This window comes from Cobetia sp. UCD-24C, assembly GCF_001306765.1.
Lineage (GTDB): Bacteria > Pseudomonadota > Gammaproteobacteria > Pseudomonadales > Halomonadaceae > Cobetia > Cobetia amphilecti.
In genome coordinates this window covers 458,556-516,069 of sequence record NZ_LJTD01000001.1, presented here as the reverse complement: position 1 = coordinate 516,069, position 57,514 = coordinate 458,556, and the positions used below count along the sequence as shown (strand labels likewise).

The window sequence follows — 57,514 nt, the reverse complement described above, 5'->3', positions numbered from 1 at the left end:
TGTCTGGAAACGCGGAGGGCGGCGCAGTATCGTGGCAATGGGCGATCGAGCGTCACGTCGCCCCGGGCTTGATGATTGAGGTTACGCGAGGGAGTCGCATCGATGGACTGGAATCATGTCGAGCAGGATCTGCCGCGCGCCACGCCGCCCAGACCCTTGCCACACCCCCTGACCTTCCGGTTGCCGGCGGGCAGTATAGATTGTCACCTTCACCTGTTTGGTGACCCGGTGCGTTACCCATTGGCGGCGGACAGAACCTATGACCCGGCCCCCGTGGGGCTCAATGAAGCACTCGAGATGCATCATGCACTGGGCGCCAGCCATGGCGTGCTGATACAGCCCAGTGTCTATGGCTATGACAATCGCCTGCTGTGCGACAGCCTGCACAGCTGTCGTGAGCGTGGGCTGGATTACCGTGGCGTGGCGGTTGTCACCCCCGACATCAGTGATGCCGAGCTAGAGCGGCTCTCCGAGCTGGGTGTCTGTGGCGTTCGCCTCAACCTGATCTTCGCCGGCGGGTTGCGCTGGCGGGATGTGGTGCTGCTGGCGGATCGCCTGGCACGCTTCAAGTGGCACCTGGAATGTCTGATCGACGTCTCGACCTTCCGTGACATGGAAGCGCGCCTCGGCAGCTTGCCGGTGCCGGTGGTGATCGACCACATGGGCCATCTGGCGGCCACGCGTGGCCCTGAATGTCCCGGCTTTGCCGCGCTGTGTCGACTGCTCAAGCAGGGGCGCACCTGGGTCAAGCTGTCGGCGCCTTACCGACTGACCACGCGTGGTCGCTTGCCTTACTCCGATGTCACGGCGCTGGTGCGGGCGCTGGTGGCGGCCAATTCGGAGCGCGTGGTGTGGGGCAGTGACTGGCCGCATCCCTATATCGGCGTCGAGATGCCGGAAGAGGACACCCTGGCCGAGCTGATGCAGCGCTGGTTGCCGGAGCGCGAGATGCGCGAGAAGATCTTCCGCGACAATCCGCGCAAACTGTACGGCTACAAGGCGTTCGTGAAGTCCAAGGCGGATGCGGCGCACTGAGCGAAGAGTTGTCACGCTCGCAGGGCGCAATTGAGTGACGCGGCATCACTTGTATAAGCCGCAAAAGCCGCATAAGCCGAATGACAAGACGCCCCCATCAGCCTGCTGGTGGGGGCGTCTTGATGATTGGCGAAGAAAGACAAGAGGGGAGCCGAAGAGAAAGACACGAGAGAAGGCGCGCAGCGTCTAGCGCGTCTGGAAGGCCACGCGCGTGCCATGGGCCAGCAGGTTGGCATTGTCGATCGGCGTCGTGGGCAGGCCGATCATCTCATCCTGTACTTCCGCCCAGGTCTACACGCCGTGGGTCAGCCCCAGCGGCAACAGCAGGCGGCTGATCCACTGGGTGCCGGTGAAACGCAGAGACTGGCCGTTGTCATCGACCAGGCGACTGATGCCTGCGGCGTGATGCAGGCGAACCACATGAAGCCCCTGATCCAGCGTCTGCACTTCCACTGTCAGGGTATTGCCCTCGGCGAGCCACAGCCGCAGGGTCTCGACGTCGACGGCTTCGCCAAGCGTGCTGGAGGAGGTCTGCATGTGTTCTCCCGGGTGTCTGAATCACACCACCTTGTAGGCGTGAGGCAGTTCGGCCAGTGGGCCGCGTCCGCCGGCGAGCGTCAGGGCGAGATCGACCATCCCGTCCCAGATGGGCAGCGTCATCCCGCCCTTGATCGCCATGTCGAGTCGCTGCGAGAACAGCAGCAGCTTGTGCAGGCGCTTGTGGGGCAGGCGGTTGAGCGCCTGTTGATAGAAGGGGCGACGCTTGTCGAAGATCATCGGCTTCTGCGCCTTGCAGGCATGCTCGAAGCTCTGGCCTTGATCGAGGTGCTGGCGCAGCGAGAGCAGGGTGCGCAGCTCGCGGGTCAGCGCCCACAGGATCACCGGCGGCTCGACGCCTTCTCCCCGCAGCCCGAGCACGATGCGGCCACTGCGCTCGACTTCCCCCTTCAGACACGCATCGGCCAGCGTGAAGACATCATAGCGGGCATTGTCCTCGACGCCCTGGACGATGGCATTGCCATCCAGGCGTGCGCCCGGCGGGTGCAGCAGCGCCAGCTTCTGCAGCTCCTGATCCGCGGCCAGCAGGTTGCCCTCGATGCGCTCGGCCAGCAGGCGAGCGGCGTCCTGATTCAGCTCGAGGCCGTGACGACGGGCGCGATCGCGAATCCAGAAGCCGAGGCGGGAATGGTCCACCGGCCACACCGCGATGAAGACGCCGACCTTCTCCAATGCCTTGAACCACGCCGTCTGCTGCACCTTGCGATCGAGACGCGCTGCGGTGATCAGCAGGATGTCGCCATCCTTCTCGATGCGCTCGGCGTAGGCCTTGAGGACCTTGCTGCCTTCCTGGCCGGCACTCTGGGTGCCCATGCGCAGCTCGATCAGCTTGCGCGAGGCGAACAGAGACATGCTGGCGGCAGACTCGGTCAAACGGCCCCACTGAAAGCCGTTCTCGACATGCAGTACCTCGCGCTCCTCGACACCGGCAGCGCGTGCCGCACGTCGGATGGCGTCGCAGCTTTCCTGGTGAATCAGTGGCTCATCACCGGCCACGATATAGACGGGAGACAGGCGCTTGTTGAGCTGCTCGTCGAGCTTGTCGGGATAGACCTTCATGAATGTCCTTCGATACTGCGCGGGTCTGGTGGGCAAGTACGCCTAAGGCTCGGGCGGCCAGTCACGAGCAGGGTGCTAGCCCCGGCGTGATGGTGGCCCTGAACAGGCACGGCCCCATGATGATCGGTTGCCCGATATCGTGGAGCCGTGCCTGGCGAACGTTGCGACTTCCAATCTCTACCAACTGCTGCCTGCTTCCTTCCACTTCTCCCGGCTTCGCCTGTCGTCAATCGGCTTGTCGTCAATCGTCTGGCCTTTCAGCACTCATGGATCACGACTCATGACTCATGACTTAGGAGCGGGGCGCCTCAGTGCGGGAGCGTGGAGCTCAGGGCTTGATCGCGCGCAGGCGCTCCAGCAACTGACGGCTCAGGTCACGATTGACTTCCCTGGCTGCGCGCTCGCGCAGGTCATCGGTGTTGAGCAGGTCGTCATCGTTGGTGTAGTAGAGGCTGCTGGCCTGCAGCTCCTGCTGGTTGGCCAGGTAGGCCCCATCGGACTTGCGCTGCAGCGAGTAGGTCAGGCGATAGGTCAGCTCACGCTTGATGCTGCCGGCATCGCCGTAGGTGATCTGCTGCACGTTCTCACGAACCTTGCCCAGGTTGAGGGTCAGCGGGGCGCTGTCGCTCAACTGGACGTCGGCACGCTCGAGAGCGTCGCGCAGGGCGTCGTGGGTCTTGGTGATCGGTGCCTGGACGTCCAGCTCGGTGATGGCCATCGGCGCATCGTTCACGCCGCGCAGCTGGAAGCCGCAGCCGCTCAGCGTCAGCGCCAGGCCGACGCCGAGGGCGGCCAGCACACGACGGCGGCCGAGGCTGCGGGATGCACGCTCTGATGTGTCTGCTGAAACACTGGAAGACTTCGCTTGCGTCACCGTGACCTCCTGTCATGAACGGGTGTCATGAATATCTTGCGAGAGCGCTGCGTGGTGCCTGTCAGCATCACGCAGCGCACGGAATATGGCCGTCAGAGACCGACATCCTTCCAGCTGCCTGTCGGCCTCTGACGGGACCGGCGACTCGGGCCGCCGGTATCTTGCTCTGCCTGGTCGGGTCGCTATCAGTTGGCGACGATATTGACCAGCTTGCCCGGCACCACGATCACCTTGCGCACCGTCTTGCCATCGGTGTGCTTGGTGACATTGGCATCTGCCAGCGCCGCGGCTTCGATGGCATCGCGATCGGCATCGGCGGCGAAGGACAGACGCGCACGCAGCTTGCCGTTGACCTGCACGACCAGTTCGATGCTGTCCTTCTTCATCGCTTCGGCATCGGCGGCCGGCCAGCTGGCGTCGATCACGGCTTCGTCGTGGCCCAGTGTCGCCCACAGCGAGTGGCTGGCATGCGGGATGATCGGCGACAGCAGCAGCACGCAGGCCTCGACGGCTTCACGGCTGACGGCCAGGCCCTGCTCGGAGGTGTCCTCGAAGCGGCTGATGGCGTTGACCAGCTCCATCACGGCCGCGATGGCGGTGTTGAAGGTGGTGCGGCGGCCGATGTCGTCGCTGCACTTGGCGATGGTCTCGTGTGTCTTGCGACGCAGTGCCTTCTGATCTTCGTTCAGGGCAGTCACGTCCAGCGCGCCCGGAGTGCCGGCGGCGACATGCTCGTGGACTAGACGCCAGACGCGCTTGACGAAGCGGTGTGCGCCCTCGACACCGGAATCGGACCATTCCAGCGACTGCTCCGGCGGCGCGGCGAACATCATGAACAGGCGCACGGTGTCGGCACCGAAGCGATCGATCATTGACTGCGGGTCCACGCCGTTGTTCTTGGACTTGGACATCTTCTCGGTGCCACCGATTTCCACCGGCAGACCATCGGACTTCAGCACGGCCTTGATGGCGCGGCCCTTGTCATCGGTCTCGACGTCCACATCCAGCGGGTTGAACCAGTCACGGCCGCCCTTGGCGTTGATGCGGTAGTAGGTGTCCGCGATCACCATGCCCTGGGTCAGCAGCTGCTTGAACGGCTCGTCGCTGTCGACCAGGCCGAAGTCACGCATCAGCTTGTGGAAGAAGCGCGAGTAGAGCAGGTGCAGGATGGCGTGCTCGATGCCGCCGATGTAGTAATCGACCGGCAGCCAGTAGTTGGCGCGCTCGTCCAGCATGGCATCGGCGTTGTCCGCACAGCAGAAGCGCGCGTAGTACCAGGAGGACTCCATGAAGGTGTCGAAGGTATCGGTCTCGCGCTGCCAGCCATCGCCCAGGTCACTGAAGGACGGCATCTTCTTGATCGGCGAGCCACCAGAGGCGTCGAATTCGACTTCCAGCGGCAGAGCGACCGGCAGTTCGTCGTCGGTCAGCGGGATGGATTCACCGTTCGGGCCATTCTTGACCGGAATCGGCGCGCCCCAGTAGCGCTGACGGGAGACGCCCCAGTCGCGCAGACGGAAGTTGGTCTTGACCTCACCACGGCCTTGCTCGACCAGGCGCGCGGCGATGGCATCGAAGGCGCTCTCGAAGTCGAGGCCATCGAAGTCGCCGGAGTTGATCAGCACGCCGTGCTCGGTGAAGGCGGCTTCGCTGACGTCAGGCGCATTGCCGTCGGCATCGGCGATCACGGCTTCGATCGGCAGGTCGTACTTGGTGGCGAATTCGTGGTCACGCTCGTCGTGGGCCGGCACGGCCATCACGGCACCGGTGCCGTATTCCATCAGCACGAAGTTGGCGACGAAGACCGGCACTTCACGGCCGGTCAGCGGGTGGATGGCCTTGAAGCCGGTATCCATGCCGCGTTTTTCCATGGTCGCCATGTCGGCTTCGCTGGTGCCGCCACGCGCGCACTCGGCGTTGAACTCGGCAAGCTCGGCATTGTGCTCCGCCGCGGCCTTGGCCAGCGGGTGAGCGGCGGCGACGCCGACGTAGGTCACGCCCATCAGGGTGTCCGGACGGGTGGTGAAGACGGTCAGGGATTCCTGCACCTGGCTGGCCTTGGCATCGAGGCCGAAGCTCAGCTCGACACCGCGCGACTTGCCGATCCAGTTGCGCTGCATGGTCTTGACCTGCTCCGGCCACTCGACCTTGTCGAGGTCGGCCAGCAGCTCTTCGGCGTAATCGGTGATGCGCAGGAACCACTGCGGGATTTCCTTGCGCTCGATCAGCGCGCCGGAACGCCAGCCACGGCCGTCGATGACCTGCTCATTGGCGAGCACGGTCTGGTCCGCCGGGTCCCAGTTGACGATGGAACTCTTCTTGTAGACGACACCCTTCTCGACCAGCTTGGCGAAGAACCACTGCTCCCAGCGATAGTATTCCAGGTCGCAGGTGGCGAACTCACGGCTCCAGTCGTAGGCGAAGCCCAGCGCCTTGAGCTGATCGCGCATGTAGGCGATGTTCTCGTGGGTCCACTTGCCCGGCGCGACGTTGTTCTTCATCGCGGCGTTTTCCGCCGGCAGGCCGAAGGCGTCCCAGCCCATCGGCTGCATGACGTTCTTGCCCTGCATGCGCTGGAAGCGCGAGATCACGTCACCGATGGTGTAGTTGCGCACGTGACCCATGTGCAGCTTGCCGCTGGGGTAGGGGAACATCGACAGGCAGTAGAACTTCTCGCGGTTGGCATCTTCCACCGCCTTGAAACACTGATTTTTCTCCCAGTACTGCTGGGCAGCCTGTTCGATCTGATCGGGAGCGTACTGTTGAGAAGTATCCTGTGAATCCATCGGGTCCGTCACTACCTTGGCATTGGCCGCTACCCGTCACCAGGGACAGGCAGGGCGTGAAGAGGTGGGCGGTCACATCGGGATGGGCCGCCGCTGTCTGCGATGGGGTCAAGTCTACCCCAGACGCCAGGACTCAGGTAGGGGAGGCGAGCCCTGTGGCGCCAGGCGAATGCGCTTCATGCTGCCAGTGTCACGCCCTTGATACGTGTCAGGGAGTGGAAGAGTGTGGCTTGTGTCGCAACGCCAACGCCACCATGCTGAAGGTAGAGCGCCATGCCCTCCCGCAGTACGGGAGAAGGTGAAGACACAAGGAGAGTCCATGAGCCAACCACGTGAACCCCGCGATCCCCATGAGCCGATCAGCGCCACGGATCGTGATACGGCTGCCACGTCCTCGCACGACAGTGGCTTTGAAGATACGCCGATGCCCTCGCGCTCAGCCTCCAGTCAGCCGCAGGGCGAAGGTGAAGGACGTCTCGGCGATGCCTATGGGCGAATCCTGACGCGGCTGGAAGACAGCAGCGGTGAGCTGTCGTGGGATGGCCTCAAGGCCGAGCTGGATGAAGCGGTCAAGTTCGAGGCCGAGGTCGAGGAATTCACGCTCGACGAGCTGGCGCTGCTGCGTGCCTGGGTCGAGCGTGACATGCGCGAATTCCGCCGCCATCTGGCGACCGGTGGAGAAGGGATCGCCAGCTGGCTGGGGATCGATCTCTCGGTGCTGTCGCGCAGTGTCAGTTCCGCGCTGATGTCGATCGCGGACCGCACCGTGGTGGACCGCGCCCACTTCGAGGAAGACCTCGAGGCCGCGCGCGCCGACTACACCAGCGGCGAGGTCATCGCGCCGGGGCTATTGCATTGCGTGCACTGCGAGTCGACCACCACGCTCACGCGGCCCAGCGTGCTGGAACCCTGCCATGCCTGTGGACATCGATTCTTCTCGCGTGGTGCGCCGCCCGTCACTCGTCAGCCTCCCGCGGCCGATGAGAGTGATCAGGGCTGATGGCGACACCGTCAGACTGGTTCGCCCCGGCGCATGCCACCTGGAGCGCCGGTCAGCGCCACAAGGCGTTGCAACAGCTGATCGAGCACTTCAATCAGCGCCCGCGTCCACGTGAGGCGGGCCTCTTCAAGCAGATCTCCTATTACCTGTTTCTGCTCGCGGATTATCGCTCGGCCAGCCAGATTCTGGCCCAGGGGCATGTGGAGTGTCCTGCCGATGAAGAGATCGCGCTCAATCAGGTGGTGTGTCTGTCGCGCGCCAATGATGCCGCCGGCTCGCTGGCGGCCGGTGAGGCATTGGCCGCACGAGGCTGTCTCAATCCGGTGCTGTTCGACTCGCTGGCCAGCAGTGCGGCCAGACTCAAGCGCCATGACGAGGCACGCGAGCATGGCAGTCGCGCCTTGGCGCTCAAGGACGAGCAGCATGGGGGCCTGGCGTTGGCGAAGGGCTGGCGACTGCCCGCTGAATCCCCCTCGGCAGTCGCCGCCGGCAAGACGCGTGTGCTGTCCTTCGGCCTCTGGGGCAAGGGGCCGCGCTACTTGAACGGCATGCTGCATAACCTGCTGTTGGCGCCGGTGCTGTATCCGGGGTGGCGGGTTCGGCTCTATCACGATGACAGCGTGCCCGATGATTTCCTGGCCCTGGCGCGGGAACTGGACGCCGAGCTGATCGAGCGTCCCTCCAGTGACACTCTGAGACAGCGGCTGTGTTGGCGCTTCGCGGTCGCCGATGACCCGACGGTGGGCTACTTCGTGGTTCGCGACTGCGACAGCGTCATCAGCCTGCGCGAAGTGCGCGCGGTGCAGATGTGGCTGACGTCCGGGCGCTTCTTCCATGTCATGCGTGACTGGTGGAGTCATACCGATCTGGTGTTGGCGGGGCTGTGGGGCGGGGTGGCCGGTGTCCTGCCTTCGCTCGAGACATTGCTGGCCCAATGGCAGCCACAGCATGTCGAGACGCCGAATATCGATCAGTGGTTCATGAAGGAATGCGTGTGGCGCTACCTGCGCGAAAGCCTGGTCAGCCACGACCGGTGTTACTCGCTGCAGATCAAGGGTCGCGACAGCCTGAAGTTCCCGGACGACGTGCTGGGAGAAGCGCCTGGCGGCACGGCGCATGTCGGCAGTGACGAGTGGACGCGCGATCGCGCCTTCCAGCTCCGCCAGCTGGGGCCATGGCTCAAGGAGGCCAGCTGGATGCGTGACAGCGAATGAACACAATCCCCAGATAAGCTCCTGATTAGCGGGTTATATAGACACACGAAGGGCTGCCCATGGGCAGCCCTTCGTGTGTCTTGCCAGCAGTCCTTCGCTGGTCTTGGCGGCAGTGCTGTCGGGTCTAGCGACCCACCAGCCAGCCGATCCATTCATGCAGTGCCCAGCGTGACTGGGTCAGCGCGGAGCTGTTGGGAATCCAGGCATCGATGCCCAGTCCGGAGACCGTGGTGTAGCCCACCGGCGCCGGGATGATGGTGCGGAAGCCCTGGTTCTGGAAGTTGCGCATCGCGCGCGGCATGTGCCAAGCGCTGGTCACCAGCACGATCTTGTTGATGTCGTCCTGCTCGAGCATCTCACGCGTGAAGAGCGCATTCTGCTGGGTGTTCTCGCTGCGATTCTCCAGCCAGCGCGCCGGGTAGTCGAATTCATCGATCAGCGAGCGCTGCATCAGCTCGGCGAGGGTGCCGTCATCGGAGGACGATACCTTGCCACCGGTGAGCAGAATCGGCAGCTCCGCGTTGCGGGCTACGCGGACGCCTTCGTCCAGGCGGCTGAGCGTCTCACCATTGATGCGATCGCGGCCTTGCAGCTCCGGGGCGTCGTAGTAGCGTCCGCCGGAAAGCACGACCACGGCCTGCGCCTGGATCCACTCTGCCGGCTCACTGGGCTGAATGCGCTCCAGCCCTGACATCAGGCGCGTGGAGACGACCGGTGAGGACAGCAGCCACATGCCCAGAATGGCCACGACCATCATGGCGCGTGCCAGGCCCGGCCAGCGCTTGAGCACGAGCATGGCCAGGAACAGCAGCAGGAGAGGCCCGCCGGGCGGCAATACCAGGTCCTTGATGATGCCGAGTAACTCGGTGATGCCCATTGTGGTCTCGCTTGTGCAGAGGCAGTGCCGGGCATCGGCCCGGCAGCGGGTAAGGTTGAGCGTTCAAGCGTCTGAGGTCCAGGGGACTCACACGTTCTGGCCCTCAGACGTTCTGGCCCTCAGGCGTCCTGCGGGCGTTGACGGCGCGACTTGAGGCATTCGTTGATGCCCAGCACAAGGCCCGGCGCCAGCAGCAGCGCGATCAGGATCCACACCGGCAGCAGGCCGTAGTGCATCCAGGGCGTCATGCCCAGCTGCAGTCGGATATCGCCAGTGACGGTGGCCTCCTCGAACTGGGGTGCCTGGGCGATGATCTCACCCTGCGGCGAGATGATCGCCGTCACGCCATTGCTGGTGGCCCGCAGCAGATAGCGGCCGTTTTCCAGCGCGCGCAGCTGAGCCATCTGCAGGTGCTGCAGCGGGCCGATGGAGTGACCGAACCAGGTGTCATTGGAGACGGTCAGCAGCACGGTAGAGCTCAAGGCGCGCTGGCGGACCAGCTCCGGATAGACGATCTCGTAGCAGATCGCCACGCCGATGCGCAGACCGCTGACCATCAGTGGCGGCTGCTGGCTGTCGCCCGACTGCATGCTCGACATCGGCAGATCCAGGAAACCGATGATGCCCCGCAACCAGCTTTCCAGCGGCACATACTCGCCGAAGGGCACCAGGTGCTCCTTGCGATACTGGGCCGACGGGTCATCGATGGGAATCACGCTGTTGTAGAAGCGATTGTCGGCGTCACGCTCGACGATCCCGGTGATCAGACCGGTCTTGGGCGGCAGAGTTGCCTGGATGCGCTCAAGGAAGGGCTCGGCCTGGTCGCGCAGCATCGGCAGTGCCGTTTCCGGCCAGACGATCAGGTCGGCATCGTCCTGCACGGCGCGCGTCATCGCGGCGTAGGTATTGGCCGCACGACGCTGCCCTTCGGCGCTCCACTTGATCAACTGCGGCAGGTTGCCTTGCAGCAGGGCGACGCGTGCCGGCTGGCCGCCGGACTGTGTCCAGCCGGTCGGCAGCAGCAGTCCCGCGCTCCACAGCACGAGCAGCGGCGCGATCGCCCACCAGCGGCGACGCAGCGCCAGATTCCACAGCAGCGCCCCGGACAGCGCGATGATCAGCGAGATACCGTAGACGCCAAGCACCGGCACCCAGCTGGCCAGCGGCGAGCCCACGGCACTGTTGCCCAGCAGCAGCCACGGGAAGCCGGTGAAGGCCCAGGTACGGAACAGCTCGCTGAGCACGAATACCGCGGCGAATGACAGCACATCGAGCTTGCGTGAGCAGAAGCGCTGCCACAGGCCCATCCACAGCATCGGGAACAGCGCCATGCAGGCCACGAACAGCATCGTCAGCAGCACTGCCAGCGGCATGCCGGTATAGCCATAATCATGGATCGAGACGTAGACCCAGCTGGCCCCGCTGCCGAACAGGCCGACCCCGAACCACCAGGCGCGCAGGAAGCCACCACCTTCCATGCGCAGCGCCCCGTAGAGCAGGCCTGCGCCGATCGGGCCCAGCCACCACTGCTCGAAGGGGGCAAAGCTCAGGGTGACCAGTACCCCGGCAATGATCGCCAGTACATTGGCCAGCAACGAGGCGCCCGGGAAGCTCCTCGCGCGGGGGGAATCTGACATGCCGCTCTCCTTGTAAAATGCCAGACACATCGGCGGATGTGTCTGGCATTGTCCTCTATCGGGTCAGCCTGTTATCAGGCCATGAATCACTCGCCGCTGATGTGCGCACGATGCTCGGCCGAGGGCGGCGCGTCACCGGTGGCATCTTCCAGACGACATACCTGTACCTGACGAATGCGACGATTGTCCGCATTGAGCACCGTGAAACGCCAGCCGGCGAAATCGGTGGATTCCTGACGGCGCGGCATGTGACCGAAGCGCTGGATCATCAGACCGCCGATGGTGTCGAATTCCTCATCGGAGAAGTCGGTATCGAAATGCTCGTTGAAGTCATCGATGGTGGTCAGCGCGCTGACGGCGAATTGGCCATCGCCCAGCTCGCGGATGTCCTCATCCTCATCGGTGTCGTGCTCATCTTCGATATCCCCGACGATCTGCTCGAGGATATCCTCGATGGTGACAAGGCCTGCCGTGCCGCCGTACTCGTCGATGACCACCGCCATGTGATTGCGGGTCTCGCGGAATTCCTTGAGCAGGCTGTTGAGGCGCTTGGATTCGGGGATGAACATCGCCGGACGGATCGCTTCGCGCAGATCGAAGCGCTTGCGCTCGCTGTCATTTTGCAGAATCAGCGGCAGCAGGTCCTTGGCCAGCAGGATGCCGAGCACCTCGTCGAGGTTCTCGTCGATGACGGGATAGCGGGAGTGAGCCGATTCGAGAATCAGCGGCAGGTACTCCTCCGGGCGCTGATCGACCTGAATGGCCTGCACCTGGGAGCGGGGGATCATCACCTCGCGCACCTGCTGGTCGCTGATTTCCAGCGCGCCTTCGATGATGGCGATGGCGTCCTGATCGAGGTTGAGGCGTGGGCCTACCTCAGCCAGAAACTGGAGCAGCTCGCTACGGGAGCTGGGTTCGTCGGTGTCGCTTGAGAAGGCGCCGAACAGCTTATCGAGCCAGGTTTTCGATTGGCTTCCCGATCGGTCTTCGCTCATGCGTTAGTTTCTCTTTTCCTCGGTGGCGATACCCCATCGTCGTGGCGGTATCGGGGCAGCCGAGTGACCCGGGGACAAGCCCCGAGCCACCCGACGGCGGGTGCTGCCGATGCGCAGGGGCGCCGGCATCAGTGATTCTCTTCCCGGTAGGGGTCGGCGATGCCGAGCCCTGCCAGCACATGACGCTCGAGCGCTTCCATGCGTTCGGCTTCATCGTCCTCGATATGGTCATAGCCGAGCAAGTGCAAGGTGCCATGGACCAGCATGTGGGCGAAATGATTTTCCAGCGACTTGCCCTGTTCCCGCGCTTCGCGGGCGACGACATGCACGCTGATGATCAGGTCGCCCAGAAAGCGCTGCTCATCCTGGCTTTGCTCATCAAGAGCTTGCTCAGCCGCGGTCTCGGGAGCCGCAGAGCCGAGGGCAGAAGACGCGGCGCCAGAAGTCGAGAAGCCAGAAGACGCGGCGTCAGAGGCATCTGCCTCGTCAGCTTCGCTCATGGCGTCTGACGCCAGCATGACATCGTCGTTGTTGTGACCGTCGAGACCTTCCTCTTCGCCGGCGTCCAGGTCGCTCTCCGGCATGCCCGCAAGCGGCAGGCTGTCGTCATCGCCTTCCTCGGCGAAGCGCGCGGCCAGTTCCGGCGGCAGGGCGAAGTCATCGAGATCCAGCGGCTCATGCGGGAAGGACAGCACGTTGGTCGGGGAGTCCTTGCCGCGATAATCGCGATTGAGGCCCTGACTCTCGGCTTCTTCCACCAGACGCACGGTCAGCTCGTACGGCGCCGCGGCGGCGCTGGCATCGCGCTCCAGCGCGCCATCTTCCGCGGCGGCCAGCAGCGCAGCCGCCACCCAGGCTTCCAGCTGATGGCTGGCCGGCAGCGGCTGGCCATCGAATTCACTCTCGCCGATGGCCAGTTGCAGGTCCACGACGACCGCAGGGGCTTCGCTCACTGGCTACCTCCCGTCGGGGTGCTGGCAGGCGGCACGTTGCTCTGGGCATTCAGCGCCGCCATGCGGGCTTCGCGCTCGGCCTGACGCTGCTCGCGACGCTCGCCTTCCTGCTGCTCTTCCGCGGCTTCGAAGGTGTCGTAGGCCTCGACGATGCGCTGCACCAGCGGGTGACGCACGACGTCCTTGGCCAGGAAGCGCGTGATGCTGATCCCCGGGGTGTCCTTGAGGACCTCCATCACGTGAGCGAGACCTGACTGGGTGCCACGTGGCAGATCGACCTGCGAGACGTCACCGGTGATGACGGCGGTGGAGCCGAAACCGATGCGCGTCAGGAACATCTTCATCTGCTCGCGCGTGGTGTTCTGGGACTCATCGAGAATGATGTAGGCGTTGTTGAGCGTCCGGCCGCGCATGTAGGCCAACGGCGCGATCTCGATGATCTGGCGCTCGATCATCTTGTTGACGTGCTCGAAGCCGAGCATCTCGTACAGGGCGTCATAGAGCGGGCGCAGGTAGGGGTCGATCTTCTGGGCCAGGTCCCCCGGCAGGAAGCCGAGCTTCTCGCCGGCCTCGACCGCCGGACGCACCAGCAGGATGCGTCGCACTTCGTTGTTGTTGAGCGCTTCCACGGCAGCGGCGACGGCAAGGTAGGTCTTGCCGGTACCGGCCGGGCCGATGCCGAAGTTGATGTCGTGATTGCGCATCTCGGTGACATAGCCCTGCTGGTTGAAGCCGCGCGGGCGCACCAGCACCTTGGGCGTGCGGATCACCACATCACCGTAGGTGGCGCCCTGGTCCTCGGCGGCCTCGACCAGTGCCTCGACGCCGGATTCCTGCAGGAACAGATGAACGGTCTCGGCATCGACTTCGCCGGCGCCGGTCTCACGATACAGATGCTCCAGCACGTTGGCGGTCGCCTTCACGGCGGCCGCAGGGCCTGCGATCTGGAAGTCATTGCCGCGGTTGCGCAGGGTGACACCGAGCCGGGATTCGATCAGCTTGAGATGCTCGTCGCGCTGGCCGGTCAGGCTGGCCAGACGCTGCGGGTCTGCCGGCTCAAGCGTCATGTTGAGAATGCGATTGGCTTGCTGTGACTGGTGGCTCAAGGCGTCGAATATCCTGATAGTGATGAGTGACGATGATGCTTGGCGATGAGGGGCAGCCGCGATGGCGGATACCTACGCGTAATGCACGGGGCGCTCTGCCCGCCACGGCGCATGACGGCGCCATTTCAGTGTCAATGGTGACGCGTTGCCGAAGTCTCAAGAGAGCTTAATGCGCGATGGCCGTACAGGGCAATTGTCCTGTACGGCCAGCGTGGCTATCTGCTTGATAGTGGGGGCTGATGGCGCCTCGTCAATGTCGTGAGCGAGGAGCGATCAATAGCGGTAGGGCGAGCTGAGCTCACCGCGCAGCGAGTTGGGGTAGGCCTCGGTGATCTCGACATCCACCAGGTAGCCGATCAGCTCGGTCGGGTTGGCGGCGCGGAAGTTGACCACCCGGTTGTTCTCGGTGCGCCCTGACAGCAGGCCCGGGTCACGCGGCGAGAAGCCGGAGACCAGGATGCGCTGGGTGGTGCCGACCATCTTGCGACCGATCTGCATCGCCTGCTGGTTGATGCGCTCCTGCAGGATGAGCAGGCGCTCCTTCTTCACCTCTTCCGGGGTGTCATCTTCCAGATTCGCCGCCGGGGTGCCCGGACGCGCGGAGTAGATGAAGCTGAAGGAGTGATCGAAGCCGATCTGGCCGATCAGGTCCATGGTGTCCATGAAGTCCTGATCGGTCTCGCCCGGGAAGCCGACGATGAAGTCGGAGGAGAAGCTGATGTCCGGACGCAGCGCGCGGATGCGTTCGAGCTTGTCGATGTAGAGGTCACGCTCGTGGCCGCGCTTCATCGCCGCTAGGATGCGGTTGGAACCCGACTGCACCGGCAGGTGCAGGTGGCTGACCAGCTCCGGGATCTCACCGAAGGCCTCGATCAGCGAGTCCTTGAACTCCAGCGGATGCGAGGTGGTGAAGCGGATGCGGTCGATGCCCTCGACCTGCGCCACGCAGCTGATCAGCTCGGCGAGGTCGATCTCCTCGCCCAGCTGGTTGAGACCGGCGTAGGCGTTGACGTTCTGGCCCAGCAGGTTGATCTCGCGCACGCCCTGGTCGGCCAGGTGGATGACTTCATCCATCACCTTCTCGAAGGGGCGTGAGACTTCCTCACCGCGGGTGTAGGGCACCACACAGAAGGTGCAGTACTTGGAGCAGCCTTCCATCACCGAGACGAAGGCGCTGGCACCGTCGCTCTTGGGCGCGGGCAGGTTGTCGAACTTCTCGATCTCGGGGAAGGTCACGTCGACGACGGAAATCTGCTTGAGGCTGTCGCGGCGGGTGTCGAGCATCTTCGGCACGCGGTGAAGGGTCTGCGGGCCGAACACCATGTCCACATGCGGGGCACGCTTGCGCAGGTTGTCGCCTTCCTGACTGGCCACGCAGCCACCGACGCCGATCACCAGCTCCGGGTTCTTTTCCTTGAGCTTCTTCCAGCGTCCCAGCTGGTGGAACACCTTCTCCTGCGCCTTCTCGCGGATGGAGCAGGTGTTGAGCAGGATGACGTCTGCTTCGGATTCGTCGCTGGTGACTTCCATCTGATGCGATTCGCCGAGCAGATCCGCCATGCGCGCGGAGTCATACTCGTTCATCTGGCAGCCGTGAGTCTTGATGAAGAGTTTCTTCGCCATTGCCTTGTATGAACGCTCTGAGCTGCGCACCCGGGCTTCGTGCGCCTCGCGCCCGGGCACATGGTGGCGGCGGGCAGCGTCAGCGGTCAGGAGAAGCGGGCGCGACTTGTAATGAATGAGCCCCGGCGCCGATGGCTGGCCGGGAATCGAGGGCGCGACGATACTGTGCCAAGCGGCACGCTGATCGGGTCGAGGCCAAAATCGGGACGGCACAGTATAGGAGTCTGCCGGCCATGCGGCCAGCCCTGTCGCATCGCTGTCAGCAATGAGGAGGATGCCTGCCAACCACCGGTTCAGCCTGATGGTGGCTGTGGTATCCTCACGAGAAAGCCCGCGCATGCCCTGACGCTACAACAGGGGCTTGGCATGTTTCATAGTTATCAGGCAGGTGTTGCGCAACGCACATCAGGCTGTCAATGGCTTGATTTGTTGAGGTTTTCATGCCGATAGCCCGGCTGCCTGAGCTGGTTAAAATTTGATCGATTTGTTGGCGGGGCAGGCATTTCGCCGTGCGCAGACCTGCCCCTTTGAGGTTGTCCCAAGACTTATCCACAGAAAGTGTGGATGTCTGAAGACACTGAAATGACAGTCTCGGATTTTTCTCGCGGCAATTTCGTTACCGTACGTCCAAGCGCGACAGCGATGCCAGGCAGGACGCCTTGCATTGCGCAACCTGGCAGACACCGCATGGGCAGACAGGGCGAGCCTTCCTTCGCCCAAAAGCGGTCGATCATGTTCGGCATGTGGGGACGCAGGATTCAGCGCGCTTGCTCCTCGTGCCCACACGCCTGACACGGTCGGCTTACGCCCTTAGACAGCCATGAAGAACACGATATGACGCGATTCTCCATTACCAGCACCCCTTCATCTTTCGGTCTCCTGTCACCCCGATCGCCGTGTTCGACGCTTGCGCGCTCACTGCGCCGTGTGGTGCTGGGGGCTGGCGTCGCCGGCAGCCTGCTGCTGGGCGCACCGCTGGCCAATGCGGCCACCGACCGCTGGGTCGCCGATGACCTCACCACCTTCGTGCGCAGTGGCCCGACGGATGGCTACCGCATCGTGGGCACGGTGGAAGCCGGCCAGCCGGTCGAGCTGCTCGAGGTCCAGAATGACTACAGCAAGATCCGCACCGCCAGCGGCGACGTGGTGTGGATTCCCTCCGCTGACCTGCAGGACACCCAGAGCGTCAATGCCCGGGTGCCCGAGCTGAGCGCCAGGGTCAAGGAATTGACTGCCAAGCTCGACGGCATCAATGAAGAGTGGGAAACCCGTGTCGAGGACATGAAGACCGGCCTCGAGACGCGTCAGGCGCGCATCGAGGAGCTTGAGCAGGCCAGCAACAGCCAGTCAGCCGAGCTTGCCCAGGCGCGCAGCAAGATGCAGGACATGGAAACCAAGCTCGATACCAAGAAGCAGGACCTGCTGATGCGCTACTTCATGTACGGCGGTGGCGTGGCGGGTGTCGGCCTGCTGGTCGGCCTGATCGTGCCGCACCTGCCGCGTCGCAAGAAGAAGCGTCACGGCTTCCTGTAAGGCATCCCGGTAACCGATAGCAGAGGGAGTGCGCCAGCTCATGTCGGCACAAGACACGACGATGGACGCGACGCCGGCCAGTGACCCCTGGCTGGCGCGATGGCAGGAAGGGCGGATCGGCTTTCATCTGCCCGCCACGCATTCGGCGCTGGAGCGCTGGTGGCCGCGGCTTGAGATCGCGGCGGGCGCCAAGGTGCTGGTGCCGTTGTGTGGCAAGAGTCTCGACATGCGCTGGCTGGCGGCGCAGGGCTATCCGGTGCTGGGCATCGAGCTTGCGCGCCAGGCCTGCGAGCAGTTCGTCGCCGAAGGCGCCGGGGATGTCTCGCGCTATCGGCTGGAGCACTTCGAATGCTTCCGCCAGGGCATGGTCGAGCTGTGGTGCGGAGACTTCTTCCACTTCCATATCGATCATGTCGATCATCTGGATGCCTTCTATGATCGCGCCGCGCTGATCGCCTTGCCGCCGGCCACCCGGCAGCGCTATGCCTTCCATCTGGCGCAGCTGCTGCCCCCGGGCGCGCGTGGCCTGTTGATCAGTCTCGAGCGGCAGACGGAGCAGCATCAGGGCCCGCCGTTCCATGTCGCCGAAGACGAGATTCGTCAACTGTTGAGCGCCAACTTCACGCTTGAGGTGCTGGAGCGTCGCGCCCCGGATGAGCGCGGCCTGCGTGAGACGGTATGGAGTCTGGTGCGCAAGGGGCCGCGTCGCTGACGACTGAGGAGTGACCTTGTCTGTCAGGTACCGTCCTCATGAAGGTCCAGTCCTCATGAAAAACGCCACCGCCGCCCAATGGGCGGCGGTGGCGTTTTCGTTGGTGGCGAGCTGCTGATCGAACTTACTGATCGAACTTACTGATCGAGCCTACTGGTCGAGCTGGCGGATCAGGGTGGTGTCCTGGAAGGCGCGAGTCAGCGCATCGCCGATCACCTCAGAGACCATCTCGGTGTTCTTCTCCTGACTCGGCTTGAGGGCATAGCCCTGATCACGCGTCGCGGTGTAGCTGCCGGTATAGCGCTGCTTGCCGGACACGGCGACGGCCTTGATCACGCCATTGAGTGTCGCGGTATCGGTGATCAGGCCGCCACGCTTCACGCCATAGGCCAGCTCGGTCAACGAGATGGTCAGCTCTGCTGCGCCCTGGTTGGCCTGCTCGGCGGACACCGGCACGAAGCCCATGCGGCGCAGGGCGCTTACGGTCTGGGCCTCAAGCTTGGGCGTCAGGTCGCCGGTCGGCACGACCAGATAGCTCGAGGCATTGGTGGCGCCATCGCGAGAGCCGATGCGCTCTGACGGACGCTCATCGAGCACATCCACCACCACCTGTTGCCCGTGGCCGACCACGCCCATCTCGCCGACCTGCGGATTGACGTACAGGCGCTGCGGGCTGGTGCCGCAAGCGCTGAGAAGTGCCGCCGTGGCGATCAGTGCCACGCTCATGCAGGTGGTGCGCAACTTGTGCATCATCATCGGGGTTCCTGGGCCTGAGGCCGGTTGTCATGGGAGTCATCTCGGCCATCCGTTGCCAATATCTCGCCTGCCGCGCGGGATGGCCGGAGCACAATGGCGCGAGTATAGGGCCAGAATGGCGCCTGAGCGTAGTGGAAATTCAGGCTCACGGCTGTCCTCTGCAAGCGACAGTGGCCGAGGTTCATGGCCCGTAGCCCATGGTCCATGGCTCATGCGCCGTCGACGCGTCTGCTCAAGGCCAGCAGGCCCAGCAGCGGGCCGGGCAGCAAGGCCAGCAGCAGCAGGCTGCCGTGGCCGGCGATCAGCGGCGTGAGCAAGGCGATCGAGACCAGCGACAGGCTGAAGCCGAAGGCATTCATCATCGCCAGGGCGCTGGCCTGCAGCTCGACCGGGGTGCCGCCCGCGGCGAGCGCCGAGAACTGCGGTGAGTCGATCACGGCCAGAAGGCTCCACAGCGCCAGTAGTGCCAGCAGCACGCCGTAACCGGCCTCAAGCTGCGTGGCGGCGACGAAGACCAACGTCAGCGTCACCGAGCCGGCGAGCCCGAGACGCGCCACCCACAGACTGCCGCGACTGCGCGAGAGCCAGCCCCCGATGACGCAGCCGGGCGCACCGATGGCGATCACCAGGAAGCTATGCCAGGCCAGGCTGGCAGGAGAGAGTGTCACGCCTGTCGCGCTGGCCATCTGGGTCAGCAGCAGAGGCGTCAGCGCCCACAGGGTGTATAGCTCCCACATGTGGCCGAAGTAGCCCAGTGCACCGCGCACGAAGCCGGGATATTGCCAGGCCGCCAGGCCTCGTGTAGCACGCGCGAGAAAGGTGTTGGGGCCGTCTTTCGCCGCTGTTGCTTGGCGGGGTGCTGAGGTGGCTTTGGCCACCGGTGGGGCCAACAAGGCGACCAGACCGGCACCGACGATGGCCAGCAGCGAGGCAGTGCTGATGGCTGCGCCCCACGGCAGCTGCATGCCTTCGCCCTGTTGCAGTGCGGCCAGCGCATGCGGCAGCCCGGTGCCAAGCACCAGCATGCCGACCAGCCAGGCGAGCGCGGCACCGGCACGGTCCGGTGCGGTCTGCACCATCAGCTTCAAGCCGATGGGGTAGATGCCGGCCAGTGCCAGCCCCGTCAGCACGCGCAAGCCTGAGGCGCTCAGTAGTCCCGGCGCGATCAACAGCGCCAGATTGGTCAGCGCGCCCAGCACGCAGGAAGCCATGAACAGATGGCGCGCCGCGAAGCGGTCCGCCAGGCCGGCAAGCCCCAGCACCAGGGTGCCGACGATGAAGCCGCCCTGCACCGAGGAGGTCAGCTGGCCGAGTGCCGCGGCGCTATCGCCGGCGAAGCCCCAGCTCGCCAGCATCGGCGTGAGTACTGCATTGGGGGTGAACCACAGGCTGGTGCCGAACAGCTGCGCCAGGGCGATCAAGGCGACCGGATAGCGGTTGGCCCATTGCCGCCAGCCAGAGATGGGTGGCGTGAGTGACTTGGTTGAGGACACGAGGGCACCTTGTAGGGCAGAGGGCGTGATGGCGCAGCAAGACGCGAACGGGCGACACCGAAGTGTCGCCCGTCACAGATAGCCCGCCCCATCAATGGGGTCAAGGCGTCATTGATGGGGCAGCTCGGCGATGCGATGCAGAGACTACCCCGTCGCAGCCGTCGTCTACAGCCCCATGGCCGAAGAGGTGGAGCGACGCGGGTCGGCACCGCCGTAGAAGGTGCCGTCGTCGATCATGATCGACTGGATGGCGCCCATGGCGTCCTTGGTCACTACCTTGTGGCCCATCGCCTCGAGCAGACGGATGGTGTCCTTGCTGATGCCCGCCTCGATACGAATCTCGTCCGGCAGCCACTGGTGGTGGATGCGTGGCGCACTGACCGCCGACTGGATGTTCATGCCGTGGTCGATCACGTTCATGATCACCTGCAGCGTGGTGGTGATGATGCGCGAGCCGCCGGGGCTGCCGGTGACGAGGAAGTTCTTGCCATCCTTCATCACGATGGTCGGGCTCATGGAAGACAGCATGCGCTTGTTCGGCTCGATCTTGTTGGCGACGCCGCCGATCAGGCCATAGGCATTCGGCACGCCCGGCTTGGCGGAGAAGTCATCCATCTCGTTGTTGAGCAGGAAACCTGCGCCATCGACCACGATGCCGGAGCCGTAGCTGAAGTTGATGGTGTAGGTATTGGAGACGGCCAGACCATTGCCATCGGCAATCGAGAAGTGGGTGGTCTGATTGGACTCATACGGCTGCGGCTTGCCGGGCTTGACCTCACTGGAGGGCGTGGCCTTGTCGAGCTCGAGCTGGGCGCGCAATTCCTTGGCGTAGTCCTTGGAGATGATGCCCGACAGCGGCACATCGACGAAGTCGGTGTCGCCCAGATACTCGGAGCGGTCGGCGTAGGCGCGGCGCATCGCTTCCGCCATCACGTGGATGGTGGCGGCGGAATTGAAGCCCATCGCCTGGATGTCATCGCCTTCGAGCATGTTGAGAATCTCGACGATGTGCGCGCCGCCGGAGGAGGGCGGGCTCATCGAGAAGATGTCATAGCCACGATAGGTGCCGTGGACCGGCTCGCGGATGGCCGGCTCGTAGGCCTTGAGGTCATCCAGCGTCATGATGCCGTCGTGGCGCTCCATCTCGGCCACGATCAGGCGGGCGGTCTCACCCTCGTAGAACTCGCGCGGACCATTGGCGGCGATGCGCTTGAGGGTCGCGGCCAGTTCCGGCTGCTTGAACAGCTCACCGGCTTGATAGTTGCTGCCATCCGGCTTGTAGAACACCTTGGCGGTGCTGTCCCACTTGGCCAGACGGTCCTTGGCATCGCTCAAGCCCTTGGCGAAGCGCGTCGGAATCACGAAGCCGTCTTCGGCCAGCTTGATGGCCGGGGCGAGGGCCTGCTCGAGACTCAGGGTGCCGTAGTCTTCCAGCGCCTTGGCCAGGCCAGCGACGGTGCCGGGCACGCCTGCCGCGCGGTGGGTGAAGCGTGACCACTCGGAGACCGCCTCGCCATTCTCGTCCTGGAACATCGTCTCGCTGGCCGCCGCCGGGGCCTTCTCGCGGTAATCGATGGCGACCACTTTGCCGGTCTTCTCATCCGACACCAGCATGAAGCCGCCGCCACCGATGTTGCCGGAGCGCGGCTGGGTGACGGCCAGCGCGAAGCCTGCCACCACGGCGGCGTCGACGGCGTTGCCGCCATCGGCCAGCACATCGCGTGCGACCTGAGAGGCCAGATAGTGGCTGGTCGCGACCATGCCGTGCTGACCTTCCTGGGGGTGGAAGCGCTCGCCTTCCAGAATCGCGGAAGACTCGGCGAAGGCGGCGGGAATCGCCGTCGGCAGCAGGCCGGCCAGCGGCAACAGTGCGGCGGCGGCCAGCGCCTTGAGATGTCTGCGGTTTGCGAGAGAGGTGTCGAACATGAGAGGTGTCGGTTCCTGTTATCGTTATAAGAGATGCGACATGACGCGTGCAATGCGAGGAACATGCGCAGAAGGCCAGCGAGCTGCTCACTGGACCGAAAGAACAGCTTAACTATCAGTTGCTAATGCACCAATTTCAACTTTGCACGGCAATATTCTTGTTGGTGTCTGATCTGGAAGGGTAATGAGGGCTTGGTGTGAGGGCGGCTTATGGGTGCGAGTCGCAGTGGAGTGCCTGGCGTGGGCCGGCGACGGATCGGCAGCGACGGACCGGCAGGCTGGCGGTGCACATTCACACAGCGCCTGTCTTTTGTGAGAGGGTGGCGTAAAATGCCTCTTCCACTTCTCGCTGGCGCCTGATGACATGTCTGAACTACTGCCGAATGACTTCAAGATTGCCCCGTCGATCCTGTCCGCTGACTTCGCCCGCCTGGGGCAGGAGGTCGAGGATGTGCTGGCCTCCGGGGCCGATATCGTCCACTTCGACGTGATGGACAATCATTACGTGCCCAACCTGACCATCGGGCCGATGGTGTGCAAGGCGCTGCGTGATTACGGCATCAGCGCCGAGATCGATGCCCACCTGATGGTCACGCCGGTCGACCGCATGATCGGTGACTTCGCCGAGGCCGGTGCCAGCTACATCACCTTTCATCCGGAAGCCTCCGACCACGTCGATCGCTCGCTGCAGCTGATTCGTGATGCGGGCTGCAAGTCCGGTCTGGTATTCAATCCGGCCACGCCGCTGTCCTACCTCGACTACGTGATGGACAAGGTCGACATGATTCTGTTGATGAGCGTCAACCCGGGCTTCGGCGGCCAGTCGTTCATCCCCGGTACCCTCGACAAGCTGCGTGAAGCGCGTCGTCGCATCGATGCCTCCGGCTACAACATCCGTCTCGAGATCGATGGTGGCGTCAAGGTCGACAACATCGCCGAGATCGCGCGCGCCGGTGCCGACACCTTCGTGGCCGGTTCCGCCATCTTCAATGCGCGCAGTGACAGCGATGCCAACCGCTACGACAGCGTATTGGCGAAGCTGCGTGCCGAGCTTGCCAGTGTGCGCAGCTGATCGCGTGACGGATGAAAGCGCGCGAGCTGGCGAGGCAGTCGATGGCTCGGCTCACGCCGCGGTACTCAGCGAGTGGTCGCTGTATGTGCTCGAGACGGCCCAGGGGCGCCTCTATACCGGTATCAGTACCGATGTGGCGCGCCGCCTTAGCGAGCATGAAGGCGGCAAGCGCGGTGCGCGGGCGCTGCGCGGCAAGGGGCCGCTCTCGCTGTGTTATCAACAGGTGGTCGGCGATCGCTCGCGGGCGCTCAAGCTTGAGTATCGCGTCAAGCAGTTGAGTGTGGCGGCCAAGCGCCGCTTGATCGCCGGTGAGCTTGCGCTGGACAGCCTGCTCGGCGAGACCTGACGGTCTGCTTGATTGAATGCGTGAAACGAAAACGCCCCCAGCGGTCTCCGCTGGGGGCGTTTTACGTTTTGCGTTACTGGCGAGCGATCAATGCAGTTTCATCTTCGGACGCAGGTAACGGTTCAGGCCATCGACCACCACCGTCATGCCGGTCTTGACCACGCCGTGAATCGCCATCTGGTGCATGCGATACAGCGAGGCGTAGAAGAACTTGGCCAGGCGGCCTTCGATGAACAGCGAACGCGCCGAGGCACCGCGCATCAGCGAGCCGACGGCATCGAAGTGCGCCAGCGAGATCAGCGAGCCGTGGTCCTTGAACACGAAGTCCTTGAGCGGCTTGTTGGCCATCGCGGCGCGCAGGTTCTTGACCATCAGGCTGGCCTGCTGGTGAGCGGCCTGGGCGCGCGGCGGGACGCGCTTGTCATCCGGCTGCGGGCAGCTGGCACAGTCACCGAGGGCAAAGATGAACTTATCATCGATGCTCTGCATGGTCTGGTGCACCTTGACCTGATGGTTGCGCTCGGTGGACAGACCCAGCTCGGACAGGAAGGCGGGCGCACGGATACCGGCGGCCCACACGCTCAGGTCGGCTTCGATCAAGGTGCCATCGGCAGTGGTGATGCCGCGTGAGTCGGCGCAAGTCACTCGGGTATCGACGTGGATATCGACGCCCAGCTTGGTCAGCTCCTTGGCGACCGGCTTGCCGATGCGTTCCGGCAGGGCGGGCAGGATGCGCGGTGCGGCCTCGATCAGGTGGACCTTGACCTGGCGGTCTTCCAGCGAGGAGAAGCCGTAGCTGTGCAGCATCTTGGAGGCATCGAACAGCTCGGCGGAGAGTTCGACCCCGGTGGCGCCGGCGCCGATGATGGCGACGTTGAGCTGCTGGCGCTCACATTCCTCACCGTTGGCGCTGAAGCGCAGGAAGGTGTCGAGCATGTCGCGGCGGAATTTCTCGGCCTGCTGCGGGCTGTCCAGGAAGTGGCAATGTTCGGCGACGCCTTCGGTGCCGAAATCATTGGACACGCTGCCCAGTGACAGCACCAGATAGTCATAGCTGAGCTGGCGGGCAGGCAGCAGCACGTTGCCCTTGGCGTCATGGATGGCGGCCAGGGTCAGCTGCTTCTCTTCACGCTCCAGGCTTTCCAGGGTGCCGCGCTGGAACTTGTAGCCGTGGGCCTTGGAATGGCCCTGGTAGGAGACTTCATCGAGACCGGAATCCAGCACGCCGGTGGCCACTTCGTGCAGCAGCGGCTTCCAGATGTGCGTGGAATTGCGGTCGATCAGAATGATCTCGGCTTTCTTCTTGCGGCCCAGCTTGTGGCCCAGTTTGGTGACGAGTTCCAGACCGCCGGCGCCTCCGCCAACGACTACGATGCGGGGAATGGCCATTGAGTGCTCCTCAGTGACAAGATTGATGGGAAGGTGTGAAAAGTGTCGGCCGGCTATCGAGTCAGAACATGCAAGGCCCGGAGTCGATAACTGGCGTCGCGATACCGCTATGATAACAAGATAATGAGCGTGCTAAATAGTGCTGCATGCGCGAGATGTCGTTATTTTACGTATATTCGCCATGAGCACGCGAGAACTCGGTGTTGCGCTTTTGGCACCTACACGAATTCTGTCGCTGAAAAGGAGCAAGGATGCACGATCATCCCACATTCACAGGTCCGGTACATCCGTCGCTCAGGGCGATCGAGATGGTCGCCTTCGACCTCGATGGCACCCTGATCGACTCGGTGCCGGACCTCGCCCATGCGATCGACTGCATGCTTGAGCAAGAGGGGCTGGCGGCGCTGGGCGAGGCGCGGGTACGCGACTTTGTCGGCAATGGGTCGCGGGTACTGGTGGAGCGCGCCCTGGCAGCTCATGGCCTGGCGACCGATGACCTGGCGCGGGTCGAGCAGGCGCATCAGAGCTTTTTGGCACATTACGCCGCCGACCCCAGCTCGCGTACGCGACTCTATCCCGGGGTGCGGGAATGTCTGGAGGGTCTGCGCCAGGCCGGGATCTCGCTGGTGCTGATCACCAACAAGCCGGAAGCCTTCATCGAACCGCTGCTTTCGCACTTCGCGCTGAGCGAGCATTTCGCGCTGGCGCTGGGCGGCGATAGCCTGCCGACGCGCAAACCGGACCCCGCGCCCCTGCTGTTCGCCGCCGAGCGGCTGGAGGTGTTGCCGCGTCAGGCCTTGATGGTCGGTGACTCGCGCCACGATATCGCGGCAGGCCGCGCCGCCGGTTTCCGCACCCTGGCGGTACCTTACGGCTACAACCATGGCGAGCCGATCTCGCGCAGCCACCCGGACTACCTCGTCGACTCGCTCGCCGAGCTGGTCGTGGCTGGCTGAGTGACGCTGATTGATGGGAATTGACAGAGCGAGGCTGGTGTCCAGCTCGGGCGCACAGTGAGGCATGAGATGGCAGAACTTGCCTCCAGCAGCGCTGCCGCCAGCGACCCGCGATGATAGACTGAGTCCCAGACAAGCCGGCCCCGTGTCGGCAACGCACCCTCCGTGGAAGGAACTGCAGGTCATGATGACCCCACAACACTTCGCTGAACTGGCCGAAGCCGGTTACAACCGCATTCCCGTCACCCGTGACGTGCTGGCGGATCTCGACACGCCACTGTCTACCTATCTCAAGCTGGCCGACATGCCGTGGACCTTCCTGTTGGAGTCCGTGCAGGGCGGAGAGAAGTGGGGGCGTTATTCCATCATCGGCCTGCCGTGTCGTGAGCGCATCGAGGTGCGTGGCCAGGTGGTCTCGCATCTGATCAATGGCGAGCAGACCGGCATGACCGAGGTCGAGGACCCCCTCGATTGGATCGAGCAGTTCCAGACCCGTTTCCGTGTGCCGGTCATCGACGGTGCGCCACGCTTCAATGGCGGCCTGGTCGGCTACTTCGGCTATGACACCGTGCGCTATATCGAACCGCGCCTGCGCGGCGTCGAGAAGCCGGACCCGCTGGGCGTGCCGGACATCCTGCTGATGGTCGCCGACGAGCTGGTGATCTTCGATAACCTGTCCGGGCGTCTGACGCTGTTGACCCACGCCGACCCGGCAACCCCCAACGCCTATGAGGCCGCCTGCGAGCGTCTCGAACGCCTCGAGATCCAGCTGCGCAGCGCGACGCTGAACACCGTCAGCCCCGGCACCGGCGGCGAGCCGGTCAAGGAGACCGACTTCACCTCCGGCTTCACCGAGGAAGGCTTCAAGGGCGCAGTGGAGAAGATCAAGGAATACGTGCTGGCCGGTGATGTCATGCAGTGCGTGCCGTCGCAGCGCATGTCGATTCCCTACCGCGCCGCGCCGCTGGATCTCTACCGTGCACTGCGCAGCCTGAATCCTTCGCCGTACATGTTCTTCTTCAATCTGGATGACCACCACGTCATCGGCTCGTCGCCGGAGATTCTCTCGCGTCTCGAGGATGGCGAGGTCGCGGTGCGCCCGATCGCCGGCACCCGCGTGCGCGGCGCCACCGAAGAGGAAGACCTGGCGTTGGAGAAGGACCTGCTGTCAGACCCCAAGGAAGTCGCCGAGCACCTGATGCTGATCGACCTGGGTCGCAACGATGCCGGTCGCATCAGCCAGACCGGCAGTGTCAAGGTGACGGACCAGATGGTGGTGGAGCGCTATTCCCACGTCATGCACATCGTCTCCAACGTCACCGGCAAGCTGAAGGAAGGCCTGGGGCCGATGGACGTGCTGCGGGCCACCTTCCCGGCCGGCACCCTGTCCGGCGCGCCGAAGATTCGCGCCATGGAGATCATCGACGAGGTGGAGCCGGTCAAGCGCGGCATCTATTCCGGCGCGGTGGGCTATCTCTCCTGGCACGGCAACATGGATACCGCCATCGCGATCCGCACCGCGGTACTCAAGGACAAGGTGCTGCACGTTCAGGCCGGCGCCGGCATCGTGGCCGATTCCGTGCCGCAGTCCGAGTGGGACGAGACCCTCAACAAGGGGCGTGCCCTGTTCCGTGCCGTGGCGATGGCGGAGCGCGGTCTGGACAATCTGGACTGATCGGCGCGCCACGCATTTCGGGAGTGACTCGCCAGTGTTCGCGGGTCACTCCCTGCAACGGCGCATGTGATTGACACTCCTGGCAGCTCAACGCACTATTGACCCATGACGCTACGTAACCCGCACGACCTCAGCCAGCAGTGGTGGCGCTCCTGACAAGGGGGCGGCTTTCGCATGTCTGAAGTTCGAGGACGTACGACCAGAAGAATGCCGCCGACCAGGGCGGCATTTTTGTTGCTGGACGGCGGGAACGACACCACAGGAGAGCGGCAGGCCGGTCAATCACGGCGCATGATCCGCTCCCGAGAATGGACACTGACCATGCAGACATTCACTTCGCAGGACGCCAGCACGCCACGCGTGCTGATGATCGACAACTTTGACAGCTTCACCTACAACATCGTCCAGTATCTGAGTGAGCTGGGCGCGGAAGTGCTGACCGTGCGCAATGACGCCATCACGCTCGAGCAGATCGAGGCGCTCGGTGCATCACATCTGGTGCTGGGCCCGGGCCCGTGTACGCCCAACGAGGCCGGCATCACGCTGGAAACCATTCGCCACTTCGCCGGCAAGCTGCCGATTCTGGGCGTGTGCCTCGGTCACCAGGCCATCGGTCAGGTCTACGGTGGCAAGGTGGTACGTGCGCCCCAGGTGATGCACGGCAAGACCTCCGCCGTGCGTCACGACAACAGCGGTGTCTTCGTCGCGCTGGCCGAGCCGCTGGAAGTCACGCGTTATCACTCGCTGGTGGTCGATCGTGAGAGCCTGCCCGAGTGTCTGATCGTCACCAGCTGGACGGATGATGACGATGTCACGCCGCAGTTGATCATGGGCCTGCGCCATCGCGAGCTGGATGTCGAAGGCGTCCAGTTCCACCCTGAGTCGATCCTGACATTGCAGGGTCATGAGCTTCTGGCTAACTTCCTGCGTCGCGGCGAGGCTGCGAAAGCCGCCTGAGCGGGCGTTGATCGCAAGAGTCACATTCTATTTTTTCATGCGTCAGCCGCCGAGGCTGGCGCCTGCGGAGACACAACATGCAGATGCGTGAGGCGATTGGCGCCGTGATGCGCCGCCAGCACCTGAGCTACGACGACACTCATGCGGTCATGACGGCCATCATGACCGGCGAGGCGACCCAGGCGCAGATCGGGGCCTTGCTGATGGCGCTGTCGATGAAGGGCGAGACCGTCGATGAGCTGGCCGCCGCCGCCCAGGTGATGCGTGAGCTGATGACGCGCGTCACGGTGCGTGCCACCGATGCAGTGGATATCGTCGGCACCGGCGGTGATGGTGCCAACCTGTTCAATGTCTCCACGGCGGCAAGTTTCGTGGTGGCGGCCGCCGGTGGCCATGTGGCCAAGCACGGCAACCGCAGTGTGTCGTCATCGTCCGGCAGTGCCGACCTGCTTGAGTCGGCCGGCATCAATCTGGCGCTGGACGCCGAGCAGGTCGCACGCTGCATCGATGATATCGGGGTCGGCTTCATGTTCGCGCCCAATCATCACGCCGCCATGAAGCACGTGATCGGCCCGCGCCGCGAGATGGGTGTGCGTACCATGTTCAACATCCTCGGTCCGCTGACCAATCCGGCCGGCGCTACCCGTCAGGTGCTGGGGGTCTATGACCCGGCGCTGGTGCCGCTGATGGCCGAGGTGCTCAAGCGCCTCGGGGCCGAGCATGTGCTGGTGGTGCACAGCGATGATGGTCTGGACGAGATCTCGCTGGCGGCACCGACGCTGGTCAATGAGCTCAAGGATGGCGAGATCCGCGAATACCGCATCGCGCCGGAAGACTTCGGCATCGCGCGCCAGTCGCTGGAAAGTCTGGCGGTGGAGACCTCGGACGCCAGTCTCAAGCTGGTGCAGCAGGCGCTGCGTGGTGATGAAGGCCCGGCCAGCGACATCGTGGCACTCAATGCCGGCGCGGCCCTTTACGTGGCGGGCATCGCGGACAGTCTCAAGGAGGGTGTCAGCATTGCCGAGGACGTGCAGGCCAGCAAGCTGCCGTTCGAGAAGATGAAGGAATTGGCGGATTTCACCCGTGTCTACGCCCAGGTCAATGATGAAGGAGCGACCCGCTGATGAGCACCGAGCAGACGACTGACAAGGCATTGCCGACTATCCTGGCCAGGATTCTGGCGCGCAAGGAAGAAGAGATCGCCGAGCGCAGCGCCGCGGTGAGCGAGGCTGACCTGCAGACCCTGATCGAGAAACAAAGCGCGCCGCGCGGCTTCATCGAGGCGCTGACGTCGCGTATCGACCGTGGCGAGCCGGCCATCATCGCCGAAGTGAAGAAGGCGTCCCCCTCCAAGGGCGTGATCCGTGAAGACTTCGTGCCCGCCGAGATCGCCGTGGCCTACGAGCAGGCCGGCGCCGCCTGTCTGTCGGTGCTCACCGATGCCGACTTCTTCCAGGGGCATGAGGACTTCATGATCGAGGCGCGCGACGCCGTCTCGATTCCGGTGATTCGCAAGGACTTCATCATTCACCCGTATCAGGTGCTGGAAGCACGTGCCATCGGTGCCGACTGCATCCTGTTGATCGTTGCGGCGTTGGACGATGCGCGCCTGAGCGCTCTGTATCGTCAGGCGCGTGAGCTGGGCATGGATGTGCTGGTCGAGGTGCATGACGGCGAAGAGCTCAGGCGTGCACTGGCGCTGGGCATCGAACTGGTCGGCATCAACAACCGTGACTTGCGCACCTTCGAGACGTCGCTGGAGACGACGCTGGACCTGCTGGCCGACATGCCGCAAGGCGTGCGTGTGGTCACCGAATCCGGCATCCATACCCGTGACGACGTGGCGAAGATGCGCGACAGCGGCGTCCATGGCTTCCTGGTGGGAGAAGCCTTCATGCGCTTTGACGATCCGGGCGAGGGTCTGCGGGGATTGTTCTTCGGTGGCTGATAGCCGGTAGTTGGTGTTATTTGTTATCTTATGGATAACAAAAGCCCGCATGGCAATGCCATGCGGGCTTTTTTCATGCCTGTCTGCTGACTTCTGTCCAAAGGCCTGTGGCCGTCATCCTGCTGGAGGTCTATGGCCGCCATCAGTCACAGGGTCAGGCGTCTGTCTTGACGCTCTCGACTCCCTTGCGTGCCGTGAGCAGAGCCTCGGCGATTTCCTCGACCCCGGCGCCATGACTGTGGCGTGTCACCCAGCTGGGCTCCCAACCGAGTGCCGCACGGTGCTGGATGATGTTGGCCACGCCCACGGTGTGGCGGAAGGTGGCGAACATCGGCGCATCATTGGGGGCATCGCCGACGTACATCACCTCCTGCTCCAGCTGCATGCGGCCCAGGCCGAAGGTCTCGGTGAGGACCCGCACCGCCATGCGCGCCTTGTCGAACTCGCCCTGCCACGCATTGATGTGGATGGAGCTGGCACGCGCCTGAATACCGGCGGCCGTGAAGCCGGCGATGATGGCGCGAATCTCGCTCTGGGCCAGCGGACCGACCGCCTGGCAGTGGTCCACCGCGACATCGGCGAAGCGGAAGGGCTGGTCCTGGGCCAGTGCTGCGCGTGGATGGTTGAGCAGCAGCTGGCGGGCGACGGTCATGACATGGCGTTGACGAGCGCGCAGGCGCTGCTCGTCTTCCCACCAGGTGGTGAGGATGCGCTGCCCCTGGCGGCGGAAGGCAAAGGCGCCATTCTCACCGATCACGCTGGCGACCGGCCAGGCGCGTGCGATGTGATCGCACCAGCCCGCACAGCCGCCCGTGACGGGGATGACCTTGATGCCGGCGGCATCCAGACGCTCCAGCGCCGCCAGCGTCGATGCCGCGAGACGCCCTTCATGGGTGAGGGTGTCATCGATATCGGTCAATAGATACCGGATACCCGACAGGGTGCTGGCAGGACAGTGGGCGAAGGCTTGCATGGTGATTCCAGAAATCCTCAGAAGGTAAGCGGGAGCGCGGCTGTCATCAGTCGCGTGTCCCTTCAGTATCGTCGATGCGTGCCGGCTTGCGCGACGCGCCTCGGTTCAGGCAGTGAAGCGCACCGACAGGCTCTGTTGGCTGGCAGCCTCCAGCGCGCTGCGATAATCGGGCTGATGGGGCAGCTCATCGGTGACCAGCAGGTCGATTTCCTCGAGCGGGGCGATGCGGCACATGGCGGCGCGCCCCCATTTGCTGGCGTCGGCGATCAGAATCCGGCGCTGGGCGTGATGGACCAGCGCACGGCTGACCGCGGCTTCTTCCGGGTCGAAGTCGAGCAGTCCTCCGGCATCGAGACCGCCACAGCCGAGGACCGCGATATCGACCTGATGACGCGCGAAGAAGGCCACGGTGGCGCTGCCGACCACGTCGAGATCCTGCGGGCGCAGTTGTCCTTCCGCCAACTGGACGGCGACATCCGGGTGGGTCGAGAGCGCCTGCGCCACCTGCAGATTGTTGGTGATCACGCGCAGGCCGCGTCGGGCAAGCAGGGCTTCGGCGACCGCCACCACGCTGGTGCCGATGCCCAGCGCCAGGGTGGCGCCATCGGGAATCTCGGCGACCACGCTGGCGGCTATGGCCTGCTTGGCAGTGCGCGCCAGCATGATGCGCTGGGAGTGTCCCAGGTTGTAGCCGCCCGGTGGACGCTCGATGCCGCCGTGGCGCCGCCGCGCCAGCCCGCGCTCACACAGCACGCCCAGGTCACGCCGGATGGTCTGGGGGGTGACGTCGAAGGCGTGGGCCAGCGGGTCGACGGCCAGCTGGCCCTCGCGGGCCAGTCGCTCGAGAATCTGTTGCTGGCGCGGCGTCAGTGCATCATTGCTCGCGTGTTCAACGCTGCGACTGTCGCGCTCGATGCCCGGGGTCATGTCTGGGGTAGCCCTTGCGTGGTGGTGTCGTTCGGTAGAGTGGGCTCGCGATCCTCCTCGCTGAAGATGGCCGGGTCATCGCTGATGACGGCATCCACACCCCAGGCCCAGCGCGGTGCAAAGGCGGCTGCATCGTTGGGCGTATAGCAGAGCAGCTTGTGGCCACGGCTGGTGATGTCACTGGCCGCGGCGCGAGTCAGGGCGCGCCAATCGGCATGCACGGAACTTGCGTTCAGCTCATCGGCCAGGCTCTGCCAGTCGTCGGGGATGTCATCGTAGAGCAGGCCGATATGCACCTGCGGGTCGCGTTGACGCGTCAACCGCAGCGCCTGGGGATCAAACGACGAGAAGATCAGGTGTGAGGCGGGCAGATGGGCGCTGGCCATTGGGATGGCAGCATCGACCAGCGCCTGGGCATCGTGGCCAGGGCTGAGCTTGAGCTCCAGATTCAGGCGCATGTCCAGGCGTGCGATCAGCTCCAGCGCCTGCTTGAGCGAGGCCATGCGCTCACCGGCAAAGCACGCATTGAACCAGCTGCCGACATCGAAGGTCTGCACGCTGTCCCAATCGAGATTCTTGAGCTTGCCACGCCCATCCGAGCAGCGATTCACGCCGGCATCGTGCCAGATGACCGGCGTGCCATCACCCAGCAATTGCACGTCCAGTTCCACCCATTGAAAGCCTGCCTCATGCGCCGCCTGAATGGCGGCCAGGGTGTTTTCCGGCGCATAGGCCGACAGGCCGCGATGTGCGATCGCCAGGGGCAGGGACAAGACGCTGTCAGTTGAATGTGATGCGTCGGCTGAATGTGACGATGAAACCATGGTGAATCCTCACAGAAAGAATGGCATGTCTGCCCGCTACGCAGCTGTGGCGCTGATCGGTCGAGGCGGATCACTGATGCTCAGACGCGAGACGGATCAGGGCAGGTCTCAAGCATTACCATCCAATGATGACGTTATCAGGGCAAGGGGTTCCGTCGGCCCGCGACAGGACGAAAGCGCTCATTCGATGGCCGCTGTCGCCTGCTCGCGGGTTGCCAGCCGCTTGCCGTCGGCGCCGAACAGATGGGCACGCGCCGGAAGGATGGCCAGGCGCAGCGTCTGTTCTTCCGCGACGGCGTGCTCGCCATCCAGTCTCACCACCAGCGGCTCGCTCTGGCCTTGCAGTCGGCAGTACGCCAGGGTGTCCGCGCCCAGCGGTTCGACCAGCTCGATGCGCGCCTCAAGCTCCGCGGCCCCTGCGGGCAGGGCATCGGCTGCTCCCAGTACCTGCAGGTGCTCGGGGCGAATGCCGAGGGTCAGCTCGGCGCCCGTGGTCAGGTCTTCGCCCTTCAGGGAAATGGTTGCGCCACACGGCAGCGCGAGGCCGGTCTGTGCCTGGGTGGCGCTCAGGAAGTTCATCGCCGGCGAGCCGATGAAGCCGGCGACGAACTGACTGGCAGGTTGATCATAGAGCGCCATCGGCGTGCCGAACTGCTCGACGTGGCCGCCATTCATCACCACCAGGCGGTCTGCCAGGGTCATGGCCTCGGTCTGATCATGGGTCACGTAGACGGAAGTGACCTTGAGGCGCTTCTGCAGGCGGCGGATCTCGAGACGCATCTGCACGCGCAGCTTGGCGTCCAGATTCGAGAGTGGCTCATCGAACAGGAATACCTGCGGCTTGCGCACGATGGCGCGCCCCATGGCGACACGCTGACGCTGGCCGCCGGAGAGCTGCTTGGGGCGGCGATCGAGCAGCTCGGTCAGGCCCAGCAGCTCGGCGGCCTCGCTGACACGCTGCTGGATCTCGTCCTTGGGCGTGCGCCGATTCTTGAGGCCGTAGGCCATGTTGTCGAACACGCTCATGTGCGGGTAGAGCGCGTAGTTCTGGAACACCATCGCGATATCGCGCTCGGCGGGTTCCAGCTCATTGACGCGCTTGCCGTTGATCTCCAGATCGCCCTCGGAGATGTCCTCCAGGCCCGCCAGGGTGCGCAGCAGGGTCGACTTGCCACAGCCGGACGGGCCGACGATGACGATCAGCTCGCCTTCGCCGAAAGCCAGATTGATGCCATGCAGGGCCTTGTAGCCATTGGGGTACTGCTTCTTGAGCTGCTTGAGCGCCAGTGTTGCCATGAGTTGTGTATCCAGAGCGGTGGCGTGACGGGCAAGTCTGTCCATCACGGCGTAACGGAATCAGGGGGCTTGGGGCGAGGTGTCGCGGGTCGGAGCGCGAGATCACTTCTCGCTGTCCACCAGGCCCTTGATGAAGTAGCGCTGCATGAACAGGATCACCAGTACCGGCGGGCCCATGGCCAGCAGCGTGGTGGCGGTGACGTCCTGCCACGGCACCAGGCCATCACCGGTGGTCAGCATGCGCTTGAGGCTGACGACGATGGTCAGATAGTCGGCATCGGTCGTGATCAACAGCGGCCACAGATACTGATTCCAGCCGTAGATGAACATGATCACGAACAGCGCCGCGATGTTGGTCTTCGACAGCGGCAGCAGGATGTCCTTGAGAAAGCGCCACGGCCCAGCGCCATCGATGCGCGCGGCCTCGACCAGTTCCGCCGGGATGGTCAGGTAGAACTGGCGCAGCAGGAAGGTCGCGGTGGCGCTGGCGATCAGCGGCAGGATCAGGCCGGCGTAGCTGTCCAGCATGTTGAGGTCGGCCACCACCTTGAAGGTCGGCAGGATTCGTACCTCCACCGGCAGCATCAGGGTGATGAAGATCAGCCAGAAGCACAGCTTGCGGAAGCGGAATTCGAAGAAGACGATCGCGTAGGCGGCCAGCACCGAGATGATGATCTTTCCGATGGCGATGCCCAGTGCCATCAGCATCGAGTTGAACAGCAGGGTCATCACGTCGGCGCCGAGAGTGCTGACCGGGTCTGCCAGCAGCTGGCGATAGTTGTCCAGGCCAGCCTCGCCGATCCAGACGGGGGCGACGTTGGAGTAGAGGTCACCCATCTCGTGGGTACTGGCGCTGAAGGCGATCCAGACCGGCAGGAAGAACAGTGCGCAGCCGACGATCAGCAGGGCATGGCTTGCGATATCAAGCCCGGGGCGGTTGTAGCGCATCAGTACTGCACCTTCTTCTCGACATACTTGAACTGGATCAGCGTCAGCACGCCGACGATGACCATCAACAACACCGACTGGGCAGCACTCGAGCCCAGGTCCTGCCCGACGAAACCATCTTCATAGACCTTGTAGACCAGGGTGCGCGTCGAGCCGGCCGGGCCGCCCTGGGTGGTGGCATCGATGGTGCCGAAGGTCTCGAAGAAGGCGTAGACCACGTTCATCACCAGCAGGAAGAAGCTGGTCGGCGAGAGCAGCGGGAAGGTGATGGTCCAGAAACGCCGCCAGGGCCCGGCGCGGTCCATCGCGGCCGCTTCCAGTAGGCTCTTGGGTATCGCCTGCAGACCGGCGAGGAAGAACACGAAGTTGTAGCTCATCTGCTTCCAGATCGAGGCCAGCACCACCAGCAACATGGCCTGATCGCCATTGAGCTTGTGATTCCAGTCGATGCCGATGGCGGATAGCAGCTCCGGCAGAATGCCCAGCGTCGGGTCGAACAGGAACAGCCACAGCACCCCGGCCACGGCGGGCGCCACGGCGTAGGGCCATATCAGCAGGGTCTTGTAGGCGTGTGCGCCGCGCAGCACGCGGTCGGCCAGTACGGCCAGCCCCAGCGCCAATGCCATGGCGCCGAAGGCCACCGCAAAGGAGAAATAGGTGGTCGTCCATAGTGTCGTGAGATATTCCGGCTCGCTCAGCACGCTGACGAAGTTGCTCAGCCCGGTGAATTCCCGCGAGAGCCCGAAGGCATCCTCGACATAGAAGGCCTGTTCGATGGCCTGGTAGGCCGGCCAGAAGAAGAACACGGCCACGATCAGCAGCTGGGGTGCCAGCAGTATCCAGGGCGTGATGGGGTGTCGATTGAAATGGGCCATGCAGCAGGGGTCTCGCAAGCAAGGAGGGACTGGGTGGTTCCGTCGGTAGCACGGAGTCGGCAAGTCTCGGCCGCTCCTGCGCCATCAAGCCGTGAGAGAAGGGAAAGGACACCGGATGTCGGATGCGCTTTCCGCTCTCTGGCTGGAGAAAATAGCGGGAGGGCGAGCCCGGCATGGGCCCGCCCCCGGTGTGGCGATGATCAGCCGTTGGCGCGTTCGAACTTCTCGAGCAGCGAATCGCCGCGCTTGACGGCGTTGTCGAGGCCGTCCTGCACGCTTTCCTTGCCGGAGAAGATCTTCTCCAGCTCTTCATTGATCACGTCGCGAATCTGCACCATGTTGCCCAGACGCAGGCCCTTGGAGTTCTCGGTCGGCGTCGCGGAGGTCATCTGGGTGATGGCGACGTCGGTGCCCGGGTTCTCGGCGTAGAAGCCCTGTTCGCGCGTCAGCTCTGCCGCGGCAGTCGTGATCGGCAGATAGCCGGTGAACTGGTGCCAGTCGGCCTGCACTTCGGGCTTGGAGAGGTACTGGAAGAACTTGGCGACGCCCTGGTATTCCTCATCGCTGTGACCGGAAAGCACCCACAGCGAGGCGCCACCGATGATGGAGTTCTGCGGCGTCTCGATCACGTCGCTGTCATAGGGCAGCGGTGCCACGCCGAACTCGAAGCCCTTGGCGCTTTCCTTGACGCCGGCATAGCTGGCGGAAGAGCCCATCATCATCGCGCACTCGCCGGAGTAGAACTTGGGCGCCGCGTCATCGAAGCGACCGCCGAACACGAAGCGCTTGTCGGCCTGCCAGTCATCGAGACGCTGGATGTGATCGACCACGGCGGTCGTGTTGAATTCAAGACGGGTATCGGTGCCGGCGAAGCCATTGGCCTGGCTGGCGAAGGGCACATCGTTGCGCGCCGAGAAGTTCTCCAGCATCACCCAGGACGGCCAGGTGGTGGTCAGGCCACAGCTGGCGGCGCCGGAATCGACGACCTTCTTGAGCGCGGCGCCCATTTCCTGCCAGGTCTGCGGGAGGGAGTCGACGCCCGCCTTGGCCAGCACGTCCTTGTTGTAGTAGGTCACCGGCGTCGAGGAGTTGAACGGCAACGACAGCATCTTGCCGTCGGTGTCGGTGTAATAGCCGGTGACGGCAGACAGGTAGGCGTTCGGATCGAAGGCGGTGCCTTCCTGCGGCGCGAAGTCTGCCATCAGCTGATGCACCGGGACGATCGCGCCCTTGGCACTCATCATGGTGGCGGTGCCGACCTCGAAGATCTGCACGATGTCCGGGCCCTTGCCGGCGCGGAAGGCGGCGATGGCGGAGGTCATGGTCTCGGAGTAGTTGCCCTTGAAGACCGGCTTGACGACGTAGTCGTCCTGGCTTGCATTGAAGTCGGCCGCGATCTCGTCGACCTTCTTGCCGAGCCCGCCCCCCATGGCGTGCCACCATTCCACCTCGGTGGCGGCGAGGGCACTGGCGGAGGCGGAGGCGAAACCGATGGCCAGTGCGAGGCTGGCGAGGCGACGAGTCGCGGTGGCAGTCGTGCGGGTGCTTGCATGATGAGTCGGGCGGCGCATGGTCAAACTCCTGAGAGGTTCCCCTGGCCAGCTTCCGCAACAAAGAAGAAGGACGCTGGCCGCTGACGATCGATGGCGACGATCAAGTGAACATTTTCTTGTTCTTTTGATGATCGTCCGAAAAGCGTAGACGACTCTATAGCGCCCGCCTTACAACTTTGTGACAGGGAGATGTTCATTCGAGCGAGGCTGAACTTATGACTGAGCTTGTGACTGAGCAGCGAGTGTGTGGCGTCGCCAGCTCGGCTCAGGCTGGCAAGCGAGGCGCCGGGGGCAACTCAAGGCCGGAATAAGCGGCCGGCGAGCGAGTGTGCTAGTCTTGCGCGCTGAAAATGCCTGTGGCGGAGAACGCGATGAAAGTGGTTGAAGTGAGTGCCGGTGCCCGACGTGATGCCTGTCTGGCGATGCTGTGCGCCGAAGTCCATGGCCGCGAGGGTGGTCTGGATGCGCTGGTGAGTTACGCCGGCGTGCGTGGGGTGTGGTTCGAGAATGAGATGGCGCGCCTGTTCGCGCTGGTCGACGATGCCGAGCGCATCCACTCTGCGGCGCTGCTGGTACTCGACGAGAACGCACGTGGCCTGAATCTGGCGCTGTGGGCGACGCCGACGGTGCATCGCGGTCACGACCACGGCATCGCGCTGGTCTCCCAGCTGTCCGATCACGGCCGCCTGCAGGTGCGCATCACCGACAGCTCACTGGTCAGCGTGCTGCGTCGCGCCGGCATCAACGACTGGCTGGAGGCCGAGGCCGAAGGCGATCAACCGCGCGAGCTGGTCGGCATGAATCCGGCCGCGCGTGTCGGCAACCTGGCGGCCCTCGACGCGCCGCTGCGCCTGGACCGCGAGCGCATCAAGCGCTCCTTCAAGGCGCGCCCGAAGGACTTCGAGACCTACAAGAACGCCTTCGTGCGTGACCTGGAGCACTTCGCGCGTCATATCTGAGGATGAGATGACGCAAGCGAATGACATGCTCTACCAAGACAAAGGCCCCGCTCATTGAGCGGGGCCTTTGTGGTTCTGCGATCAGCGATCAGCGATCAATTCCTGTATCGATCAGGCGGCGTCCTGCTGCGGGTTGGAGGCGGTGCCGTCACTCGCCATCGGCTTGCGCACGAAGGCATCGAAATCGAAGTGGTCGACGGTCAGCATGTCGAGTACCTCGGCTTCGAAGACGCGCATGAAGTCGCCATCCTCAGCGGACAGGATACCGGCCTCGACCGCCGCTTCGATGCGCGCTTCCGGTGACAGGGCGTCGGCCGGGATCTCGCCCTTGTGATAGGCCTTGGCCAGCGCCTTGTAGATCGGCTCGGCGCGCGGGTAGTCCTTGAGCAGCGCGTTGTAGCGGGCGAGGGCGTTGTCCTGCTGGTCTTCGTCCTGCGCGTCCCAGGTGTTGTCGGTCAGCTTGGCACGCAGTGCAGTGTCGGTAGAGACGGCGCGGGCGATCTCGCGCGTCAGGCTGTCCTTGGGCATGGCGAACTGACGGCCACGCGGCAGGGCGATCACGCGCAGGGCAGTGCCCAGTGCGCGGTTGGGCAGGTTGGCGAACAGCTCATCCAGTGCCTTTTCCGCGCGGTGCAGCAGCCACTGCATGCTGTAGTGGAACAGCGCCTCTTCGTGTTCGCAGGCCTCGGATTCGTGCCACTGCTTGAGTGTCAGTGACGCCAGGTAGAGGTTGGAGAGCACGTCGCCCAGGCGTGCCGACAGCATCTCGCGCGCCTTGAGGCTGGAGCCGAGGCTTGCCATGGCCGCATCGGCGGACAGCGAGAAGGCGGCGCTGAAGCGGTTGATGTGGCTGGCGTAGGGCGTGGCGACGGCGTCGAAGCCGGTGGCCTTGCCGCCGATACCGAAGCTCTGGGTGAAGGCGCGTGCCGCGTTGCCGAAGATCAGGCCGGCATGGCGGAAGAAGGCCTTGTCGAAGGCATTCAGGTCATCGGCGTCCTTGGCGGCCAGCTCCTCCAGCACGTAAGGATGGCAGCGGATCGCGCCCTGACCGAAGATCATCAGGTTGCGGGTCATGATGTTGGCGCCTTCCACCGTGATCGAGACCGGAGTGCCGGCGTAGGCCACGCCGATGTAGTTGCGCGGGCCAAGCGTCACGCCGCGTCCGCCGTGGATATCCATGCCGTCGGCCAGCAGCGAGCGGGCCATCTCGGTCAACTGGCTCTTGAGGATGGCGGAGGGCACCGCCGGCTTGTGGCCATTGTCGATCATGTTGGCGGTGTGCAGCACCGACGCCTGGCTGATGTAGTTCATCGCGGCCATGCGGGCCAGCGGCTCCTGCACGCCTTCCATCTCGGCCACCGGCAGATTGAACTGACGACGGATGCGCGCAAAGCCGGTGCTCCAGCCCAGTGCGTAGCGCGAGATGCCCGCGGAGCCGGACGGCAGGGTGATGCAGCGACCCACCGACAGACACTCGACCAGCATCTTCCAGCCCTGGCCGGCCATCTGCTCGCCACCGATCAGGTAGCTGAGCGGAATGAAGACGTCCTTGCCGAAGATCGGGCCATTCATGAACGGCGCGCCGATCGGGTGGTGACGACGGCCGATGTCCATGCCGTCGGTGTCGCGCGGAATCAGGGCACAGGTGATACCGATGTCTTCCACGTCGCCCAGCAGGTGCTCGGGGTCGAACATGCGGAAGGCCAGGCCGACCACGGTGGCGACCGGCGCCAGGGTGATCCAGCGCTTCTCGAAGTTCAGGCGAATGCCGACGACTTCCTCGCCATCATGCATGCCGCGACACACGATGCCGGTGTCCGGGATGGAGGTCGCGTCACTGCCGGCACGCGGGCCGGTCAGACCGAAACACGGAATCTCGCGGCCATCGGCCAGACGCGGCAGGTAATAGCTCTTCTGTTCATCGCTGCCGTACTTGAGCAGCAGCTCGCCCGGGCCGAGGGAGTTGGGCACGCCGACGGTGACCATCAGCGTCTCGTTGACCGCCAGCTTCTGCAGCACCAGCGACTGCGCCTTGGCCGAGAAGCCCAGGCCGCCATATTCCTTGGGAATGATCATGCCGAAGAACTTCTCGCGCTTGAGGTATTCCCACAGCGCTTCGGGAAGATCGGCACGCTCACGCGCGATCTCCCAGCTGTTGGTCATGCCGCAGGCGACAGAACATTGATCGTCAATGAAGGCCTGCTCTTCGCTGGAGATGCCGTCGTTGCGCTGTGCGGTCAGGGTGTCCCACTGCGGCTTGCCGGAAAAGAGCTCGGCGTCCCAGAACACGGTGCCGGCTTCCAGCGCCACCTTCTCGGTGTCCGAGACCTTGGGGGAGACCTTCTTGAACATCGCGAACAGGCGCGGGCTGAGCCACTTGCTGCGCAGGGCCGGCAGGCCACACACCGCGACCAGTGCCGCGCCGATCAGCAGCAGGCAACCCAGTACCGGCGCGTCGACCGCCAGGCCGACGATACCGATGATGGCGAGAACGCCGATGGCCGCGAGGGCCCCGGCTTCGCGTGCCATGACGGCCAACAGACCGGCTACGGCGACAAGGATGAGGATGAGCTGCGTCATGGCAGGATCTCCGGGTGGCGAGGGATGGTGTCTTTGCATGGCGTTTCTACAGCGTAGCAGCCATGCGTTTAGAACAGTTGTTTGAATTCTCTTCAGCGTATCCCATGTTGCCCGACCCTGCAGTACGTCCAAGGTCTAAGGTGTGCGGATTCATTCTCGAAAAGGACAGTCGCCCGAGGGAGGCAGTCGGCGAGCACCAGACCGGGCTGAGTGAAAGCTGTCTGGCAGGCATGAAAAAGGCCCCGCAATGCGGGGCCTTGGACGATCGATAGCGCTTGCGTGCGTGAGGTCAGACTACCTGTCGCAGGCGTTGACTCGCACGGGCTCTGGCGTTGATCAGTGCTCAGTCATTGATCAGTGCTTAGCCATTGACCAGTACTCAACCATTGATCGGAGCAGAGCCGATCTTGCGCTTGGCGGGTTTCTTGGCCGGCGTGCCGGGTTCGATCACGAAGTAATCGGCGTCGGACGGCGGCAGCGGCGCGCGGCCACGAATCTTGTCGGCCATCTTCTCGGCCAGCATGATCGTCGGCGCATTCAGGTTGCCGGTCGGGATGACCGGGAACAGCGAGGCATCGACGACGCGCAGGTTGTCGAGGCCATGCACGCGACCGGCACCATCGACCACTGAAGTCTCGTCGCTGCCCATGCGGCAGCTGCCACACGGGTGGTAGGCGGTCTCGGCGTGGTTGCGCACGTACTCGTCGAGCTCGGCGTCGGTCTGTGCCTGGGCACCCGGTGCCAGCTCGCGGCCGCGATAGGGGTCCAGCGCAGGCTGGGCGATGATCTCGCGGGTCAGGCGGATGGCGGCGCGGAACTCTTCCCAGTCACGCTCCTCGGCCATGTAGTTGAAGAAGATCGACGGCGCGGCCTTGGGATCGAGTGAGGTCAGGCGAACGCGGCCCTTGCTCTGGGAGCGCATCGACCCGACGTGCGCCTGGAAGCCGTGGCCCTGCACTGCGCTCTTGCCGTTGTAGCTGATCGCGATCGGCAGGAAGTGATACTGCAGGTTCGGCCAGGCTTCGTTGTCATCGCTGCGAATGAAGCCGGCGGCCTCGAACTGGTTGCTGGCGCCGACACCGGTGCCCTTGAGCATCCATTCCAGACCGATGGGCGGCTGGTTGTACCACTTGAGGGACGGATACAGCGAGATCGGCTGGGTGCACTCGTACTGGATGTAGAGCTCCAGGTGATCCTGCAGGTTCTCGCCCACGCCCGGCAGGTGGTGGACCATCTTCACGCCCAGCGGCTCGAGATGTTCACGGTTGCCGACGCCGGAGCGCTGCAGGATCTGCGGCGAGGCGATGGCGCCGGCGCACAGCAGCACTTCCTTGCGCGCCCGCACGCGGTGGTCCTGGCCCTTGCGCTCGTACTTCACGCCGACCGCCGTCTTGCCTTCGAACAGGATGACGTCGGTGGTGGCACGCGTCTCGATGGTCACGTTGGAGCGCTTCTTGGCGGTATCCAGATAGCCGCGCGCGGTGGAGGCACGACGGCCTTCCCTGGTCACGAAGCGGTCCATCGGGCCGAAGCCTTCCTGCTGGTAGCCGTTGACGTCTTCGGTGGCCGGATAGCCCGCCTCGATGCCTGCCGCGATGAAGGCATGATAGAGCTCGTTGTTGCCCTGCTTGGGCGTGGTGACCGACACCGGGCCGTCGCCGCCATGGTAGTCATTCGGGCCGATATCGCGCGTCTCGCACTTGCGGAAGTAGGGCAGGCACTCACGATAGTTCCAGTCGGCCAGGATGGGGTCCTTGGCCCAGTTGTCGTAATCCAGCGCGTTGCCGCGGATGTAGCACATGCCATTGATCAACGAGGAGCCGCCCAGACCCTTGCCGCGGCCACATTCCATGCGACGGTTGTTCATGTGCGGCTCGGGATCGGTCTTGAAGTCCCAGTTGTAGCGCTGACCCTGCAGCGGGTACGCCAGGGCGGCGGGCATCTGGGTGCGGAAGTCGAAGCGGTGGTCGCGGCCACCGGCTTCCAGCAACAGTACACTGACATCGGCGTCTTCGCTCAGGCGGGTGGCCAGCACGTTGCCGGCGCTGCCGGCGCCGATGATGACGTAGTCGTATTCACGCTCGAATTGGCTCATGGAAGGTCCTCTCGTATCGGGTGCCACATGCGGGCACATGACGCCCCGTTCACGACGGGGAGTGGCCACTGCCGGGCTGCTGGATACGTTTGCTTGTCTGTGGTGAGCCGTCGGGGCACCGCATGACAGCAAGCTGCCATCGGGGGCTCAACGACTCATCGGGATTCGGGCACTGCGCGCGGCGCTGGCGAGCGACGCGGCGTGCAGCCGGCATGGCGAGTGTTCGACATGCCGGCAGGTGGGGCATCTGGCGCTTGGTCTTGCTTAGGCCCGGTGCTTAGGCCCGGTGCTCAGGCTCGGTGCTTGAGGCCCGGTGCTTGAGGTCCGGTACTTCAGCCTCTGGCGCCAGAGGGTGCTGCTGTCATCAGGCCTTGTGACCAGTGATGGCTCAGAAGGCGGACTCGAACGGGCCCATCTCGATCAGCACGGACTTGGTCTGGGTGTAGTGAGACAGCGTCTCGACACCGTTCTCGCGACCGATGCCGGACTGCTTGTAGCCGCCGACCGGCATTTCGGACGGCGACTCGCCCCAGGTGTTGACCCAGCAGATGCCGGCTTCGAGCTGGTGAATCACGCGATGCGCGCGGTTCAGGCTCTCGGTGAACAGGCCAGCCGCCAGGCCATAGGTGGTGTCGTTGGCGCGACGGATGACTTCCTCTTCACTGTCGAAGGACAGGATGGACATCACCGGACCGAAGATCTCTTCCTGCACGATGCGCATGTCATCGCTGCAGTCGGTGTAGACGGTCGGTGCGACCCAGGCGCCCTTGGCGAAGTCGCCTTCGCTCATGCGCTCACCGCCGACCAGCAGACGTGCGCCGTCCTGCTTGGCGATCTCCAGATAGGAGACGACCTTGTCCAGGTGCTCGAAGCTGACCAGCGGGCCGAAGGTGGTGGCGCGGTCCTGCGGGTCGCCGGCCTTGATGCGCGCGACGCGCTCGACGATCTTGGCTTCGAAGGCATCCTTGACGCTGGCTTCGACGAACACGCGGGTGCCGTTGGTGCACACCTGACCGGAGCTGTAGAAGTTGGCCATCATGGCGCCGTCGGCGGCACGGTCGAGATCGGAATCGGCGAACACCAGCAGCGGGGACTTGCCGCCCAGCTCCATGGTGACTTCCTTGAGGCTGGAAGAGGCGGACGCGGACATGACCTTCTTGCCGGTACCGGCTTCCCCGGTGAAGGAGATCTTGGCGATATCCGGGTGCTCGGTGAGCATCACGCCGACGCGGGCATCGCCCTGCACGACGTTGAACACGCCGTCCGGCAGGCCGGCTTCGGTGAAGATCTCGGCCAGCTTCAGTGCGCTCAGCGGAGTGACTTCGCTGGGCTTGAAGACCATAGCGTTGCCGGCGGCGAGGGCCGGGGCTGACTTCCAGCAGGCGATCTGGATCGGGTAGTTCCAGGCACCGATGGCGCCGATGACGCCCAGCGGCTCCTTGCGGGTATAGACGAAGGCTTCCTGACGCAGCGGCATCTGGCTGCCTTCGATGGCCGGCGCGAGGCCCGCGTAGTACTCGAGTGCATCGGCACCGGTGACGATGTCGACCGCTTCGGTCTCGGACAGCGGCTTGCCGGTGTCGAGTGTCTCGATCAGCGCCAGTTCGTCGTTGCGCTCGCGCAGCAGGTCCACGGCGCGACGCAGGATGCGTGAACGCTCCATGCCGGTCATCGCGGCCCACACCTTCTGACCCTGCAGGGCGCTTTCGACGGCGGTATCGACGTCGGCACCGCTGGCCTGCTGGATCTCGGCGATGACTTCGCCGGTGGCCGGGTTGACGGTCTCGAAGGTCTCGCCGGAGGTAGCCTCGACCCGACGGCCACCGATGTAGAGGGTCTGGGTCGGGAAGCTTGCGTTGCCGTTAGCCATGCGTGCGCTCCTTACTGAGTTCAGGGGAAGTGGGGGAGTCTGTCGCGTTCAGGGATGCTGCCATGTGACGTGTCAGCTGGTAGTCGACATATTCGTAGGCGAGGCGGCGTGCGCGCTCGACATCGAGGCCGGTCGGGTCCAGCGTACCGCGCAACCACAGGCCGTCGATCAAGGCGGCCAGTCCGGCCGCGGCATCACGTGCCTCGTTCAGCGGCATGCAGCGGCGGAACAGGGCACACAGATTGGAGATCAGCCGCCTGTCGTTGACTCGCTGCAGGCGTTCCAGCGGAATGCGGTGCATGCTGGAGGCCCAGAAGGCCAGCCAGGTCTTGGAGACGCTCTGGCTGACCTGGCTGCGGTCAAAGTTGCCGTCGATCACCGCGCGCAGGTGGCAGCGGACGTCATCGTCGGCCAGTGCGGCGCGACGCTCACTGACGGCGCTGCGCAGGTCAGTGAGAATCTGGCGCATGGTGGCTTCCATCAAGCCATCCTTGCCGCCGAAATAGTGGCTGATGATGCCGGTGGAGACACCTGCGTGACGGGCGATACGGGCCACGGTCGCGTCGGCGAGTCCTGCCTCATCGATGGCTTGCATGGTGGCCTGGATCAACTGGCGGCGGCGGATAGGTTCCATTCCCACTTTGGGCATCAACGGAGTCCTTTTCGTATATCGGGTCGGTGTGACACTTGGTGTGGCCATGGTACTGGATCATCACCGGTTTGCCGCGAGCGCTGCACCATGCTGTCGTGCGCAAATTTTTTATTGAACGTTCAATTAACAAAAAGTGTAGAGGCTGGTTCCCGATGCGTCAAGTTGAGGCAAGGCGGGGCAGTCGGAAGCAGTCAGGGGGCGGTCAGGGATGGTCAGGGATGGTCAGGAGGGAGAGGTGCACGAGGAAACAAGGGCCGGTGGCAGCCAGCGACAGGCAGGCGTTCAAGACTGTGGGTTGGCGAGGCCGGTTGGTAAAAGCGCTACAGTGCGGTAGAACATGGAGGGGCAGCATGTCGATCTCAACGTAGGTTGAACGTTGCGCCGATGGTCGAGAGTTGAATGACAACGAACAATAAAACAAGGGGTTAGTATGAAACGATCACCTGGTAAGGTGCTGTTGGCACTGGGCGTCATCGCCGTGCCGGTCATGGCGAATCAGGCCCAGGCCGCCGTGACGGAAGAATGTCGCACGGTACGTTTCGCCGAAGTCGGCTGGACGGACATCACGGCCACCACCGCCCTGACGCGTGCCGTGCTGGAGGGGCTGGGCTATGAGACGACCTCTGACACCATCTCGGTGCCGATCGCCTATGCCGGCATGAAGAATGACGACTTCGATGTCTTCCTGGGCAACTGGATGCCGTCGATGGCCTCCATCAGTGACCCTTACATCGACAAGGGGCAGGTCGATCGCCCGCGCGCCAATCTCCAGGGCGCGAAATATACCCTGGCGGTGCCGCAGTATGTGCTGGATGCCGGCGTGACCTCGGTGGCGGACCTTGCCGACAATCTCGAGAAGTTCGATGGCCGCATCTACGGGATAGAGGCGGGCAACGACGGCAACATGATCATTGCCGACATGATTGATGACGACGCCTTCGGCATGGGCGAGTTCGAGATGATCGACTCCTCGGAAGCCGGCATGCTGGCGGAAGTGAAGTCGAAGATTGCCGCCGAGGAGTGGGTCGTGTTCCTCGGCTGGGAACCGCACCCGATGAATACCCGCTTCGAGATGGGCTATCTGGAAGGGGCCGATGATTATTTCGGGCCGAATCTGGGTGGTGCGACGGTGTATACCAATACTCGCGCGGGCTACAGCGAAGCATGCACCAACGTCGGGGCCCTGCTTTCCAATCTCGAGTTCACCCTGGAGATGGAAAACCAGCTGATGGGCGACATCATGGATGGCGGTGAAGACCCGGATGATGCGGCGGCCAGTTGGCTCAAGCAGAACCCGCAGGTGCTGGAAGCCTGGCTCAAGGGAGTCGAGACCGTGGAGGGTCAGCCGGGCCTTGCCGCGGTGAAGACATCGCTGGGGATCTGATCGCACGTCGGGCTCGTCTGTTGAGCTTTTGATAAAAAGTGCTTGCAATTCAGCAGCCTGACCTGCAATATACGCATCGTCGTGTGGCTACATAGCTCAGCTGGTTAGAGCACATCACTCATAATGATGGGGTCCCCTGTTCAAATCAGGGTGTAGCCACCAGTGATTCCAAGGCCTGCATCCGTGCGGGCCTTGTCACATCTGGATGTCGCTTCGTGCGCATTCGGAGGTGGATCCGGCAGGAGGAATCGAGCGAGTTCTGCGGTGGTCTGAATGGCCGAAGGTGGTTGACGCCATTGAGTATTTCCGTATAATTCGTCGCGTGTTCAAGGTTGTTCCTCGATAGCTCAGTTGGTAGAGCAAATGACTGTTAATCATTGGGTCACAGGTTCGAGTCCTGTTCGAGGAGCCAATAGCACATGCAGCATGCTTGAAATGTCAGCTTGATAGCATCCATGATGATGTCACTGACAGATAGATTTCCGGTCGTTCCTCGATAGCTCAGTTGGTAGAGCAAATGACTGTTAATCATTGGGTCACAGGTTCGAGTCCTGTTCGAGGAGCCAATCCAAGGCTTCCTGCCAATGCCGGAAATGACGCTGATAGATGAGTTCCTCGTCGTCAGCTTCGATATCGCCCTGATATCGATCGATATTTTGTTGTTCCTCGATAGCTCAGTTGGTAGAGCAAATGACTGTTAATCATTGGGTCACAGGTTCGAGTCCTGTTCGAGGAGCCAATATCACTTCCCTGCTTTCCCTCGTGTTCTCTGCTGGTCGCACCATCGCTGCCTGAGCTTTGCTTGTTGGCTCTGCGCCTGACTCCTATTCGCAAGCCCTGTTCATCATTTTTGCGTCTGAGCGCTGCTCGCAATCCTTGCTTGTCAGTTCTGCTCGCCAGTCCGCGCCTGTTCCACACCCTGCTTCGGCATTTCGTGCTTTCTGCCTCGAGAGCGTGTTCCCGCGTCGCCAGCATTCTGCTGTCATCCTCTGCGCGGCAGCTGCCTGGCGTTGCGATGCATGCCATTCCGTTTCTGCTGCTACGTTTTCTGTCTTGTCGTTGCTTCGTATGTGTTGCTGCCTGTGCATTGTTGTGCGCGCGTTGCTGCCTCGCGCGGCCGTGATGCTGCGTGCCACAGACTTTCTTTGTGGCATGAAAAAAGCCCCTGCGCTCGGTGTTGCATGAGAGCAGGGGCCTTGGCGGTCGACCAGCTTCGTCAGGCGCGGGTCATGGTGCGAGTCACGAGAGTCTAGCGATCACCGGTGAGGTGGGCGTAGTCGAGCAGGATCTCGGCACTTTCCTGAAGCTGGGCCTGATCGATCGGGTCCTTGGCTTCCTTGTCGCTGCTGCCTTCTTCGATATCGGCTTCCTGCTCGGGATCACTCTCGGGGGAAGAGATGTGGTCGCTGGCGGCATCGAGTTCGGCAAAGCTTGTCAGTGGCTCGAGGTTGAGGGCACGACGGCGCTTGTTTTCCAGTGCCAGCTGCTCGGCTTCCTGGGCATCCATTTCGCGTTTGCGCTGCTCACGATTGAGGCTGATGCTGGTCTGCTGCGCGCGCAGTGCCTTTGACAGCGCGACTTCGCTCTTCAGGTAGCTGAAGTTGGGGTCCTGTTCGACGCGGCTCTGGTGGCGGGCGCGCAATGCGGCCAGATAGCGTGCCGGATCGCCGTAGCGGCGATACTTTACCGGGCGCACCTGGTCCCAGGGCAGCGCGTAGTCGAGGCTGGATTCGCCGATCTCCTGCGGGTCGATGACGCTGGGGAAGGCGATGTCCGGCTTGACGCCCTTGTTCTGGGTCGAGTCGCCGGAGATGCGATAGAACTTGGCGCGGGTCAGCTTGATCTCGCCTTCGCTCAGCGAGGAGATGGTCTGCACCGTGCCCTTGCCGAAGGTCTGGCTGCCGAGTATCGGGCCGCGGCCGTAGTCCTGGATCGCGCCGGCGAAGATTTCGGACGCCGAGGCCGAGAGGCGGTTGACCAGCACGGTCAGCGGGCCGTCATAGTGGGTGCCGGCGTCGGTATCGCCGTAGAGGCTGATACGGCCGCGTGCATCACGCACCTGCACGGTGGGGCCGCGATCGATGAACAGGCCGATCATCGAATTGGCTTCCTGCAGGGCGCCGCCGCCGTTGTTGCGCAGATCGAGAATGATGCCTTCCACCTGCTTGGCCTTCAGTTCATCGATCAGGCGCGCCACGTCGCGGGTGGTGCTGCGGTAGTCGTCTTCACCGGCCTGCCAGGCATCGAAATCGACATAGAAGGCGGGCACATGAATGACACCGATCCTGTGGACGCCGTCATCGCGCTTGACGTCGATGACCTTGGCATTGGCAGCCTGGTCCTCGAGCTTGACGGTGTCGCGGGTGATATCCAGTTCACGCGTCTTGGTGACATCCAGCGACTGGGCCGGAATCACTTCCAGGCGCACGACGGAGCCCTTCGGGCCGCGGATCAAGTCCACGACGTCATCCAGGCGCATGCCGACCACGTTGGTCCACTCGCTGTCGCCCTGACCCTGGCCGACGGCCACGATGCGGTCGGCCGGCTTGAGCTCGCCATCCTTCTCGGCAGGGCCGCCGGGCACGAGACTCGAGACCTTGACGTATTCGCCTTCGGATTGCAGCAGGGCGCCGATGCCATCCAGTGACAGCTTCATTTGGATATCGAAGGATTCGCCCTGGCGCGGCGAGAAGTATTCGCTGTGCGGGTCGATGCTGCCGGTCACGGCATGCATCACCAGCGTCAGGATATCTTCATCGTTGGTCTGCTTGATGCGCTTTAGCTGGTTGGAATAACGCTCGCTGAGCGTCTTGGCGATCTCGTCATCGCTCTTGTCGGACAGCGACATCGATAGCCAGGCATTCTTGAGGCGCTTGCGCCACAGCTCGTCGAGCTCCTGCTCGCTATCGGCCCACGGGCTGTCCTTGCGGTCCAGCGCCAGGCGGTCATCCTTGTCGAAATCGAAGCTCGGCTTGGCATCCAGCGTCTTCACCAGCCAGGTGAGGCGTGCGGTGAGGCGTTGCTGATAGCGCTCGTAGAGGCCATAGATACGCTCGAGATCACCATCGACCATGGCGTCGTCGAAATCGTGACGCAGGTCGCTGAACTCGCTGATGTCCGCATCCAGCAGATAGGCTTTCTGGGGGTCGAGAGTCTTGAGGTATTGCGTAAAGGCGCGGTTGGCCCAGTGGTCATCCAGGGTCACATCTTCGTAATGCCCATAGCGCAAAGACTCGGCAACTTCGCGAGCAGCCTGTGCATCGGCGTCAGTAGGGGTGACCGCGGCACTGGCAGGGCCGGCCATGGCAAGACACAGGGCAACGAATGCCGTGCGCCGGACGTTTGCGAACAGGCTCATCAATGAAGCACTCCCGATTCATGTACACTCTGCTCCCTGAACGACCTCCCCGCAGGGGGTCGAGCGGGCATTGTAGCAGTCTCACGCACCATACACAGTTGTCTGGCGTTGATGCGTTGGGGTTGTGAAAACTCTGTCAGCGCAGGGCTTTGGCTGGCATGCCGCGCTTCTCGACGCCCCGCTGAATGGTGACTGGATGGCAGTCGTGCCGTCGAAGGGTCGTCACAGGTTTTCCCCATCATGTTTCTTCTTATACAGTGCCTTGCATATATCTTCGAGGACCAGACGCCATCATGACTCATGCGATTGCGGATTCCCGCGTTCCCGCACTGCTCGACTTCCTGTCTTCTTCTCCCACGCCGTGGCATGCGACAGCTTCCATGGCGCAGCGTCTTGAACAGGCGGGCTATCGTCGCCTCAGCGAGACGTCTTCCTGGCAGCTGGCGCCCGGTGAGCGCGCCTATGTCACGCGCAATGATTCCTCGTTGATCGCCTTTCAGCTCCCGAAGGGTGATACGTCGCTGAGCTCACTTCGGATGATCGGTGCGCACACCGATTCGCCCTGTCTGCGCCTTAAGCCCAACCCGGCACAGGCCAGTCAGGGCTGGTTGACGCTGGGCGTCGAGACCTATGGTGGCGTGTTGCTGAGCACCTGGTTCGATCGCGATCTGGGCCTTGCGGGCCGTGTCCAGGTGCGGCATGCGGACGGTCGTCGCGAGACGCTGCTGCTGACGGTCATGCGTCCGTTTGCCTGCGTGCCGAGCCTGGCGATCCATCTGGATCGTGACGTCAACAGTGGGCGTGCCATCAATGCCCAGACCCAGATGTCAGCCGTGGTCATGCAGCTGGGGGACGAGGCCGGGACGCCCGCGGAGGCCTTTAATGCGCTGTTGATCGAGCTGATCGAGGAGCAGCACGGCGTGCGGGTCGCGGATGTCGTCGACTTCGAGCTGGGCCTGCACGATCTGCAGCCGGCGGTGCAGTCGGGGCTGAAAGGTGAGTTGATCACCAGTGCGCGCCTCGACAATCTGCTGTCCTGTTTCGTCGGTCTTGAGGCTCTGCTGGAGGCCGATGGCAGTCAGGGGGCGCTGTTCGTCACTACCGATCATGAAGAAGTCGGCAGTGCCAGCGCCTGTGGTGCCCAGGGGCCCTTCCTGGCCGATGTGCTCAAGCGCATCAATCATTACGTCGGCTTGGACAGCGAAGAAGGCTATCAGTGCCTCGTGCAGCGCTCCTTGATGATTTCTTGCGATAATGCTCACGCCGTGCACCCCAATTTCGCGGACAAGCATGATGCGGGGCATGGGCCGAAGTTGAATGCCGGGCCGGTCATCAAGGTCAATGCCAATCAGCGTTACGCTACCAACAGCACCACGGCCGGGCTGTTCCGCGAGATGTGTCGTGAGCAGGATGTGCCGGTGCAGACCTTCGTCAGTCGTGCCGACATGGGCTGTGGCAGCACCATCGGGCCGATCACCGCCAGTGAGGTGGGGGTGCCGACCTTGGATGTGGGGCTGCCGCAGTGGGGCATGCACTCGATTCGTGAGACATCCGGCAGTGCCGATGTCGCCATGCTGATCAAGGTGCTGGTAGCCTTCTGCAATCGCGAGCAGCTGGACTGAGTCGAGCCGGATTGTGTTGAGAGAGCGGGCGCGTATCGTAATATCGTAAAAAGACGAGCCTGGAAAAGGGCGGCCTGCGGGTCGCCCTTTTTGATGCCTGTGACCTGGCTCGAGGGCTACGGCGCAGGGCGCTGGATGCGCGAGTCTTGCGTATAGATCGCGCACAACGAAAAAGGCCTGACTGCAAGCAGTCAGGCCTTTCGAATCTTGGTTGGTGGCTACACCCTGATTTGAACAGGGGACCCCATCATTATGAGTGATGTGCTCTAACCAGCTGAGCTATGTAGCCGTCCAACGGAGGCGAATATTACGGATTGTCCGTGATGTTGTCAACGCATCAGCGCGAAAAAGTGGCAGGGAATTCATCAGGCTAGCGTCCAGGCCGCGCAGCGAGGGCATCAGGTAGGGTGTTGGTGAGAGTGCCGGGGCCGGAGAGAGAGCTGGGGAGAGCCTCTCGCGAGATGGCGCGTGCGATGAGGTCGCCACTGGCGCAGGCCAGCGTGAAGCCCAGGCTGCCATGGCCGACGTTCAGCCACAGATTGTCCGGGCTGTTCGCCTGCCGGGGACGGCCGAGGATCGGCGGCCCCTTGGGCGTGCTGGGGCGCAGTCCGGCCCAGGGAGTGGCCTGCGCGAAATCGCCGGCTGCGGGGAAAGTGTCGCTGGCCAGCTTGCGCAGCGCGGCAATGCGCTGCTCATCCAGTTCGGGATGGAAGCTGTCGCGTTCCCGCTGGCCGATATCCACCATCGCCGCGACGCGCAGCTGGCGTGATGCCGACGACGCCAGGTCGGCGTAGACCACCTTGCGTGCCGAGTCGGTGACGCTGATGTGCGGTGCGGCCGTCTCCGGGGTGTCAGCTGCCAGCGCCAAGGTGAGGCTATAGCCCTTGAGCGGCTGCAAGGACAGACGGATACCCAGTGGCCGTACCAGCTCGGCGGCATGATTGCCGGCCGCGATGACGACCTCTTCGACGGCATGGCGTTCTCGGCGGCCATCAAGGTGTCTGAGCTCGAGTTGCGCGATGCGCCCGTTGCGTGCGCTCAGCGGGGCGACGCGCGTGTTGGCGATGCGCGTGTAGCGCCCGGAGGTCTGCAGCTTGCGCTCCAGCGCCTGACAGAAGGCATGGCAATCCGCCGTCTCGTCCGAGGCGCTGAAGATGCCGCCCGACAGATGGGCTTGCTGGTGGGTCAGTGAGGGCTCCAGCGCGATGCATTGACGTGCATCGAGCACCTGTTGGTCCTGCGGGGCGACGCGCGCGGCGGCCGCCTTGTCGAGTACCTTGGGGTCACGATGGATCACCAGCTTGCCGCGCTGCTGCCAGGCGAAGTCGCCGAGCGCATCTCGAGTGCGCCACTCGCTCATGATCGCCTGGCTGTGCAGCGCCAGCGAGAGCATCTGCGCAGCGCTGGCCTGGTGGGTATGGTGATTGCAGGCGGCCACAAAGCGGGCCATCCAGCGCCATTGTGCGGGGTCCAGATTCGGGCGCAGTTTCAGCGGTGCCTCATTGCCTGCCAGCAACCACTTGATGGCCTGGCGGGGCACGCCGCTATCGGCCAGTGGCGCCACATAGCGATAGCTCAGCTGGCCGCCATTGGCGTGGCTGGTCTCGCTGGCGACCTCGGCATGGGCATCGATCAGGGTCACGCAGTGGCCGGCGCGCACCAGGGCGTGGGCACTGGCGAGGCCGATCACGCCGCCTCCGATGACGGTCACGTGGCGTTGCATGCTGGGCTCCCGGGTCGTGAAGGTCGTGTTTCGTTGTGTTCGAGCTTGCCGGTCGCTTGCGTGAGTGGCGAATGAAAAGGATGTGCCGCGCCATAACTCGAGGTTATGGGGTAACCTGAAGCGCAGGTGCTCAAGTGCGCCCTCAAGTAAGCCCTCAAGTAAGCCCACTAGACAACCGGACAGGGAGATAGCGCATGCGGCTCAGGGACCTGGAGATCTTTCACGCCGTCCTGCAGGCCGGCAGCGTGACCGGCGCGGCGCGGTTGCTGCATATCTCCCAGCCAGCGGCGAGCAAGGCGCTGCAGCTGGTCGAGCGCCAGTGGGGTATCACGCTGTTCACGCGCAGTGCAGGGCGGCTTCATCCCACCGAGGAGGCACGCAAGCTGGAAGCGGCCAGTCAGGGAATGCTCGGTCAGCTGGACGATGTGAGACGGCTGGTCGATGGCTTGCGTGAGGGCGAGGCGCGCACGCTTAAGGTGGTGGCGACGCCTGCCATCGCCCAGCAATTGCTGCCGCAGGCGCTGGGTCAGTGGCGCCGGCGTCAGCCACGGGTCAGCTGTGAGTTGGCGACCCAGCATACCCGCGAGATCGTCGATGCCCTGTTGCTGCATGAGGTCGATATCGCCTTCACGCTGAGTGCGCCGACGCATCCTGCGCTGATGACGCGTCCGCTGGTGCGCATGCCGCTACTGGTGCTTGCGCCTGAAGGGTATTGGGCACAGGACTGTCACCAGGCGCCGATGGCGGTGGCGGAGCTTGCCGGTCAGCGCCTGATCGCGCTGGGAGCGCACGACCCGCTGGCGCGGCGACTCGATGGTCTGCTGGCGAGCGTGGCGCAGGAAGCTTCAGGCGCTTTGCCATATTCACCGCGCATCGTGACGCGTGTGCAGACCTATCCACTGGCGGCGGCGCTGGTTCAGGCGGGGGAGGGGTTGGCGGTGGTCGATGCGCTCACGGCGCATGCCGCCACTACGGAGCGCGGCTTGAGCGCTCGTCAGCTGCCTCAGGCGGGTGAGCTGGTGCTGAGTGCCGTGTGGCGACGCGAGGCGGGGCGTTCGCGGCTGGCGCAGTCGCTGGCGGACCAGCTCGCCAGGCAGGCCGCGCAGTGGCTGCAGGTGCCGCTGGCAGAGCCCTCAGCGGTCTGAGTCCATCGCTGGTTGAGGTCTCCACTGGTTGAGACCACCATGGCTTGATCGGCGCCCCTGATTGAACAGTTTTCCGTGCCACAACGCAGAACGGCCCTGACCTCGTGAGAGATCAGGGCCGTTCTGTCAGGACAGGCTGTCAGGGCGTCAGCTGGGCCCGGGCGTTGCCGGGCACCGATGGGCCATCAAACATTGAAGCGGTAGTGCACCACGTCGCCATCCTTGAGGATGTAGTCCTTGCCTTCCAGGCGCCACTTGCCGGCATCCTTGGCGCCTTGCTCGCCCTTGTAGGCGATGAAGTCGTCATAGGAAACGACTTCGGCACGGATGAAGCCTTTCTGGAAGTCGGTGTGGATGACACCAGCGCCTTCCGGTGCGGTAGCGCCGATCTTGACGGTCCAGGCACGCACTTCCTTCACGCCAGCGGTGAAGTAGGTCTGCAGGCCCAGCAGCTCGTAACCGGCGCGGATGACGCGGTCCAGGCCCGGCTCTTCCATGCCCAGCTCGTCGAGGAACATCTCGCGCTCTTCCTCGTCCAGCTCGGCGATCTCGGCTTCGATCTTGTTGCACACCGGCACGACGCTGGCGCCTTCGTTGGCGGCAATGCCGCGCACGATATCGAGGTAGGGATTGTTCTCGAAGCCTTCCTCGCTGACGTTGGCGATGTACATGGTCGGCTTGAGGGTCAGGAAGCCGAAGCCGCGCACGATCTTCAGGTCGTCATCGCTGAGACCGAAGCTGCGCAGCGGCTGGCCTTCGGCCAGGTGCGGCTGGATGCGTTCCAGCACGGCCTTGGTGGCGATGGCTTCCTTGTCGCCGCCCTTGGCGACGCGGGCCAGACGCTGGATGCTGCGCTCGACGCTGTCGAGATCGGCCAGGGCCAGCTCGATGTTGATGGTCTCGATGTCGGCGGCCGGGTCGACGTGGTTGGCGACGTGGATGACGTTGTCATCCTCGAAGCAACGCACCACGTGCGCGATGGCGTCGGTCTCGCGGATGTTGGCCAGGAACTTGTTGCCCAGACCTTCGCCCTTGGAAGCGCCCGCGACCAGACCCGCGATATCGACGAATTCCATGGTGGTCGGAATCACCTTCTCCGGCTTGACGATCTCGGCCAGCGCGTTCAGGCGAGGGTCAGGCATCGGCACGATACCGGTGTTCGGCTCGATGGTGCAGAAGGGGAAGTTCTCGGCGTCAATGCCAGACTTGGTCAGTGCATTGAAGAGAGTGGACTTGCCGACGTTCGGCAGGCCGACGATGCCGCAATTGAAACCCATGGCGCTAGATCCTGGTGTGACGTATCGAATGGGGCGTGGCACTGGCAGTCGTCTCGACCAGCAGGCTCTGAGTGCACAGGCACTGGGCATGCGGGGAAACGAGTGGGCAGGCACGGAATGAAGACAGGCGGGAAGTGTAAGGCCTCATGCCGCCGAGGTCATCCATTGGGCGCATGTCGCGCGACAAATGATGCCTTTTGCTGCTGATCGCGTGGCGAGACGCGCGCACGCAAGCGAGGTGATGCGCTGAGCGAATCACCGAAATTCGGAGAGGGGTGATGCAGAGGTTCAGCTCTTGAAGGAATGCAGGCGATTCATGGCCCGGGCCCATTCGCCACTGATGGCGTCGGGGAGGGTCATCACCACTTCGTCGATGGCGTCGTCGATGGCCTGGCGTTCAGCCTTGCCGGGACGTCCGAGCACGAAGTTGGTCACCAGCTTGGCATTGCCGGGGTGGCCGATGCCGATGCGGGCACGATGGAACGACTTGTCGTTGCCCAGTGCACTGATGATGTCGCGCAACCCGTTGTGACCGCCATGGCCGCCACCCTGCTTGTAGCGGGCGGTGCCGGGGTCGATGTCCAGCTCATCGTGGGCGACGAGCAGTTCATCCGGGGCGAGCTTGTAGAAGTTGCTCAATGCGGCCACGGCCTGACCGCTGCGATTCATGAACGTCGATGGGAACAGCAAATGCAGATCCTTACCGGCGAAGTGGACCTTCGCGTATTGGCCATGGAACTTGCGTTCCGGACGCAACGTGGTGTGACCGTGGCGCGCAAGAGCGTCAAGGAGCCAGACGCCGGCATTGTGACGGGTGTCTTCGTATTCGTTCCCCGGGTTACCGAGGCCGATGATCGCTTTCACTCGTGACATGCGCTGTCTGGCTCCTTGATCAGGCTGCGTTATTCTGCAGCAGGTGCTTCTTCGCCTTCAGCAGCATCTTCTGCGTCAGCAGAGATGTTCGGACGAGTGA

Annotated in this window: 46 protein-coding genes and 5 tRNA genes (1 of these 51 running past the window's edge); 20 read left to right on the top strand and 31 right to left on the bottom strand. The window is 63.7% G+C overall.

Annotated elements, in window-relative coordinates:
* Positions 1-102 precede the first annotated feature (102 nt).
* Positions 103-1,035, top strand: coding sequence for an amidohydrolase family protein (locus tag AOG28_RS02205; RefSeq protein WP_082388147.1), 933 nt, complete (start codon positions 103-105; stop codon positions 1,033-1,035).
* A gap of 291 nt (positions 1,036-1,326) precedes the next feature.
* Here the strand turns inward: AOG28_RS02205 and AOG28_RS02200 are convergent, their stop codons facing one another.
* From AOG28_RS02200 to leuS, 4 genes are all read right to left on the bottom strand, one after another.
* Positions 1,327-1,572, bottom strand: a complete 246-nt coding sequence (locus AOG28_RS02200; protein ID WP_054555150.1) for a hypothetical protein — start codon at positions 1,570-1,572, stop codon at positions 1,327-1,329.
* 21 nt (positions 1,573-1,593) lie between these two features.
* Positions 1,594-2,652: a DNA polymerase III subunit delta gene (gene holA, locus AOG28_RS02195; protein WP_043335288.1), complete on the bottom strand. Its 1,059-nt coding sequence runs from the start codon at positions 2,650-2,652 to the stop codon at positions 1,594-1,596.
* 328 nt (positions 2,653-2,980) lie between these two features.
* Positions 2,981-3,526 carry an LPS-assembly lipoprotein LptE gene (locus AOG28_RS02190; RefSeq protein ID WP_054555149.1) on the bottom strand — a complete coding sequence of 182 codons (546 nt, stop codon included), beginning with the start codon at positions 3,524-3,526 and terminating at the stop codon, positions 2,981-2,983.
* Positions 3,527-3,711: 185 nt separating this feature from the next.
* A complete protein-coding gene (leuS, locus tag AOG28_RS02185; protein ID WP_054555148.1) occupies positions 3,712-6,312 on the bottom strand; it encodes a leucine--tRNA ligase in 2,601 nt (866 codons plus the stop codon).
* 319 nt (positions 6,313-6,631) lie between these two features.
* On the opposite strand from leuS, the gene AOG28_RS02180 reads away from it, so the two are divergent.
* Positions 6,632-7,312, top strand: a complete 681-nt coding sequence (locus AOG28_RS02180; RefSeq protein WP_324691608.1) for a zinc ribbon-containing protein — start codon at positions 6,632-6,634, stop codon at positions 7,310-7,312.
* Positions 7,312-8,526 (top strand): tetratricopeptide repeat protein, encoded by a 1,215-nt coding sequence (locus tag AOG28_RS02175; RefSeq protein WP_054555147.1) that lies wholly within the window; start codon positions 7,312-7,314, stop codon positions 8,524-8,526. The genes AOG28_RS02180 and AOG28_RS02175 overlap by 1 nt, the downstream gene beginning before the upstream one ends.
* Before the next feature lie 124 nt (positions 8,527-8,650).
* Here AOG28_RS02175 and AOG28_RS02170 read toward each other — a convergent pair whose 3' ends face one another.
* From AOG28_RS02170 to miaB, 6 genes are all read right to left on the bottom strand, one after another.
* The gene (locus tag AOG28_RS02170) at positions 8,651-9,403 is read right to left on the bottom strand and encodes a YdcF family protein (protein WP_043335281.1); all 753 of its coding nucleotides are present in this window, start codon (positions 9,401-9,403) and stop codon (positions 8,651-8,653) included.
* A 119-nt stretch (positions 9,404-9,522) separates the two neighbouring features.
* Entirely contained in the window at positions 9,523-11,040 is a 1,518-nt protein-coding gene (gene lnt, locus AOG28_RS02165) for an apolipoprotein N-acyltransferase (RefSeq protein WP_054555146.1), read from the bottom strand.
* An 86-nt stretch (positions 11,041-11,126) separates the two neighbouring features.
* Positions 11,127-12,035 (bottom strand): HlyC/CorC family transporter, encoded by a 909-nt coding sequence (locus tag AOG28_RS02160; protein WP_052384764.1) that lies wholly within the window; start codon positions 12,033-12,035, stop codon positions 11,127-11,129.
* Positions 12,036-12,163: 128 nt separating this feature from the next.
* Positions 12,164-12,871: an rRNA maturation RNase YbeY gene (gene ybeY, locus AOG28_RS17580; RefSeq protein ID WP_442854941.1), complete on the bottom strand. Its 708-nt coding sequence runs from the start codon at positions 12,869-12,871 to the stop codon at positions 12,164-12,166.
* A gap of 113 nt (positions 12,872-12,984) precedes the next feature.
* Positions 12,985-14,094 carry a PhoH family protein gene (locus tag AOG28_RS02150; RefSeq protein ID WP_052384763.1) on the bottom strand — a complete coding sequence of 370 codons (1,110 nt, stop codon included), beginning with the start codon at positions 14,092-14,094 and terminating at the stop codon, positions 12,985-12,987.
* Positions 14,095-14,367: 273 nt separating this feature from the next.
* Entirely contained in the window at positions 14,368-15,717 is a 1,350-nt protein-coding gene (gene miaB, locus AOG28_RS02145) for a tRNA (N6-isopentenyl adenosine(37)-C2)-methylthiotransferase MiaB (protein WP_043335279.1), read from the bottom strand.
* 834 nt (positions 15,718-16,551) lie between these two features.
* Here miaB and AOG28_RS02140 point away from each other — a divergent pair.
* Together AOG28_RS02140 and tmpT are read left to right on the top strand one after the other, a co-directional pair.
* Positions 16,552-17,250: a TIGR04211 family SH3 domain-containing protein gene (locus tag AOG28_RS02140; RefSeq protein WP_082388145.1), complete on the top strand. Its 699-nt coding sequence runs from the start codon at positions 16,552-16,554 to the stop codon at positions 17,248-17,250.
* A gap of 40 nt (positions 17,251-17,290) precedes the next feature.
* The gene (gene tmpT, locus AOG28_RS02135; protein ID WP_225996460.1) at positions 17,291-17,962 is read left to right on the top strand and encodes a thiopurine S-methyltransferase; all 672 of its coding nucleotides are present in this window, start codon (positions 17,291-17,293) and stop codon (positions 17,960-17,962) included.
* A 150-nt stretch (positions 17,963-18,112) separates the two neighbouring features.
* Here tmpT and AOG28_RS02130 read toward each other — a convergent pair whose 3' ends face one another.
* The 3 genes from AOG28_RS02130 to ggt form a co-directional block, all read right to left on the bottom strand.
* On the bottom strand, positions 18,113-18,718 hold the full coding sequence (locus tag AOG28_RS02130; protein ID WP_052384762.1) for a YajG family lipoprotein: 606 nt from the start codon (positions 18,716-18,718) through the stop codon (positions 18,113-18,115).
* Between the two features lie 209 nt (positions 18,719-18,927).
* Positions 18,928-20,211: an MFS transporter gene (locus AOG28_RS02125; protein ID WP_235506913.1), complete on the bottom strand. Its 1,284-nt coding sequence runs from the start codon at positions 20,209-20,211 to the stop codon at positions 18,928-18,930.
* Between the two features lie 165 nt (positions 20,212-20,376).
* Positions 20,377-22,137: a gamma-glutamyltransferase gene (gene ggt, locus AOG28_RS02120; protein ID WP_082388144.1), complete on the bottom strand. Its 1,761-nt coding sequence runs from the start codon at positions 22,135-22,137 to the stop codon at positions 20,377-20,379.
* Positions 22,138-22,501: 364 nt separating this feature from the next.
* Between ggt and rpe the strand changes: the two genes are divergently transcribed.
* Together rpe and AOG28_RS18610 are read left to right on the top strand one after the other, a co-directional pair.
* Positions 22,502-23,209, top strand: a complete 708-nt coding sequence (rpe, locus tag AOG28_RS02115) for a ribulose-phosphate 3-epimerase (RefSeq protein ID WP_043335268.1) — start codon at positions 22,502-22,504, stop codon at positions 23,207-23,209.
* Between the two features lie 4 nt (positions 23,210-23,213).
* The gene (locus AOG28_RS18610) at positions 23,214-23,555 is read left to right on the top strand and encodes a GIY-YIG nuclease family protein (protein ID WP_442854940.1); all 342 of its coding nucleotides are present in this window, start codon (positions 23,214-23,216) and stop codon (positions 23,553-23,555) included.
* 87 nt (positions 23,556-23,642) lie between these two features.
* Here AOG28_RS18610 and AOG28_RS02105 read toward each other — a convergent pair whose 3' ends face one another.
* Complete coding sequence (locus AOG28_RS02105) at positions 23,643-24,944, bottom strand: NAD(P)/FAD-dependent oxidoreductase (protein ID WP_054555145.1); 1,302 nt, start codon at positions 24,942-24,944, stop codon at positions 23,643-23,645.
* Positions 24,945-25,195: 251 nt separating this feature from the next.
* Between AOG28_RS02105 and AOG28_RS02100 the strand changes: the two genes are divergently transcribed.
* The 5 genes from AOG28_RS02100 (at position 25,196) to trpC (ending at position 30,480) form a co-directional block, all read left to right on the top strand.
* A complete protein-coding gene (locus AOG28_RS02100; RefSeq protein WP_054555144.1) occupies positions 25,196-25,900 on the top strand; it encodes a phosphoglycolate phosphatase in 705 nt (234 codons plus the stop codon).
* Positions 25,901-26,087: 187 nt separating this feature from the next.
* A complete protein-coding gene (gene trpE / locus AOG28_RS02095) occupies positions 26,088-27,575 on the top strand; it encodes an anthranilate synthase component I (RefSeq protein WP_043335326.1) in 1,488 nt (495 codons plus the stop codon).
* A 321-nt stretch (positions 27,576-27,896) separates the two neighbouring features.
* Positions 27,897-28,532, top strand: a complete 636-nt coding sequence (locus AOG28_RS02090; RefSeq protein WP_054555200.1) for an anthranilate synthase component II — start codon at positions 27,897-27,899, stop codon at positions 28,530-28,532.
* A gap of 77 nt (positions 28,533-28,609) precedes the next feature.
* Positions 28,610-29,656, top strand: coding sequence for an anthranilate phosphoribosyltransferase (gene trpD / locus AOG28_RS02085; protein ID WP_043335260.1), 1,047 nt, complete (start codon positions 28,610-28,612; stop codon positions 29,654-29,656).
* The gene (gene trpC / locus AOG28_RS02080; protein ID WP_054555143.1) at positions 29,656-30,480 is read left to right on the top strand and encodes an indole-3-glycerol phosphate synthase TrpC; all 825 of its coding nucleotides are present in this window, start codon (positions 29,656-29,658) and stop codon (positions 30,478-30,480) included. Before trpD ends, trpC begins: the two co-directional genes overlap by 1 nt.
* 154 nt (positions 30,481-30,634) lie before the next feature.
* On the opposite strand, the gene AOG28_RS02075 is transcribed toward trpC, so the two are convergent.
* The 7 genes from AOG28_RS02075 to ugpB form a co-directional block, all read right to left on the bottom strand.
* On the bottom strand, positions 30,635-31,453 hold the full coding sequence (locus AOG28_RS02075) for an HAD-IIB family hydrolase (RefSeq protein ID WP_054555142.1): 819 nt from the start codon (positions 31,451-31,453) through the stop codon (positions 30,635-30,637).
* 105 nt (positions 31,454-31,558) lie between these two features.
* Entirely contained in the window at positions 31,559-32,380 is an 822-nt protein-coding gene (locus AOG28_RS02070) for a DeoR/GlpR family DNA-binding transcription regulator (RefSeq protein ID WP_082388142.1), read from the bottom strand.
* Complete coding sequence (locus AOG28_RS02065) at positions 32,377-33,153, bottom strand: glycerophosphoryl diester phosphodiesterase (protein ID WP_235506912.1); 777 nt, start codon at positions 33,151-33,153, stop codon at positions 32,377-32,379. The genes AOG28_RS02070 and AOG28_RS02065 overlap by 4 nt, the downstream gene beginning before the upstream one ends.
* Before the next feature lie 231 nt (positions 33,154-33,384).
* On the bottom strand, positions 33,385-34,500 hold the full coding sequence (locus AOG28_RS02060; RefSeq protein WP_054555140.1) for a sn-glycerol-3-phosphate import ATP-binding protein UgpC: 1,116 nt from the start codon (positions 34,498-34,500) through the stop codon (positions 33,385-33,387).
* Positions 34,501-34,602: 102 nt separating this feature from the next.
* On the bottom strand, positions 34,603-35,448 hold the full coding sequence (ugpE, locus tag AOG28_RS02055) for a sn-glycerol-3-phosphate ABC transporter permease UgpE (protein ID WP_054555139.1): 846 nt from the start codon (positions 35,446-35,448) through the stop codon (positions 34,603-34,605).
* Positions 35,448-36,323 (bottom strand): sn-glycerol-3-phosphate ABC transporter permease UgpA, encoded by an 876-nt coding sequence (ugpA, locus tag AOG28_RS02050; protein WP_043335922.1) that lies wholly within the window; start codon positions 36,321-36,323, stop codon positions 35,448-35,450. The genes ugpE and ugpA overlap by 1 nt, the downstream gene beginning before the upstream one ends.
* A gap of 200 nt (positions 36,324-36,523) precedes the next feature.
* Positions 36,524-37,894: a sn-glycerol-3-phosphate ABC transporter substrate-binding protein UgpB gene (gene ugpB / locus AOG28_RS02045; RefSeq protein WP_054555138.1), complete on the bottom strand. Its 1,371-nt coding sequence runs from the start codon at positions 37,892-37,894 to the stop codon at positions 36,524-36,526.
* A gap of 353 nt (positions 37,895-38,247) precedes the next feature.
* Here ugpB and AOG28_RS02040 point away from each other — a divergent pair, with 353 nt between their 5' ends.
* The gene (locus tag AOG28_RS02040) at positions 38,248-38,835 is read left to right on the top strand and encodes a hypothetical protein (RefSeq protein ID WP_054555137.1); all 588 of its coding nucleotides are present in this window, start codon (positions 38,248-38,250) and stop codon (positions 38,833-38,835) included.
* A gap of 111 nt (positions 38,836-38,946) precedes the next feature.
* Here the strand turns inward: AOG28_RS02040 and AOG28_RS02035 are convergent, their stop codons facing one another.
* The 4 genes from AOG28_RS02035 to betI all read right to left on the bottom strand — a co-directional run bounded on the left by AOG28_RS02035 (position 38,947) and on the right by betI (position 46,029).
* Positions 38,947-41,415, bottom strand: a complete 2,469-nt coding sequence (locus AOG28_RS02035; RefSeq protein WP_054555136.1) for an acyl-CoA dehydrogenase — start codon at positions 41,413-41,415, stop codon at positions 38,947-38,949.
* 379 nt (positions 41,416-41,794) lie between these two features.
* Positions 41,795-43,510 carry a choline dehydrogenase gene (betA, locus tag AOG28_RS02030; protein WP_054555135.1) on the bottom strand — a complete coding sequence of 572 codons (1,716 nt, stop codon included), beginning with the start codon at positions 43,508-43,510 and terminating at the stop codon, positions 41,795-41,797.
* 388 nt (positions 43,511-43,898) lie between these two features.
* A complete protein-coding gene (gene betB / locus AOG28_RS02025) occupies positions 43,899-45,380 on the bottom strand; it encodes a betaine-aldehyde dehydrogenase (RefSeq protein ID WP_054555134.1) in 1,482 nt (493 codons plus the stop codon).
* A complete protein-coding gene (betI, locus tag AOG28_RS02020) occupies positions 45,373-46,029 on the bottom strand; it encodes a transcriptional regulator BetI (RefSeq protein WP_200906714.1) in 657 nt (218 codons plus the stop codon). The genes betB and betI overlap by 8 nt, the downstream gene beginning before the upstream one ends.
* A 433-nt stretch (positions 46,030-46,462) precedes the next feature.
* Here betI and AOG28_RS02015 point away from each other — a divergent pair, with 433 nt between their 5' ends.
* From AOG28_RS02015 to AOG28_RS01995, 5 genes are all read left to right on the top strand, one after another.
* Positions 46,463-47,416, top strand: a complete 954-nt coding sequence (locus AOG28_RS02015; RefSeq protein WP_054555132.1) for a choline ABC transporter substrate-binding protein — start codon at positions 46,463-46,465, stop codon at positions 47,414-47,416.
* 85 nt (positions 47,417-47,501) lie between these two features.
* Positions 47,502-47,578: transfer RNA gene (locus AOG28_RS02010), tRNA-Met, on the top strand.
* Positions 47,579-47,752: 174 nt separating this feature from the next.
* A tRNA-Asn gene (locus AOG28_RS02005) sits at positions 47,753-47,828 on the top strand.
* Positions 47,829-47,906: 78 nt separating this feature from the next.
* A tRNA-Asn gene (locus AOG28_RS02000) sits at positions 47,907-47,982 on the top strand.
* A gap of 97 nt (positions 47,983-48,079) precedes the next feature.
* Positions 48,080-48,155 (top strand) — tRNA-Asn (locus tag AOG28_RS01995).
* Between the two features lie 510 nt (positions 48,156-48,665).
* On the opposite strand, the gene AOG28_RS01990 is transcribed toward AOG28_RS01995, so the two are convergent.
* Complete coding sequence (locus AOG28_RS01990) at positions 48,666-50,774, bottom strand: carboxy terminal-processing peptidase (RefSeq protein WP_054555131.1); 2,109 nt, start codon at positions 50,772-50,774, stop codon at positions 48,666-48,668.
* A 293-nt stretch (positions 50,775-51,067) separates the two neighbouring features.
* Here AOG28_RS01990 and AOG28_RS01985 point away from each other — a divergent pair, with 293 nt between their 5' ends.
* On the top strand, positions 51,068-52,396 hold the full coding sequence (locus AOG28_RS01985; protein ID WP_054555130.1) for a M18 family aminopeptidase: 1,329 nt from the start codon (positions 51,068-51,070) through the stop codon (positions 52,394-52,396).
* A 212-nt stretch (positions 52,397-52,608) separates the two neighbouring features.
* Here the strand turns inward: AOG28_RS01985 and AOG28_RS01980 are convergent.
* Positions 52,609-52,685, bottom strand: a tRNA-Met gene (locus tag AOG28_RS01980).
* An 81-nt stretch (positions 52,686-52,766) separates the two neighbouring features.
* Positions 52,767-54,119, bottom strand: a complete 1,353-nt coding sequence (locus AOG28_RS01975) for an FAD-dependent oxidoreductase (protein ID WP_054555129.1) — start codon at positions 54,117-54,119, stop codon at positions 52,767-52,769.
* 194 nt (positions 54,120-54,313) lie between these two features.
* On the opposite strand from AOG28_RS01975, the gene AOG28_RS01970 reads away from it, so the two are divergent.
* A complete protein-coding gene (locus tag AOG28_RS01970; RefSeq protein WP_054555128.1) occupies positions 54,314-55,264 on the top strand; it encodes a LysR family transcriptional regulator in 951 nt (316 codons plus the stop codon).
* Positions 55,265-55,449: 185 nt separating this feature from the next.
* On the opposite strand, the gene ychF is transcribed toward AOG28_RS01970, so the two are convergent.
* From ychF to AOG28_RS01955, 3 genes are all read right to left on the bottom strand, one after another.
* Positions 55,450-56,541, bottom strand: a complete 1,092-nt coding sequence (gene ychF, locus AOG28_RS01965) for a redox-regulated ATPase YchF (protein WP_043335902.1) — start codon at positions 56,539-56,541, stop codon at positions 55,450-55,452.
* Between the two features lie 288 nt (positions 56,542-56,829).
* The gene (gene pth, locus AOG28_RS01960) at positions 56,830-57,414 is read right to left on the bottom strand and encodes an aminoacyl-tRNA hydrolase (RefSeq protein ID WP_054555127.1); all 585 of its coding nucleotides are present in this window, start codon (positions 57,412-57,414) and stop codon (positions 56,830-56,832) included.
* 29 nt (positions 57,415-57,443) lie between these two features.
* A protein-coding gene (locus tag AOG28_RS01955; RefSeq protein ID WP_043335898.1) for a 50S ribosomal protein L25/general stress protein Ctc crosses the window boundary here: on the bottom strand, positions 57,444-57,514 show its end. Its footprint extends 565 nt past the window's final position; 71 of the gene's 636 nt are visible here — the last part of the coding sequence; its start codon lies off the right edge, out of view; its stop codon occupies positions 57,444-57,446.

What these genes read in the sequence shown, in the direction of transcription:
- betI (WP_200906714.1), bottom strand. Translation starts at nt 46,029, where the DNA reads ATGCCCAAAGTGGGAATGGAACCTATCCGCCGCCGCCAGTTGATCCAG.
- AOG28_RS02170 (WP_043335281.1), bottom strand. Translation starts at nt 9,403, where the DNA reads ATGGGCATCACCGAGTTACTCGGCATCATCAAGGACCTGGTATTGCCG.
- lnt (WP_054555146.1), bottom strand. Translation starts at nt 11,040, where the DNA reads ATGTCAGATTCCCCCCGCGCGAGGAGCTTCCCGGGCGCCTCGTTGCTG.
- ugpB (WP_054555138.1), bottom strand. Translation starts at nt 37,894, where the DNA reads ATGCGCCGCCCGACTCATCATGCAAGCACCCGCACGACTGCCACCGCG.
- AOG28_RS02035 (WP_054555136.1), bottom strand. Translation starts at nt 41,415, where the DNA reads ATGACGCAGCTCATCCTCATCCTTGTCGCCGTAGCCGGTCTGTTGGCC.
- AOG28_RS02015 (WP_054555132.1), top strand. Translation starts at nt 46,463, where the DNA reads ATGAAACGATCACCTGGTAAGGTGCTGTTGGCACTGGGCGTCATCGCC.
- tmpT (WP_225996460.1), top strand. Translation starts at nt 17,291, where the DNA reads ATGTCGGCACAAGACACGACGATGGACGCGACGCCGGCCAGTGACCCC.
- AOG28_RS01990 (WP_054555131.1), bottom strand. Translation starts at nt 50,774, where the DNA reads ATGAGCCTGTTCGCAAACGTCCGGCGCACGGCATTCGTTGCCCTGTGT.
- trpD (WP_043335260.1), top strand. Translation starts at nt 28,610, where the DNA reads ATGCAGATGCGTGAGGCGATTGGCGCCGTGATGCGCCGCCAGCACCTG.
- AOG28_RS02100 (WP_054555144.1), top strand. Translation starts at nt 25,196, where the DNA reads ATGCACGATCATCCCACATTCACAGGTCCGGTACATCCGTCGCTCAGG.
- holA (WP_043335288.1), bottom strand. Translation starts at nt 2,652, where the DNA reads ATGAAGGTCTATCCCGACAAGCTCGACGAGCAGCTCAACAAGCGCCTG.
- ugpA (WP_043335922.1), bottom strand. Translation starts at nt 36,323, where the DNA reads ATGGCCCATTTCAATCGACACCCCATCACGCCCTGGATACTGCTGGCA.
- betB (WP_054555134.1), bottom strand. Translation starts at nt 45,380, where the DNA reads ATGGCTAACGGCAACGCAAGCTTCCCGACCCAGACCCTCTACATCGGT.
- pth (WP_054555127.1), bottom strand. Translation starts at nt 57,414, where the DNA reads ATGTCACGAGTGAAAGCGATCATCGGCCTCGGTAACCCGGGGAACGAA.
- AOG28_RS02160 (WP_052384764.1), bottom strand. Translation starts at nt 12,035, where the DNA reads ATGAGCGAAGACCGATCGGGAAGCCAATCGAAAACCTGGCTCGATAAG.
- AOG28_RS01970 (WP_054555128.1), top strand. Translation starts at nt 54,314, where the DNA reads ATGCGGCTCAGGGACCTGGAGATCTTTCACGCCGTCCTGCAGGCCGGC.
- AOG28_RS02060 (WP_054555140.1), bottom strand. Translation starts at nt 34,500, where the DNA reads ATGGCAACACTGGCGCTCAAGCAGCTCAAGAAGCAGTACCCCAATGGC.
- ggt (WP_082388144.1), bottom strand. Translation starts at nt 22,137, where the DNA reads ATGTTCGACACCTCTCTCGCAAACCGCAGACATCTCAAGGCGCTGGCC.
- AOG28_RS02180 (WP_324691608.1), top strand. Translation starts at nt 6,632, where the DNA reads ATGAGCCAACCACGTGAACCCCGCGATCCCCATGAGCCGATCAGCGCC.
- AOG28_RS02205 (WP_082388147.1), top strand. Translation starts at nt 103, where the DNA reads ATGGACTGGAATCATGTCGAGCAGGATCTGCCGCGCGCCACGCCGCCC.
- rpe (WP_043335268.1), top strand. Translation starts at nt 22,502, where the DNA reads ATGTCTGAACTACTGCCGAATGACTTCAAGATTGCCCCGTCGATCCTG.
- AOG28_RS02130 (WP_052384762.1), bottom strand. Translation starts at nt 18,718, where the DNA reads ATGATGATGCACAAGTTGCGCACCACCTGCATGAGCGTGGCACTGATC.
- trpE (WP_043335326.1), top strand. Translation starts at nt 26,088, where the DNA reads ATGACCCCACAACACTTCGCTGAACTGGCCGAAGCCGGTTACAACCGC.
- ugpE (WP_054555139.1), bottom strand. Translation starts at nt 35,448, where the DNA reads ATGCGCTACAACCGCCCCGGGCTTGATATCGCAAGCCATGCCCTGCTG.
- AOG28_RS02040 (WP_054555137.1), top strand. Translation starts at nt 38,248, where the DNA reads ATGAAAGTGGTTGAAGTGAGTGCCGGTGCCCGACGTGATGCCTGTCTG.
- leuS (WP_054555148.1), bottom strand. Translation starts at nt 6,312, where the DNA reads ATGGATTCACAGGATACTTCTCAACAGTACGCTCCCGATCAGATCGAA.
- AOG28_RS01975 (WP_054555129.1), bottom strand. Translation starts at nt 54,119, where the DNA reads ATGCAACGCCACGTGACCGTCATCGGAGGCGGCGTGATCGGCCTCGCC.
- betA (WP_054555135.1), bottom strand. Translation starts at nt 43,510, where the DNA reads ATGAGCCAATTCGAGCGTGAATACGACTACGTCATCATCGGCGCCGGC.
- AOG28_RS02070 (WP_082388142.1), bottom strand. Translation starts at nt 32,380, where the DNA reads ATGACCCCGGGCATCGAGCGCGACAGTCGCAGCGTTGAACACGCGAGC.
- ychF (WP_043335902.1), bottom strand. Translation starts at nt 56,541, where the DNA reads ATGGGTTTCAATTGCGGCATCGTCGGCCTGCCGAACGTCGGCAAGTCC.
- AOG28_RS01985 (WP_054555130.1), top strand. Translation starts at nt 51,068, where the DNA reads ATGACTCATGCGATTGCGGATTCCCGCGTTCCCGCACTGCTCGACTTC.
- AOG28_RS02090 (WP_054555200.1), top strand. Translation starts at nt 27,897, where the DNA reads ATGCAGACATTCACTTCGCAGGACGCCAGCACGCCACGCGTGCTGATG.
- miaB (WP_043335279.1), bottom strand. Translation starts at nt 15,717, where the DNA reads ATGGCGAAGAAACTCTTCATCAAGACTCACGGCTGCCAGATGAACGAG.
- AOG28_RS02075 (WP_054555142.1), bottom strand. Translation starts at nt 31,453, where the DNA reads ATGCAAGCCTTCGCCCACTGTCCTGCCAGCACCCTGTCGGGTATCCGG.
- AOG28_RS02140 (WP_082388145.1), top strand. Translation starts at nt 16,552, where the DNA reads ATGACGCGATTCTCCATTACCAGCACCCCTTCATCTTTCGGTCTCCTG.
- AOG28_RS02105 (WP_054555145.1), bottom strand. Translation starts at nt 24,944, where the DNA reads ATGGCCATTCCCCGCATCGTAGTCGTTGGCGGAGGCGCCGGCGGTCTG.
- AOG28_RS02175 (WP_054555147.1), top strand. Translation starts at nt 7,312, where the DNA reads ATGGCGACACCGTCAGACTGGTTCGCCCCGGCGCATGCCACCTGGAGC.
- trpC (WP_054555143.1), top strand. Translation starts at nt 29,656, where the DNA reads ATGAGCACCGAGCAGACGACTGACAAGGCATTGCCGACTATCCTGGCC.
- AOG28_RS02200 (WP_054555150.1), bottom strand. Translation starts at nt 1,572, where the DNA reads ATGCAGACCTCCTCCAGCACGCTTGGCGAAGCCGTCGACGTCGAGACC.